The organism is Yersinia rohdei ATCC 43380, from assembly GCF_000173775.1.
GTDB lineage: Bacteria > Pseudomonadota > Gammaproteobacteria > Enterobacterales > Enterobacteriaceae > Yersinia > Yersinia rohdei.
This window is the reverse complement of sequence record NZ_ACCD01000004.1, coordinates 115,343-173,013: the sequence shown is the minus strand read 5'-3', so window position 1 is coordinate 173,013 and position 57,671 is coordinate 115,343. Positions and strand designations below refer to the sequence as shown.

Below are 57,671 nucleotides of genomic sequence, written 5' to 3'. Positions count from 1 at the left end.
ACGGTCGAGAGTAATGACGGGAATATTTGCCTGATTGGCCATTTTAACCGCGTTGCCCACTGCATCAGAGTCAGTTGGGTTAATCAGCAGCAATTTAGTACCACGTACCGTTAAATCCTGCACGTTAGCCAGTTCTTTGGCTGGGTTGTTTTGCGAATCTAAGATCACCAAGTTGTAGCCCAGTTTATCCGCTTCTTTTTGCGCGCCGTCTTTCATTGAAACAAAGAACGGGTTATTCAGAGTGGAAACTACCAGCGCAATAGTGTCTTTCGCCAATGCGTTAGCACTTACTGTCGCGCTCAATGCAACAACAGAGATCAATGTAGCCAGTTTCTTCATTTTCATGGTCGCAATTCCTGTAGGGAGATAGCATCGTTAATTTTGTAGGTGTTATTGTCGCTGACAAATAACCTACTGCTTTTTATTGTCTACCAGCACCGCTAGCAGGATAACCACTGCTTTGACGATCATTTGGTAGTAAGAGGAAACACCCAATAAATTCAAACCGTTATTTAGAAAACCGAGAATTAATGCACCAATCAAGGTGCCGACAATCCGCCCTTTACCTCCAGCAAGACTGGTTCCCCCCAGCACTACCGCAGCGATAGCATCCAGTTCATAGCCAGTACCGGCAGTAGGTTGTGCTGACGACAAACGGGCAACTTCAATAATCCCAGCCAGTGCCGCTAACAATCCACAAAGCGAATAAACAATAATTTTAACTCTATCGACGCTGATACCAGAGAGTCGAGTTGCGGACTCATTCCCACCCAGCGCATAGATATAACGGCCCAGACGTGTGTGGTGCAACATGTACCAGGCAGCAATAAAGACAATAGCCATCAACCAGATAGGGGTCGGGACACCCAATGGGCGGCCAATACCAAACCAGCCAAAGGTGTCTGCCACTTCAGTAAAACCGGTATTTACCGGGCTACCATTGGTGTACACCATGGTGACACCGCGCAATAACAGCATCATGACCAGTGTGGCAATAAAGGCCTGCACTTTACCTTTCGCGACAATGACCCCGGTAATGCCGCCGACAAACGCCCCCAATGCCAATGCCGCACCAACAGCCACCAGTGCGTTGACTTCCAGGCCGACAATCGAGGCCGCAACCGCGCCGGTCAGTGCCAATAATGACCCAACCGACAAATCAATACCCGAGGTCAGGATAACCAGAGTCATGCCGACAGCCATGATGGCGTTGACCGAGGTCTGTTGAAGAATGTTAAACAGGTTATTAAGGGTGAAAAAGTTTGGGCTTAGTGACGAAACCACAGCAATCAGCACCAGCAGCGCAATCAGTGATTTTTGTTCTAATAACCATTCTTTACTGAACCAGCGTTTTGTCTGGATAGCTTGGGAACTCATATCTGATTACTCCTGCTCTGCGCACCATTACTTACCGAGCTATTATTGATAAATAAGTCACTCTTACCGACGGCGGCTGCCATCAATACTTCTTGGGTAGCTTGTTCAATAGAGAACTCACCGCTTAGCTGGCCTTCATGCATCACGATAATCCGGTCACTCATGCCCAACACTTCCGGCATTTCTGAGGAAACCAAAATGATGCTCAGCCCTTCTTGCTTGAATTGGTTAATTAACTGGTAGATTTCTTTTTTGGCCCCGACGTCCACACCGCGAGTCGGCTCATCAAGAATTAACACTTTGGGCCGGGTCATTAAACCGCGAGCGATAGCCACTTTTTGTTGATTCCCGCCGGATAACAAACCTATAGGTTGTTCCATAGAAGGCGTTTTGATATTAAACAGACGAATGAAATCCGCCACGGCCAGTTTCTCATCAGCATGCTTGAGTGAACCGCCGCTCCGACTGAAATAACGCAATGCAGTCAAAGACATATTCTCTTTAACTGACATCCCGAGCACTAAGCCATCGCGTTTACGATCTTCGGAAATATAAACAATGCCATTTGCCAAACCATCTTGTGGGGTGTGAGTCACCACTTCGCGCCCATCCAGCATGACAAAACCGGATTTACGCGGCAGAGCGCCATAGATGATTTTCATCAGCTCAGTACGCCCCGCGCCCATCAAGCCCGCAACCCCCAGGATCTCGCCTTTATGGAGGGTGAAACTGACGTTTTTCACACCGGGGCCACACAGCTGTTTGACTTCTAAACGTTTTTCACCACGAGGTAAATTCAGTCGCGGATATTGTTCTTCCAGCTTACGGCCAACCATCATCTCAATCAGTGAGTTTTCAGTCAGGCTGCTTACCGGTTTTTCTGCAATAAACTGCCCATCACGGAATACCGTGACGTCATCGCAAATTTCAAAGATTTCTTTTAGCCGATGGGAGATATAAACAATACCGCGGCCTTGCGCTTTCAACTCTTTAATAACACTAAATAAAGAGGCTGTTTCAGTATCAGTCAGCGCATCTGTCGGCTCATCCATTATGATAACTTTGGATTCAAAGCTCAGCACTTTGGCGATTTCCACCATTTGCTGATCACCAATAGAAAGCTCGCCCACCAGCCGATGGCTGCTGTAGCTAATATTCAGACGAGCTAACAGTAAATCGGCTTCGGCATACATTTTTTTCCAGTCGATGCCGCCAAAACGATTAACAAACTCACGACCTAGAAAGATGTTTTCTGCGATGGTTAACTGCGGAATTAGGTTAAGTTCCTGATGAATAATGCCAATTCCCGCTTCTTGCGAGTCTTTAGGGCCATTAAACACTACTTCTTTACCCAAGAAATGCTGACTGCCGGCATCTTTAGCATAGATGCCCGTCAGCACTTTCATCATGGTCGATTTTCCGGCCCCATTTTCGCCTACCAGTGCCATCACCCTGCCAGGATAGACACTCAGCGCCGCACCGGAGAGTGCTTTGACGCCGGGAAAGGCTTTATCAATCCCTTTCAGTTGCAGCAAAGGTTGCATAAATGCCTCAGAAAGTTACGCCGGAACAGAGAATGATGTTAGCAAAGGGGGAACATTCCCCGCTACGAATCACTGCCCGGCTTTGTTTTGTTTGCTCTTTAAAAGCCTCATGGCTGATGTAGTGCAAAGCAATTTGGTTTCCCTGGTGTTGCTCAAGTTGTGTTAGTTGGGCGAGTAACGTTTCATGGAGTTGCGGATTATTTTTTATAATTTCCTGAGCAAGATAAGCACTCTCAACCTGCATTTCTTGCGTTACCACCTCGAGAACCTGGAGAAACCCAGGAACGCCTCGTGTCAGTGCCAAGTCGATACGCGTGGTGGTTGCCGGTATCGGCAGCCCCGCATCACCTATCACAATCTGATCGGTATGACCCAGGCGAGAGATAACAGTGGAAATATCAGAATTCAGTAATGCACCTTTTTTCATTTTCTACTCCAACAGCGAAACGTTTCGCTGATACTGAGTTTAGAAAAATGGCAGCAGAAGGCAAACCCAAAATAATAGAATTGTGATCGCCATCGAAACGTTTCGCTGAAGAGGTGAAAAATAAGAAGAGTTGTGCCAAACAGGTAAAAAAAAGGCCGTTATATTTAACGGCCTTGCAGATTAGATTTCGACTTGCGTCCCTAACTCAATCACCCGGTTAGGCGGGATCTCAAACTGGTCAGCTGCGCGCAGCGCATTACGACTAAGTGCAATAAACAGCTTGCCACGCAGGAACAGATACCACGGGCGCTTGGTTAGAATCAGCGACTCGTGGGACATAAAGAACGAAGTTTCCATCATCTGGCAGGGCAAACCTTCCAAACCGCAGCGATGGAAAATTTCTTCCACATTTGGCGTTTCTCGCCAACCATAACTGGCCACCACCCGCCAGAAGGTAGGAGAAAGCTGCTCGATAGTCACCCGCTTAACATTATGAACATAAGGCGCGTCTTCGGTACGCAATGTCAGTAAGACCACGCGATCATGCAAGACTTTGTTATGTTTAAGGTTATGCAGCAAGGCAAAAGGAATGACATTCATCGCCCGCGACATATACACCGCAGTCCCTGTTACCCGCACCGGTGGGGATTTTTCCAGTGAAGCAATCATAGCTTCCAGTGAATTACCGTGTTCATGCATACGCCGCAGCAAACTGAAGCGCTCGCTCTTCCAGGTGGTCATGATGATAAACATCACTAAGCCAAGAGACAACGGCAACCAACCGCCGGAGAACAATTTCAGGGCATTGGCAGAAAACATCGGGATATCAATAATTAACAACACCACCAGCAGGCAGCCAACAAAAGCGCGATTCCAATGCCAGTTTTTCAGTGCCACTACACAGAACAGGATACTGGTTATCACCATAGTACCGGTTACGGCAATCCCATACGCGGCGGCCAAATTACTGGAACGTTCAAAGCCGACAATCACCAAGACAACGGCCAGATATAAAGTCCAGTTAATTACCGGGATATATATCTGACCGGACTCCATTTCTGACGTATGAATAATCCGCATTGGCGGTAAATAACCAAGACGAACCGCCTGCCGGGTCAGTGAAAATACCCCCGAGATGACAGCTTGTGAGGCAATAACTGTCGCCAATGTCGCCAGTATTAATAGCGGAATTAATGCCCAATCAGGCGCTAACAGGAAGAAGGGGTTTTTGATGGCTTCTGGATTTTTCAGTAATAGCGCGCCCTGGCCAAAATAGTTCAGCACTAATGAGGGCAAAACCACTGTAAACCATGCCAATCGAATAGGAAATTTACCAAAATGCCCCATATCGGCATAGAGCGCCTCTACCCCAGTAATAGCCAGCACCACGGCACCAAGGGCAAAGAATGAAACAGATTTATATTCGGCGAAGAAGCTGATGGCCCATTTAGGATTCAGTGCAGCCAGAACTTCTGGATTGTCGATAATACTGCGCAGGCCCAACAGCGCTAATGTCAGGAACCACACCAACATCACCGGAGCAAATAATTTGCCGACGCTACCTGTGCCGTGTTTTTGAATAATAAACAGCAGGGTTAATACCGCAATAGAGCAGGGAACAATATAGGGATCCAATGCTGGGGCCGCAATTTCCAACCCTTCAATAGCCGACATTACCGATATAGCGGGGGTGATAACCACCTCACCATAAAAGAAACTGCCGCCAATTAGCCCCAAAATAACCAAAATTGAGGTGGCTTTGGAAGACGTATTGCGCCCCGCCAAAGACATTAAGGTTAAAATCCCCCCTTCACCGGCGTTATCCGCTCGCATGACATAGGTCAGATATTTCACCGAGACAATCAGGATTAACATCCAGAAAATCAGCGATAAAAAACCAAATACCACATCTGGGCGGACATCAAAACCATAGTGACCAGAAAAGCACTCTCGCAAGGTATAGAGTGGGCTGGTACCTATATCACCGTAAACCACCCCTATTGCTGCCAGGGTTACCGCCGATAAAGACTGTTTATGTTCTGTGCTCATAATTGATTTCTTTTTGCTAGAACATCCATAAGCTGATGTGTGCGTTTAAGAGCCGCTACGTGCCACCAAAAGGCGCACAGTATGCACGATATCAATAGATTGCTACTCTAAATCCAGTGGCGAAAAGTGCGGAAATGGGCCATCCCCCCATAATAAATGACATAAAAATTTTATGAATCAACACACTAGCTCATTAAGGAACACATACAAAACCACAATAAAAAAGAGGATTTATTCCCTGTAATCAGGTAAAAATCAATCAACTAACGAAACATATAGAGCAATTATGGCGCAATCATCACAATTAGCTGAAAGAATCTCCCGCTTGAGCAGTGCTCTTGAAAGTGGTCTGTATGAAAGACAGGAAGCTATTCGTTTGTGTTTACTGGCGGCCCTCAGTGGCGAGAGTGTGTTCCTGCTCGGCCCGCCGGGAATTGCCAAAAGCCTGATTGCCCGCCGCTTAAAATTTGCCTTTCGTAATGCCCGGGCGTTTGAGTATCTGATGACCCGTTTTTCTACTCCTGAAGAAGTGTTTGGCCCACTTTCTATTCAGGCGTTGAAAGAAGAAGGCCGCTATCAGCGCATGACTGCGGGTTACCTGCCCGAATCTGAAATCGTCTTTCTGGATGAAATTTGGAAAGCCGGCCCGGCAATCCTGAATACCTTACTGACCGCCATTAATGAACGACGTTTTCGTAATGGTGATAGGGAAGACAGTATCCCAATGCGTTTGCTCGTGACAGCCTCTAACGAGTTGCCGGATGCAGACAGCAGTCTTGAAGCACTTTACGACCGGATGCTCATCCGCCTATGGCTGGATCGCGTACAGGAAAAACAGAATTTCCGCTCATTACTGGTTAGCCGACAAGATGAAAATCATAATCCAGTGGCCGAAAATCTCAGTATCAATGATGAAGAATTTTATCAGTGGCAACCCTTGATTGATAAAATTGCCCTGCCGGAACACTGCTTTGAGCTTATTTTTCAGTTACGCCAAAGGCTTAGTTCCCAAGAACAAGCGCCCTATGTCTCTGACCGGCGTTGGAAAAAAGCCATGCGCCTGCTGCAAGCCAGTGCATTTTTCAGTGATCGCACTGAAATCACGCCAATTGATTTAATCTTACTGAAAGATTGCCTGTGGCATGACCTGAGCTCGCTAAAGTTGTTACAGCACCAATTAGAGCAGCTGTTAACCGAGCAGGGATATCAGCAGCAAAACCTATTAATGAAGCTGCAACATATCAATAGCCAATGGTTACAGCACCAGCAGCAACAAAGTGACCATCAGGCACTGACACTGACCAAACAAAGCAGTATGTTCAGCCGCAAACCACAATATGCTCTGTCAGAGACATTGACCGGCAACACACTGACATTATTGCTGCAAAAAACCCTTATTTTGCATGATATTCAGGTCAATCATTTGCAAATAGAGAAAGAGGCGCTAGCGCAATGGGTGAATAAGGGCGGGGGGCTGCGCGCGAAATTAAATGGAGTGGGTTATGCTCAATCCATAGATGCAGAAATTGATGAACAATTGCACATCACGGTGCTGGATGCGAGTCGCCAGCCGTCAATACTGTCGCAGCCCGGAGCTTCCACCACCAGCGTGCCCCCGGAGTTGCTGGTGGAACTGGCGGAATTGGAAAATAGCCTGGCCGAACAACGCCGATTATTCAGCCAACACCAGCCTTGCTTGTTCACGCCATCCTCTTGGTTGGCAAAAATAGAAGCCAGTTTGTTACACGTTGCGGAGCAATTGAAACAGCTTCAGCAAAAACTGCGCGGACACTAACAGATGCTCAGCCTGGCAACATTGGACTTACTGCTTTCAATCAGTGAAAGTGAGCTTATCGAAGAAATGGTGGTGGGATTACTGGCATCCCCACAGCTTGCGCTGTTGTTTGAAAAATTCCCGCGCATTAAACGGGCGCTGATGAAAGATATTCCCGGCTGGAAGCAAAATTTACAGCAACGTATTCAAGAGGCCAAAGTTCCTGCCGGTCTGGCTAATGAATTTTACTTATATCAACAGAGCCTATCGGAGAATAGCCCTGCCTTTTATGCGCACCTGCCCGAGATTGTGGCGCAGCTGCAACAATTACATTCCCCTTTTGCCGTGCAAGCAAAAACATTGTTACAAACTGCAGAGTTAGACAAAAACCCGCCCACTAGTGACAGTTTTCAAACCCTCTTTTTACAGCGCTGGCGTATCAGCCTGACTCTGCAAACCATTACTATTCATCATCAGCTACTGGAACAAGAACGAGAGCAACTTTTAGCCGAATTACAGCAGCGATTAGCGCTCAGTGGTGCATTGGAGCCCATTATGGCCACTAATGATGGGGCTGCGGGTCGGCTTTGGGATATGACTCAAGGGCATTTACAACGTGGGGATTATCAATTGCTGCTGCAATATGGCGATTTTCTGCAACAACAGCCGGAATTGCAGCAATTAGCCGAACAGCTGGGCCGCAGCCGTAGCGCCAAAGCACAACCCACCCCAGATGCCCGCTTTGAACCTTACACCCTAATGGTGCGCCAACCTGACACCGTGCCGGAGGAGGTCAGTGGCATTCATCAGAGCAATGATATTCTGCGATTACTGCCGACTGAGCTGGTTATGCTGGGGATGAGTGAACTGGAGTTTGAGTTTTATCGCCGTTTACTCGAGCGCCGCTTGCTTACTTACCGCTTACAAGGTGATGACTGGCAGGAAAAAACCTTACAACGCCCTATTAGTCTTAAAAGTCATGACGAACATCCCCGTGGCCCATTCATTGTTTGTGTTGATACCTCCGGCTCAATGGGCGGGTTCAACGAGCAATGCGCCAAAGCATTTTGTTTAGCATTGCTCCGCATTGCGCTGGCGGATAACCGCCGCTGTTACATCATGCTATTTGCAACAGAAATCATTCACTACGAGCTCTCCGCAGCCAGTGGTATTGAGCAGGCAGTCCGTTTTCTCAGCCAACATTTTCATGGTGGCACCGACCTGGCCGCCTGTTTAACCCGCACTTTAAGCAAAATGGAAGAGAGCGCATGGTATGACGCCGACGCCGTGATAATTTCAGATTTCATCGCCCAGCGCTTACCGGAAGAATTAATCAGGAAGATTAAAATCCAGCAGCAAGCCCATCAACATCGATTCCATGCCGTGGCGATGTCAGCTTATGGCAAGCCCGGTATCATGCGTATTTTTGATCATATCTGGCGCTTTGATACCGGTTTAAAAAGCCGCTTAATGCGCCGCTGGAAGCGCTAATACTTTTTAGTTCAGTAGCCCAGCCCCCACGTTAATTGACAGCCCCAATATTGTCATATTGAAAACAAAAGATAATACCGACTGCAACAGCACTACACGGCGAATATCTGACGTGCCGGTAGCCACATCTGCGGTTTGTGATGCCACTCCAATAGTGAATGAGAAATAAAGGAAATCCCAATAAGTAGGGGTGGTTATCTCTTTCGGGAAGAGGAGCGGTAACTCCGTATTTTTTTCCTCACGCGGCATATAAAACAGGTGGGCATAATGCATGGTAAAAGCCGTGGGTAATAATAGCCACGAAACCAACAGGGTCAGGCAGGTCAAGATTAAATGAAATGCTTTGGTTGAATCCTTTAGCTGATTGGCGGTACTCAATTCAAATAAAATAACCAGAATACTGGCCAGACACGCCGTGCTAACCAGTGTCAGCACCATAGTGGCACTTTCATCTTGTACCCGAGCTATTTTGCTGATTTGTTTCGGATCAGTGCGTAATAACTGTAGCCATAGAAACAGCAAATAGAGCCAGGCAGAAACATTCCAACTCAACATCAAGCGTAATAAGACTGTTTCATGTGACGGCAGCAGAAAATAAGCGGCAAACCCAGCACCAGCTGAGAAAAGTAATCTTGGGCGGGCGTGTAAATAGTGTTTAATTGGATGAAAAATAGCCATAACTTCAACAACCTTGCATATTGTTACATTAATATATTTATACTCCTCCTAAGCATAGATGAAAAACCCGCTAGGGCTAAAGAGCACTAGCGGGTGAGTAAATAGTCATTTATGAGCTTGATGACAAAGTGATATTTTCAGTTCTGAATCAGTCAGAGCTTATTTTAAATAAAGAGAATCCTATTCAGCACATTTCCCTTTCAATCAACGTTGTCAGCCGTCTAATTTTTAGGCTAAATTTTACAGTAAACCTGCGACTTGCTCGCTAACCTCTGGGCCCCAAACACCACATTGCACCTGACCAATATGTTGTTGTTGCAGCAATAGCATCACCAAACGGGATTGACCAATACCACCACCAATGGTTTGTGGCATTTCGCCCTTCAGCAGTGATTGGTGCCATTCCAGTTTCAGACGATCTTCATCAGCAGTCAGAGCCAGTTGGCGTTTTAGCGCCTCTGCATCCACGCGGATCCCCATAGATGAGATTTCAAAAGCATCTTCCAACACAGGGTTCCAAACAATAATGTCGCCGTTCAAGCCAGCAAAACCTTCAGCACACGGCGACGTCCAGTCATCATAATCCGGCGCACGAACATCATGAGATTGGCCATCAGCCAATTTGCCACCAATACCAATCAGGAATACTGCTCCCAGCTCTTTGGCGATAGCGCGTTCACGGCCTTTAGCATCCAAATCAGGGAAGCGGGCGCGCAGACTTTCACTGTGGATAAATTGAATATGGTCTGGCAGGAAAGGCTTCACACCAAATTCAGCGCTGATTGCAGCTTCTGTTTCTTTAATGGCGGTATAAATTTTGTTAACAGTGGATTTCAGGTAAGCCAGGTTACGTTCGCCGTCACCCATGACGCGTTCCCAATCCCACTGATCAACATACACAGAATGAATAGCACTCAGGCGATCTTCATCAGGGCGCAATGCTTTCATATGGGTGTAAATCCCTTGGTCTGCACCAAAATCAAAGCGGCCCAATGTCTTACGTTTCCATTTAGCTAGCGAGTGAACCACTTCAAAAGTTGCATCTGGCAATGATTTCACTTTCACCTGAACCGCTTTCTCAGAACCTGAAAGGTTATCTTGAGTACCATCACCAACACGGCTCAGGATAGGGGCTTGCACTTCAATTAGACCCAATTGCTGTTCTAATTGACGTGAAAAGAATGATTTTACGAAGCTGATTTGTTGTTGTTTTTGGATAAATTGTTTTTTCATTGCCGTTTTCTCAATTCGTTGATGCGGGTGAAAGCTCATCATTGTTAGTTTTAAATAGTCGTATGCCGTTTGGCTTGTCATCGATTAAGCAACAGAATGAGGGTTAAATTCAATATCCAACAAACAATATTGCCATTTCACTTTTAATCATTCATTTTTATAGCTCTATAATTAGATAATCATCAAAAAAAGGGGTTTAATATGAATGAAATTTATCAAATCGATAATCTCGATCGCGGCATCCTAAACGCGTTAATGGAAAATGCGCGTACGCCTTATGCAGAATTGGCCAAAAACTTTGGTGTCAGCCCTGGCACTATTCATGTCCGTGTAGAGAAAATGCGTCAGGCAGGAATCATCACCGCAGCTTGTGTTCATGTTAATCCCAAAAAGCTGGGCTATGACGTGTGCTGCTTTATCGGCATTATTTTGAAAAGTGCCAAAGACTACCCTTCAGCACTGAAAAAACTGGAGAGTTTAGAAGAAGTTGTCGAAGCCTATTACACCACCGGCCATTACAGCATCTTTATTAAAGTCATGTGTAAATCAATAGATGCACTCCAGCAGGTACTTATCAACAAGATCCAGACCATTGATGAGATCCAGTCAACAGAGACACTCATTTCCCTGCAAAACCCCATAATGCGTACCATCGTGCCTTAAGCATTAAAAAACTATACCCACATTATCCACAGGTAGATCCCAGCTGATTCACAGCGTACAATACCGCCTCATTACTTTGGTTGGGTTCTTTATGGCTGACATTACCTTGATCAGTGGTAGCACACTTGGCAGTGCTGAGTATGTTGCTGAACATTTGGCTGAGAAATTAGAAGAAGCGGGTTTCTCTACAGAAACATTGCATGGCCCGGAATTAAATGAGCTCCAGTTGGACGGTTTGTGGCTAATTGTCACTTCTACCCACGGTGCCGGTGATCTACCAGACAATCTTCAACCATTATTAGAACAAATAGAACAACAGCAACCGGATCTCTCTCAACTCAGTTTCGGTGCCGTCGGTTTGGGAAGTTCTGAATACGACACTTTTTGCGGTGCAGTAAGACAACTGGATCAAAAATTGGTCGCTCAGGGAGCCAAACGTTTGGGGGATATTTTAGAAATTGATGTCATCCAACATGAAATTCCTGAAGATCCGGCAGAGGTTTGGGTTAAAAATTGGATTAATTTGCTCTGATTTGTTCAAAGATCAAGCGAACGAATGTGTATAAGTATGCTTAAAAGCAGGGTACAAGCAGTACATATCCACATAACAACCTTAGTGACTCAAAGGGCCTGTGCATAACATGCCATTTAGATCCCAGCTTATACGCAATAGGATCACCGATCATACACAGCAAATGATCCTCCTTAATTGCATGATCTTAAATGTGAATAATCACTTATCCACAGAGGATCATGATCCTAATAAGAGATCTAATAAAGAGATCTTTAAATAAAAAGATCTTCTTTTAATTAAGGGCGATCCTAAGCCGCTTGGTCGATCGTCTAAACTTGAGTAGAATCCCCCACCCCAGGGCAAACACAGAAATTCGCATAACGGCGAGGTGCAGTACCATGTTTTATCCAGATCAATTTGACGTCATCATCATTGGTGGTGGCCATGCCGGCACGGAAGCTGCAATGGCAGCGGCACGCATGGGACGTCAGACCTTATTGCTGACGCACAATATCGACACACTGGGACAAATGTCTTGTAACCCAGCGATTGGCGGTATCGGTAAGGGGCATTTGGTAAAAGAGATCGATGCTCTGGGCGGCCTGATGGCAATGGCAACAGACAAAGCCGGTATCCAGTTTAGGATACTAAACGCCAGCAAAGGCCCTGCGGTCAGAGCAACTCGTGCCCAAGCCGACCGTGTTCTGTATCGTCTGGCAGTACGTACCGCATTAGAAAACCAACCTAATCTCATGATCTTCCAACAACCTGTTGAAGATCTCATCGTTGAGAATGACAAGGTGGTAGGTGCGGTTACTAAAATGGGCCTAAAATTCCGGGCTAAAGCCGTGGTATTAACCGTCGGTACTTTCCTTGATGGAAAAATTCATATTGGCCTTGAGAATTACAGTGGTGGGCGTGCCGGTGATCCGCCATCAATCTCATTGTCACAGCGTCTGCGTGAGCTGCCGCTACGTGTTAATCGCCTCAAAACCGGCACTCCGCCTCGTCTTGATGCGCGCACCATCGATTTCAGCCAATTGGCACCTCAGTTAGGTGATACTCCGATCCCGGTATTCTCTTTCCTTGGCAATGCCTCGCAGCATCCTGAGCAAATGGCATGTCATATCACCTACACCAATGAGAAAACTCATGAAGTGATCCGCAATAATTTGGATCGCAGCCCGATGTATGCGGGGATCATTGAAGGGATCGGGCCGCGTTACTGCCCATCGATCGAAGACAAAGTCATGCGCTTTGCTGATCGTAATTCACATCAGATCTTCCTTGAACCAGAAGGCTTGACCAGTAACGAGATCTATCCGAACGGTATTTCTACCAGTTTGCCTTTCGATGTACAGATGCAAATAGTCCGTTCAATGAAAGGACTTGAAAATGCACGAATTATTCGCCCAGGTTATGCCATCGAGTATGATTTCTTTGATCCACGTGATTTAAAACCGACGTTGGAAAGCAAATATATCCACGGCTTGTTCTTCGCTGGACAAATCAATGGCACCACCGGCTATGAAGAAGCTGCGGCCCAAGGGCTGCTTGCCGGCCTCAATGCGGGCCGTTTTGCCAATGATGAAGATGGATGGTCACCTCGCCGTGATGAAGCTTACCTTGGCGTGCTGGTGGACGATTTAAGCACCCTGGGAACCAAAGAACCGTACCGCATGTTTACCTCTCGAGCAGAATATCGTTTGATGCTGCGTGAAGATAATGCGGATCTGCGTTTGACTGAAATGGGCCGTAAATTAGGGCTGGTTGATGATGCTCGCTGGGCTCATTTTAGTCAGAAAATTGAACAAATCGAAAAAGAACGCCAGCGTCTACGTGATATCTGGGTGCATCCTCACTCTGAAAATGTTTCAGAAATCAATGGATTGCTAAAAGCGCCATTATCGAAAGAAGCCAATGGCGAAGAGTTATTGCGTCGCCCAGAAATTGATTATCGCTTGTTGACTGCCTTACCTTCGTTTGGCCCAGCACTCACTGATCCGCAAGCTGCTGATCAAGTTGAAATTCAGGTTAAATATGAAGGTTATATCGCCCGTCAGCAGGAAGAAATTGAAAAGCAGCTTCGCAATGAGAATACCGCACTGCCTGCTGATCTTGATTATCGTCAGGTATCAGGTTTATCAAATGAAGTTATTGCTAAATTGAATGACCACAAACCTAGCTCGATCGGGCAGGCCTCACGAATTTCAGGTATTACGCCTGCGGCAATTTCTATTTTGTTGGTTTGGCTGAAAAAACAAGGTTTGTTGCGCCGCAGTGCCTAACAAGTCACAATTTGCCTGTGCTGCCAAGAGATTAGCAGCCGGGCAAGTTCTGCTTTTCTCAAGCCATAACTCGCTATTAAGTTAGATTATCATTTCGGTTATCGGCCTTTTACATGCTGACAGAACATGTTTCGGTCAGAGGATATTGTGGTGCTAAAAAAATTAGATTCCCTGCTAAATGCGGCAGAAATTACCTTACCCGATCAACAAAAACATCAGTTGATAGGCTATGTGGAACTGCTTCATAAGTGGAACAAAGCTTATAATCTGACGTCTGTTCGTGACCCGCTTCAAATGCTGGTTCGACATATTCTGGACAGTATTGTGGTGAATCCTCACTTGCAAGGCAGCCGGTTTATTGATGTTGGCACGGGGCCTGGGCTTCCAGGGATACCATTGGCTATTGTTCGCCCTGATGCACATTTCACTTTGCTCGATAGCTTAGGTAAACGTATTCGTTTTCTGCGCCAGGTGCAGCATGAATTGGGGTTAAACAACATTGAGCCGGTACAAAGCCGTGTTGAGGACTTCGTCGCAGAACCCCCATTTGATGGCGTAATAAGCCGTGCATTTGCCTCTTTACAAGATATGCTGTCTTGGTGCCACCATTTGCCAGCCAAGCCAGAAGGGCGTTTTTATGCACTGAAAGGTGTAAGACCTGATGATGAATTAGCTATACTTCCTGAAGGTGTGATTCTTGAATCAGTTGTCCGGTTGCAAGTACCTGAGTTGGATGGTGAACGCCATTTGGTTATTCTTAAGTCAAACTAACTTTGCTATTTATCAAAAAAATGTAATAAATTATCCGTCGAAGCAAAGGTATTTATCTTAATTTAGTGTTTTTCAAACTGATGAGTATTTATTCGCTGTCTATCGAGTATGTTGATTATATTTCACGTATTGTTTACAAAATCAGCTGTGATTAATGAAATTACCGTATTGAAATTGGCCCAATAGTTACTTTTGACATTATTCTGCTCGGAACATTGCTCTTCTGATGTATCCGAACTGTTGCGGAATTATTATTTGAAATGTCAATGGGACGTTTTTACTAAGTAGCTAAGTTGTTTGATAATGGTTTTAATTTTAATGTTATGATTTATAAAACTTTTAATGGCTCTTTTCGTTAAAGACAAAGCAAAGCCTTATAGGATATAAATCAATTAGTTTTTAGTTATGTGATCAGTTCCACGCTTTATTGATAAAGTTTGGAATCGTCAGACAAATAAACTAGCGCTTTATTCCGAGCCTTTTCTTGCGAAAATAGCCCGAAATAAGAAAATTTAAATAATTGTTCACCTTTTCGCTACTTATCGATTGAATTCGTTTGAGTGGGCCGTATAATTTGCTCGTTTTTTGCTGCTTGACTCAATGGGGTAAAAGGCAGTTTTATACCTCACTCAGCATACCCTTAGTGTGGTTCGGAGAGAACAAACGTCATGTCTGTATCCCTTTACAGTGGGAAAATTGCACGAAAGTTGCTGTTGTTGCAGTTAATGACTTTTGTTGTTCTCAGTGCTGCTTTTGGTTTTAAAAGCCTGGAATGGAGTGTTTCTGCTCTGGCAGGGGGGTTGGCAGCGTGGTTGCCCAGCGCCATGTTTATGTTGTTTGCTTGCCGCCATCAGGCAAAAACAGCTGCTCCAGGTCGTGTTGCGTGGTCGTTTGCCATTGGCGAAGGGTTAAAAGTTATCGTGACGATAATTTTGCTGATTGTAGCATTAGGGCTGTTTAAAGCAGCGTTTGCGCCACTCGGTTTAACCTATTTATCGGTGCTGATTGTGCAGATATTGGCACCGGCCGTGATGAGCGGCTACCGTACTTAACAGTTATCGTATTTAACTAAAAAAGGGTAAGAGGCATCATGTCTGCATCAGGAGAAATCTCTACTCCAAGGGACTACATAGGCCACCATCTGAATAACCTTCAGCTGGACCTGCGTACCTTTGAGTTGGTCAATCCCCACTCACCTGGCCCTGCGACGTTCTGGACGTTGAACATTGACTCTTTGTTCTTCTCTGTCGTGCTGGGGTTAGCTTTTCTGCTTGTGTTCCGCAAAGTTGCAGCCAACGCCACCAGTGGCGTGCCCGGCAAATTGCAGACTGCCGTTGAGTTAATTATCGGTTTTGTCGATAGCAGCGTGAAGGATATGTACCACGGCAAAAGTAAAGTCATCGCACCATTAGGCCTGACCGTGTTTGTTTGGGTTCTATTGATGAACATGATGGACTTGCTGCCAATCGATTTACTGCCTTACATCGGTGAGCATGTCTTTGGGTTACCTGCACTGCGCGTGGTACCTACTGCTGATGTGAGCATTACCTTGTCCATGGCATTAGGTGTTTTCATCCTGATCCTGTTCTATAGCATTAAAATGAAAGGTGTAGGCGGCTTCGTAAAAGAATTAACGATGCAGCCGTTCAATCACCCGATATTTATTCCAGTTAACTTAATTCTGGAAGGTGTCAGCCTGCTGTCCAAACCGGTTTCACTCGGTCTGCGACTGTTCGGCAACATGTATGCGGGTGAGTTGATCTTCATCCTTATTGCGGGTCTGTTGCCGTGGTGGTCACAGTGGATGCTCAGTTTACCTTGGGCTATCTTCCACATACTGATTATTACGTTACAAGCCTTTATCTTCATGGTTCTGACGATTGTCTATCTGTCGATGGCATCCGAAGAGCACTGATTTTCTTATAACACTACTGCGTTTTAACTGAAATAAACTGGAGACTGTCATGGAAAACCTGAATATGGATCTGCTGTACATGGCTGCCGCTATAATGATGGGTTTAGCGGCAATCGGTGCTGCGATCGGTATCGGCATCCTGGGTGGTAAATTTTTGGAAGGCGCTGCACGTCAGCCTGACCTGATTCCTCTGCTGCGTACACAGTTCTTTATCGTCATGGGTCTGGTTGACGCCATCCCTATGATCGCTGTTGGTCTGGGTCTGTACGTGATGTTTGCTGTCGCGTAAGTAGAGTTTTCTCTACTGTGGACTACACCAAACTATTAACTTTTAAAGAGGCATTGTGCTGTGAATCTTAACGCAACAATCCTCGGCCAGGCCATCGCGTTTGTCCTGTTTGTCCTGTTTTGCATGAAGTATGTATGGCCGCCAATTATGGCAGCCATCGAGAAGCGTCAAAAAGAAATTGCTGACGGTCTTTCTTCTGCAGAACGTGCCAAAAAAGATTTGGACTTAGCGCAAGCCAATGCGACCGACCAACTGAAGAAGGCCAAAGCAGAAGCACAAGTGATTATTGAGCAAGCAAGTAAACGCAAAGCTCAAATCCTTGATGAAGCTAAAGCTGAAGCTGAACAGGAACGTAACAAAATCGTGGCGCAAGCGCAGGCAGAGATCGACGCCGAACGTAAGCGTGCTCGTGAAGAGTTGCGTAAGCAAGTCGCGATGTTGGCTATAGCTGGCGCCGAGAAGATCATCGAACGTTCCGTGGATGAAGCTGCTAACAGCGACATCGTTGATAAACTGGTCGCTGAACTGTAAGGAGGGAGGGGCTGATGTCTGAATTTGTAACTGTAGCTCGCCCCTACGCCAAAGCAGCTTTTGACTTTGCTGTTGAGCACCAGGCAGTTGATCGTTGGCAGGATATGCTGGCGTTTACTGCCCAAGTGACTCGCAATGAACAAATGGCTGAATTGCTTTCCGGTGCTGTAGCACCAGAAACAATGTCTACGACGTTTATTGCAGTCTGTGGTGATCAGCTCGATGAACCCGCACAGAACTTCATTCGAGTTATGGCGGAGAATGGCCGTTTACTGGTTCTTCCTGAGGTGTTACAGCAGTTTATTCAACTGCGTGCCTCACTGGAGTCTACCGTCGACGTTGAAGTGTCCTCTGCGAGTGCACTTAACGACGAACAGCTGGCTAAAATTGCCGCTGCGATGGAAAAACGTCTGTCACGCAAAGTTAAGCTGAATTGCAAAATCGATAAGTCTGTAATGGCCGGCGTAGTAATACGTGCAGGCGATATGGTGATAGATGGCAGCGTTCGCGGTCGTCTTGAACGCCTGGCAGACGTCTTGCAGTCTTAAGGGGACTGGAGCATATGCAACTGAATTCCACCGAAATCAGCGAACTGATCAAGCAGCGCATTGCTCAGTTTAATGTAGTGAGCGAAGCTCACAATGAAGGTACTATTGTTTCCGTCAGTGACGGGATCATCCGTGTACACGGTCTGGCTGATGTAATGCAAGGCGAGATGATCGCGTTGCCTGGCAACCGTTACGCAATCGCACTGAACCTGGAGCGCGACTCCGTAGGTGCAGTAGTTATGGGCCCGTACGCCGATCTTGCTGAAGGCATGAAGGTTAAATGTACTGGCCGTATCCTGGAAGTTCCTGTCGGTCGTGGCCTGTTGGGTCGCGTCGTCAATACTCTGGGTGAACCTATTGATGGTAAAGGTCCGGTAGAAAACGACGGCTTCTCAGCTGTTGAAGCTATCGCACCTGGCGTTATCGAACGCCAATCCGTTGATGAACCGGTTCAAACTGGTTACAAATCCGTTGATGCCATGATTCCAATCGGCCGCGGTCAGCGTGAGTTGATCATCGGTGACCGTCAGACAGGTAAAACTGCTCTGGCGATTGATGCGATCATCAACCAGCGTGATTCAGGCATCAAATGTGTGTATGTTGCTATCGGCCAGAAAGCCTCTACTGTTGCAAACGTAGTGCGTAAACTGGAAGAGCACGGCGCTTTGGCCAATACCATTGTGGTTGTGGCTACCGCGTCCGAATCAGCAGCATTGCAATACCTGGCACCTTACTCCGGTTGTGCCATGGGTGAATATTTCCGCGACCGCGGTGAAGATGCACTGATTATTTATGATGACCTGTCTAAACAGGCCGTTGCATATCGTCAAATCTCCTTGCTGCTCCGTCGTCCACCAGGTCGTGAAGCATATCCTGGCGACGTATTCTACCTCCACTCCCGTTTGCTGGAGCGTGCTGCGCGTGTTAACGCAGACTACGTTGAAGCCTTTACCAAGGGCGAAGTGAAAGGTAAAACCGGTTCTTTGACCGCATTACCAATCATTGAAACCCAAGCAGGGGACGTTTCCGCGTTCGTTCCGACCAACGTAATCTCGATTACTGATGGTCAGATCTTCCTGGAATCGAGCCTGTTTAACGCCGGTATTCGTCCTGCGGTTAACCCTGGTATCTCCGTATCCCGTGTGGGTGGTGCAGCGCAGACCAAGATCATGAAAAAACTGTCCGGTGGTATCCGTACCGCTTTGGCACAGTATCGTGAACTTGCCGCGTTCTCCCAGTTCGCATCCGATTTGGATGATGCAACCCGTAAACAGCTGAGCCATGGTCAGAAAGTGACCGAGCTTCTGAAACAGAAACAGTATGCGCCGATGTCTGTCGCACAACAGTCTCTGGTTCTGTTCGCTGCTGAACGTGGTTATCTGGGTGATATCGAGTTGGCGAAGGTAGGTAGCTTTGAAGCTGCATTGTTAGCGTTTGCTGACCGTGAGCATGCCGAGCTTCTGCAACAAATCAACCAAACTGGCGCGTATAACGATGAGATCGAGGCCAAGCTGAAAGGCATCCTTGATACATTTAAGGCAACCCAGTCCTGGTAACGCTATGCGGCCCTGCTTTTCATTAGGAAAGCGGGCCGTCTGGCAATGAGGAGAAGCAGAAATGGCCGGCGCAAAAGAGATACGTTCCAAGATCGCCAGCGTGCAAAACACGCAAAAGATCACCAAAGCCATGGAGATGGTCGCCGCCTCCAAAATGCGTAAATCGCAGGAACGCATGGCGGCTAGCCGTCCTTATGCAGAAACAATGCGTAGTGTGATTGGTCACCTTGCGCTAGGTAATCTGGAATATAAACATCCGTACCTGGAAGAACGCGACGTTAAGCGTGTTGGGTATCTGGTGGTTTCTACAGACCGTGGCTTGTGCGGTGGTTTGAACATTAACCTGTTCAAAAGACTGTTAAATGAGATGAAAGGTTGGTCTGAAAAAGGCGTTGAATGCGATTTAGCGCTGATTGGATCAAAAGCAGCTTCTTTCTTTGGTTCCGTGGGCGGCAATATTGTTGCTCAGGTTACTGGCATGGGGGATAACCCTTCTCTGTCAGAACTTATCGGCCCAGTGAAAGTTATGCTGCAAGCCTATGATGAAGGTCGTCTGGATAAACTGTATATCGTTAATAACAAGTTTATCAATACGATGTCTCAGGAACCACGGATCATGCAGCTATTACCACTTCCGCCTGCGGAAGACGGTACGCTGAAGAAGAAATCCTGGGATTACCTGTATGAACCTGATCCAAAAGCGCTGCTGGATACCCTTCTGCGCCGCTATTTGGAATCACAAGTTTATCAGGGCGTCGTTGAAAACCTGGCCAGCGAACAGGCCGCGCGAATGGTAGCGATGAAAGCCGCCACCGATAACGGCGGTAGTCTGATCAAAGAGCTGCAGTTGGTTTACAACAAAGCTCGTCAGGCCAGCATCACTCAGGAACTCACCGAGATCGTCGGGGGAGCCTCCGCGGTTTAACCAGGTTATTACCCTAAATAGTTCAAGTTGTGGGAAGGCACGAGTTGCTCCAGCAATTTGGAATATGGCGGGTAAATGAATTACGTAGAGGATTCAAGATGGCTACTGGAAAGATTATCCAGGTAATCGGCGCCGTAGTGGACGTCGAATTCCCCCAAGACGCTGTACCAAAAGTGTACAACGCCCTTGAGGTTGAAGGTGCAGCTGAGAAGCTTGTGCTGGAAGTTCAGCAGCAGCTGGGCGGTGGTGTTGTTCGTTGTATCGCAATGGGCTCTTCCGATGGTTTGAGCCGTGGGTTGAAAGTTATCAACCTGGAACACCCAATTGAAGTGCCAGTTGGTAAATCAACTCTGGGCCGTATCATGAACGTATTGGGTGACCCAATCGACATGAAAGGCCCTATCGGTGAAGAAGAGCGTTGGGCAATCCACCGTGAAGCGCCTTCTTACGAAGAGCTTGCCAGCTCGCAAGATCTGTTAGAAACCGGTATCAAGGTAATGGATCTGATTTGTCCGTTCGCTAAGGGCGGTAAAGTCGGTCTGTTCGGTGGTGCGGGTGTTGGTAAAACAGTAAACATGATGGAGCTTATTCGTAACATCGCGATTGAGCACTCAGGTTATTCTGTATTTGCCGGGGTAGGTGAACGTACTCGTGAGGGTAACGACTTCTACCACGAGATGACTGACTCCAACGTTCTGGACAAAGTATCCTTGGTTTATGGCCAGATGAATGAGCCACCAGGTAACCGTCTGCGCGTTGCACTGACCGGCTTGACCATGGCGGAAAAATTCCGTGATGAAGGCCGTGACGTATTGCTGTTCATCGATAACATTTATCGTTATACCCTAGCCGGTACGGAAGTATCCGCACTGCTGGGTCGTATGCCATCTGCGGTAGGCTATCAGCCAACACTGGCAGAAGAGATGGGTGTGTTGCAGGAACGTATTACTTCCACTAAGACGGGTTCAATCACCTCCGTTCAGGCCGTTTACGTGCCAGCGGATGACTTGACTGACCCATCTCCAGCAACCACTTTTGCTCACTTGGATGCAACAGTCGTTCTGAGCCGTCAAATCGCCTCTCTGGGTATTTACCCGGCGGTTGACCCGCTTGACTCCACCAGCCGTCAGCTCGATCCGCTGGTTGTTGGTCAGGAGCACTACGATGTAGCGCGTGGCGTGCAGTCTATTCTGCAACGCTATCAGGAACTGAAAGATATTATCGCAATCTTGGGTATGGACGAGTTGTCAGAAGATGACAAACTGGTGGTATCCCGTGCGCGTAAAATCCAGCGCTTCCTGTCTCAACCGTTCTTCGTGGCAGAAGTCTTCACCGGTTCACCGGGCAAGTTCGTGTCGCTGAAAGATACCATTCGTGGTTTCAAAGGCATCATGAACGGCGACTATGACCACCTGCCAGAGCAGGCGTTCTACATGGTTGGCACCATTGAAGAAGCAGTGGAAAAAGCCAAGAAACTGTAACGCTGTTGACTGGAGGGTGACATGGCTGCAATGACATACCATCTGGATGTTGTGAGCGCAGAGAAGAAAATGTTCTCAGGCGTGGTACAAAAAATTCAGGTGACGGGGAGTGAAGGTGAACTGGGTATTTATCCTGGTCATGCCCCACTGCTCACTACCATTAAGCCTGGCATGATACGTATTGTTAAGCAGTTCGGTGAGGAAGAATTTATTTATCTTTCTGGCGGCATCCTTGAGGTGCAACCGAGCGTGGTTATCGTATTAGCTGACACTGCTATTCGCGGAACTGATTTGGACGAAGCTAAGGCGCTTGAATCTAAGCGCAAAGCAGAAGCCCACATCAGCAACTCCCACGGCGATGTCGACTATGCTCAGGCATCCGCTGAATTGGCGAAGGCGATTGCGAAATTACGCGTAATCGAGCTGACCAGGAAGGCGATGTAATTTTATATCTGGTGTTTTTTATATCAACTTCACTGAAGTCTAATAAATAACACGTTGATTTATAAAGTTATAATACAGAAAAAGCCAGTCAGTAAAATGATTGGCTTTTTTTTTTAACCTTATTTTCATCATAGCAGTAACTCCCCAACCCTCTTTATCAACACCGCTGTATTTAATTAGCCCTAAGCTAAACTAATGAAGTTTCTTTCTGAAAACTCTTGTTTCTTGTCGTAAAATAAGTGGTTAATAACCTTAACGAGCTTATGTTTTTTGATAAAAACGGGCCAGAAACGTCGCTGATCGCAGACACTTTTATCACCATTTTTTTGTTACATGGCATATAGCTACAACCCTTTAACCACGCGGGTTGAGTACGTTTTTCGCTGAGAAATATGTAGTAATTATTTTGCTAAACAGGTTTACTTCCGTCTATTAATTTGGAGTTATCAGGTTGCTTATGTCTAACAGCTCAATGAGTGTGGTCATCCTTGCCGCAGGTAAGGGGACACGTATGTATTCCGACCTTCCTAAGGTGTTACACCCATTGGCAGGTAAGCCGATGGTTCAGCATGTGATTGATGCTGCCATGAAGTTGGGTGCACAAAATGTTCATCTGGTTTATGGGCACGGCGGTGAGTTATTGAAAAAAACACTGACTGACCCGGCGCTGAACTGGGTATTACAAGCAGAACAATTGGGCACCGGGCATGCGATGCAACAAGCCGCACCGCATTTTGCTGATGATGAAGATGTGCTGATGCTCTACGGTGATGTGCCGTTGATCTCTGTTGATACCTTGCAGCGGCTGTTAGCTGCGAAGCCGCAAGGCGGTATTGGCCTGCTGACGGTGAAGCTGGATAACCCGAGCGGTTATGGTCGTATTGTGCGCGAAAACGGCGATGTGGTTGGGATTGTTGAGCATAAAGATGCCAGCGACGCGCAACGCGAGATTAATGAAATCAACACCGGGATTTTGGTTGCGAATGGTCGTGATTTAAAGCGCTGGCTGTCATTGTTGAATAATAACAATGCTCAGGGTGAGTTTTATATCACTGATATTATTGCACTGGCCCATGCTGACGGTAAAAAAATTGCAGCGGTTCATCCTGCTCGCCTGAGTGAGGTTGAAGGGGTGAATAATCGTCTGCAATTAGCCACTCTTGAGCGCGTATACCAATCCGAGCAAGCTGAAAGGCTGTTGTTAGCTGGGGTAATGTTACTGGATCCCGCGCGTTTTGATTTGCGTGGAGAATTAACACATGGCCGCGATATCACTATCGATACCAATGTCATCATTGAAGGCCAGGTGACTTTAGGTGATCGGGTGCGTATTGGTACCGGATGTGTGCTTAAAAATTGCGTGATTGGCGATGATTCAGAAATCAGCCCATACAGTGTATTGGAAGATGCTCGTCTGGATACTGGCTGTACGGTCGGGCCATTTGCTCGCCTGCGTCCGGGGGCTGAGCTAGCCGAAGGCGCTCATGTCGGCAACTTTGTTGAAATCAAGAAAGCTCGCTTGGGTAAAGGCTCGAAAGCAGGCCATTTATCCTACTTAGGTGATGCTGAAATTGGCTCTGGCGTAAATATTGGCGCAGGAACCATAACTTGCAACTATGATGGAGCTAACAAGTTTAAAACTATTATTGGTGATGATGTCTTTGTTGGCTCAGATACCCAATTGGTTGCTCCTGTCACAGTGGCAAACGGTGTGACTATCGCCGCTGGCACCACAGTTACCCGTGATATCGCTGAAAATGAATTAGTCCTTAGCCGCGTCAAGCAAGTCCATGTTCAGGGCTGGCAACGTCCGGTGAAGAAAAAATAGTTTATATTCGCCACTTTTAAAATGTTAGGTTTCTGACTGTTATTGTTTACCAAAGATATTGATTAACATCATTATCTTTGGATTTTAAACGCTATAGTTTGATTGAAAAACAGCCCTTCAATATTATCTATTCTTTTTTGGAGGGATGTTTTGCCCTGTATTTTTGGCTTATCCATCCGAGCTAAGAGTACAGAACAAAACATAATAATCCCCAACTCTACAGGCTCGGGGAACCCGGAAAATCCGGAAAATCAGGTCACTGACATCGACAAGGTTCTTAAAGAACCTTACATAGGAATAAAACAGATGTGTGGAATTGTTGGCGCAGTAGCACAGCGTGATATCGCTGAGATTCTGATCGAAGGTTTACGTCGTCTTGAATACCGTGGTTACGACTCGGCCGGTTTAGCCGTGGTTGATGCTGAAGGCCATCTGACGCGCTTGCGCCGGTTAGGTAAGGTGCAGGAACTCTCAGATGCAGCTGAAAAGCAAGACTTGCATGGCGGAACCGGTATTGCACATACTCGCTGGGCTACCCATGGCGCACCATCAGAAGCCAATGCGCACCCGCATGTTTCTGAGCATATCTCCGTGGTGCATAACGGCATTATCGAAAACCACGAACCTTTACGTGAGTTATTAGTGAGCCGTGGCTACCGCTTCAGCTCTGAAACTGATACCGAAGTTATTGCTCATTTGGTGCATTGGGAGCAACAGAATGGCGGTTCTCTGCTTGATGTCGTGCGCCGTGTTATACCGCAACTGCGTGGTGCTTATGGCACAGTAGTGATGGATAGCCGTGACCCAAGTCGTCTGATTGCCGCTCGTTCAGGTAGCCCATTGGTGATTGGTTGTGGTATTGGTGAAAACTTTATTGCCTCTGACCAGTTGGCTCTGTTGCCCGTCACTCGCCGTTTCATTTTCCTTGAAGAGGGCGATGTGGTTGAAGTTACTCGCCACAGTGTCAGTATTTTTGACAAACAAGGCAATGCAATTGAGCGTCCGGAAACTGAATCTCAGTTGCAATATGATGCTGGTGACAAAGGTATTTATCGTCATTACATGCAAAAAGAGATTTATGAACAGCCAACAGCGATTAAAAATACGTTGGAAGGCCGTTTAAATCACGGGAAAATTGATTTGTCTGAGCTTGGCCCGAAAGCCGATGCTCTGCTGGCAAATGTTCAACATATTCAAATCATAGCCTGCGGTACGTCTTACAACTCAGGTATGGTTTCTCGTTATTGGTTTGAATCTCTGGCTGGCGTTCCTTGTGATGTGGAAATTGCTTCAGAATTTCGTTATCGCAAACCTGCGGTGCGGCCAAACAGTTTGTTAATCACCTTGTCACAATCGGGTGAAACTGCCGATACCTTGGCGGCATTGCGCTTGTCGAAAGAATTGGGTTATTTAGGCTCGCTGGCAATTTGTAATGTTGCTGGCTCATCTCTGGTACGAGAATCAGATTTGGCCTTGATGACGAAAGCAGGCACCGAAATTGGCGTCGCATCAACGAAAGCCTTTACCACTCAATTAACGGTATTATTGATGCTGGTGGGCCGCATTGGCTTACTGAAAGGCATTAAAAACGGTGAACAGCTCGAACATGAAATTGTTGAGGCGTTACAGTCCTTACCGGTTCATATTGAGCAGATGCTGTCATTGGATAAAACCATTGAAGCCTTAGCTGAAGGTTTCTCTGATAAGCACAATGCCCTGTTCCTTGGCCGTGGCGATCAATACCCTATCGCAATGGAAGGCGCACTGAAGCTGAAAGAAATTTCTTATATTCATGCTGAAGCTTATGCCGCCGGTGAATTAAAACACGGCCCATTAGCGCTCATTGATGCCAATATGCCAGTTATCGTGGTAGCACCTAACAATGAATTGTTGGAAAAATTAAAATCCAACATTGAAGAGGTGCGAGCTCGCGGTGGTTTGCTGTATGTATTTGCTGATATAGATGCCGGTTTTACCAACAGTGAAGGGGTTAAAATTGTGCCATTACCTCATGTTGAAGAGATTATTGCGCCAATTTTCTACACCGTTCCACTACAGTTGCTGGCTTATCATGTCGCGCTGATTAAAGGTACAGATGTAGATAAACCACGTAACCTGGCCAAATCTGTCACTGTTGAATAAGTAAAAACAGCTATCTGAACAGTATAAGCCGGCTTTATCGCCGGCTTATGCCGTTTCGACCCATTCGGTGCATTTTCCTCCAATCAACTTCTCTTTGGTTCGATTACCCGCAATCGCATCGAGTCAGTTCACCCTGACCTCACATTTAATGAAATGCGCATCCTGATCCACGTGGATCGCAACCCAGGTCTAACGCAAAAGGCATTAGCTGATCGCAGTCATACCGACAAAGCCCACAGGCTCTGCAAAGGCAGCTGTTGGAACTATTGCAGCAAGTTCATCGCAATATCACTCACTCGTGTTAAGCCGCGATAATAGGCGAGAGGCTTATCCTGATACTTTGTTGAACCTTGCCCACTGCCAGATATAAAAAAGCACCTAGGATTATTATCCTTTGGGTGCTTTTCCCTGCCGTAAGTAAATGCCATTTTTAATTGCAGATCATTAGCGAATTTTGTCCTGCAGATTTTTTACATTTTGCTCAAGGGTGGAAACCGTCTTTTCTAATGATGATTGGTTGCGCTCTAATTCGATTATTTTATCTTTATAGCGGGCGTTTTGCTGGCTAAGGGTTTCAACGTCTTTTTCTAGCTCTAGCAGTAATTGGTTATTTTTCTTGAGCTGGCCCAAAGTCATATCACCATAAAACTGATTTCCGGAGAGATTATCATGGGCAACTACGGGGCCATCTTTGTATGAGTAACTCAATTGCTCTGCTTGTAAGGCGTAAGAAGTGAACAAAAGAAAATACACTGTTGCGGATGAAATAAGCGTTTTTTTCATTTATAACACCTATAATTAAAGTTGAAATTGCTAAACGTATTTAGATAAAAATATAGACGATTCATGCACTTATTTCACTCATATTTATCTGTCATATAACTGTAACATTGCGTACATTTTTCTGTCATTAAACTGTCCTATTTTCCCTCCTGCACCATACTTAATCTGATGAAAACAATTTAGAGTGAATTCTAATATCCCATTAGGAGGGATTATGAAACTGATGCGTACCACCGTAGCCAGCATTGTGGCAGCGACTTTATCTATGACCACTGTGTCCGCGTTCGCTGCTGCTAGCCTGACAGGTGCAGGTGCGACATTCCCCGCGCCGGTGTATGCCAAGTGGGCAGATTCTTATCAGAAAGAAACAGGTAACAAAGTTAACTATCAAGGGATTGGCTCTTCAGGTGGCGTAAAACAAATCATCGCCAACACTGTTGATTTCGGTGCTTCTGATGCGCCATTAACCGACGAAAAATTAGCGGCTGAAGGTTTGTTCCAATTCCCGACAGTGATTGGCGGTGTGGTGTTGGCCGTGAATATCCCTGGTATTAAATCCGGTGAATTGACATTAGACGGTAAAACACTGGGTGATATTTATCTGGGCAATGTGAAAAAGTGGAATGACCCGGCGATCGTGAAGCTAAACCCGGGTGTTAATCTGCCAGATCAAAATATTGCCGTCGTGCGTCGTGCAGATGGCTCCGGTACTTCATTCGTGTTCACCAGCTACCTGGCTAAAGTGAATGCCGATTGGAAAGAAAAAGTGGGCGCGGGTTCTACAGTTAACTGGCCAACCGGTTTGGGCGGTAAAGGTAACGACGGTATTGCTGCATTCGTTCAGCGCTTACCGGGTGCCATTGGTTATGTGGAATACGCCTATGCTAAACAGAATAATTTGGCTTACACCAAACTGATTTCTGCTGATGGGAAACCCGTTAGCCCGACTGAGCACAGCTTTAGTGCCGCAGCCAAAGGAATTGATTGGAGTAAAACATTTGCTCAAGATTTAACTAATCAGAAGGGTGCGGATGTATGGCCAATTACATCAACAACTTTCATTTTGCTGCATAAAGAGCAGAAAAATCCGGAAAAAGGCACTGAAGTACTGAAGTTCTTTGATTGGGCGTATAAAAACGGCGCGCAACAAGCCAGCGCACTGGATTATGCACCATTGCCAAATGAAGTGGTTGAACAGATTCGTGCAGCTTGGAAAACCAATATAAAAGACAGTTCAGGCAAAGCATTATTCTAAGCTGGCCAGAATCGCATAAAGCAGTAAACGGATTATTATTAGTTTAATTATTGTCCCTCTTCACTTAGTGAGGAGGGACATAACACCCGGATGAGAAGAGAGTCTATGGCTGCGTATAAGCCGACTATCAAAGCACCGAGTAAATACGGTGACATCATTTTCAGTGCGCTGGTTAAACTGGCTGCGCTGATTACCCTATTTCTGTTGGGCGGCATAATCATTTCATTGATTGTGGCCTCCTGGCCAAGCATTGAAAAATTTGGTTTTGCTTTCTTGTGGACGAAAGAATGGGATCCTCCGGCTGAGCAGTTTGGCGCATTGGTACCCATTTACGGCACTATTGTGACCTCTATTATCGCCTTGCTCATTGCGGTTCCGGTCAGTTTTGGTATTGCCCTCTTCTTGACAGAATTAGCACCAAACTGGTTAAAACGCCCGCTGGGTGTGGCTATTGAGTTACTGGCAGCTATCCCAAGTATTGTTTATGGCATGTGGGGCTTGTTTGTTTTTGCGCCACTCTTTGCCCGCTATTTCCAAGAACCTGTCGGCAACGTGATGTCCGGCATCCCCATTATTGGGGTGCTTTTCTCTGGGCCCGCATTCGGTATCGGTATTCTGGCCGCAGGCGTCATCTTAGCTATCATGATTATTCCTTACATTGCGGCGGTGATGCGCGATGTGTTTGAACAAACCCCGGTGATGATGAAAGAGTCGGCTTACGGCATTGGCTGCACCACTTGGGAAGTTATCTGGCGCATTGTGCTGCCTTATACCAAAAATGGGGTTATTGGTGGCGTGATGTTGGGGCTGGGCCGCGCATTGGGCGAAACCATGGCGGTGACCTTTATTATTGGTAATACCTACCAGCTCGACAGCTTCTCCCTATTTATGCCGGGCAACAGTATCACTTCCGCGTTGGCGAATGAATTTGCTGAAGCCGAATCCGGCTTACATACCGCCGCGTTGATGGAATTAGGTCTGATTTTGTTTGTTATCACCTTTATCGTATTGGCTTTATCTAAGCTGATGATTTTGCGTCTGGCTAAGAAAGAGGGGCGCTAAGATGGCGACGATGGATATGCAAAGTGATGCGACGCTGATGGCAACCCGCCGTAAAAAGCAGGCCTGGCGTCGTCAAAAAAACCGGATTGCCTTAATCCTTTCAATGGCAACAATGGCTTTCGGCCTGTTCTGGTTAGTGTGGATTTTATTGTCCACAGTGACTAAAGGCATCGACGGCATGTCTTTGGCGCTGTTTACCGAGATGACGCCACCACCGAATACTGCGGGCGGCGGCTTGGCTAATGCCATTGCAGGCAGTGGCTTATTGATTCTGTGGGCGACAGTGATTGGTACTCCACTTGGGATTATGGCGGGGATTTATCTGGCCGAATATGGCCGCAAGTCCTGGCTGGCAGAAATTACCCGTTTTATAAATGACATTTTATTATCAGCCCCTTCCATAGTGGTGGGCCTGTTTGTGTACACCATTGTGGTCGCCAAAATGGAGCACTTCTCCGGCTGGGCTGGGGTCATTGCACTGGCGCTGTTGCAAGTGCCGATTGTTATCCGCACCACCGAAAATATGCTGAAACTGGTTCCTGATAGCCTGCGAGAAGCGGCTTATGCTTTAGGAACGCCAAAGTGGCGCATGATATCGGCCATTACATTGAAGGCTTCTATTTCCGGTATTTTGACAGGTATTTTGCTGGCGGTGGCGCGTATTGCGGGTGAAACGGCTCCGCTGTTATTCACCTCGCTCTCCAACCAATTCTGGAGTACCGACCTAAGTCAGCCTATTGCTAACTTACCGGTCACCATATTTAAGTTTGCCATGAGTCCATTTGCCGAATGGCAACAACTGGCATGGGCAGGGGTGCTGCTAATTACCCTGTGCGTATTGTTACTGAATATTCTGGCTCGGGTTGTTTTCGCAAAGAAAAAGTATTAATCGGCTGAAAAACTTCAGCCATGAGCAATGAAAATACCGATTCGCCAATAAATTTCAAAATGCGGCTACGGCGGCATTGGCTAATAGAGAGAAGTCTTGATGAGTATGGCAACTGACATCAACAACAGCAAAATTCAGGTTCGCGATTTGAATTTCTACTACGGCAAATTCCATGCGCTGAAGAATATTTCGTTGGATATTGCTAAAAACCAGGTCACGGCTTTCATTGGGCCATCAGGTTGCGGTAAATCTACCCTGCTGCGTACATTCAATAAAATGTATCAGTTGTATCCGGATCAGCGCGCTGAAGGTGATATTTTACTAGATGGGCAGAATATCCTGACCGATAAACAAGATATCGCGTTGTTGCGGGCAAAAGTTGGCATGGTTTTCCAAAAGCCAACGCCGTTCCCGATGTCCATTTACGATAACATCGCCTTTGGGGTGAAACTGTTCGAAAATTTATCTCGTGCAGATATGGATGAGCGCGTGCAATGGGCGCTGACCAAAGCCGCTTTGTGGAATGAAACCAAAGATAAGCTGCACCAGAGTGGTTATAGCTTGTCGGGTGGGCAACAGCAGCGGTTATGTATCGCCCGAGGTATTGCCATTCGTCCAGACGTGTTATTGCTTGATGAGCCGTGCTCGGCGCTCGACCCTATCTCTACCGGGCGTATTGAAGAACTTATCAGCGAATTGAAGTCTGATTATACCGTGGTGATTGTTACACATAACATGCAACAGGCAGCCCGCTGTTCGGATCACACGGCGTTTATGTATCTGGGCGAACTAATTGAATTCAGTGATACAGATACCCTGTTTACTGCTCCGCAGCAGAAACAGACGGAAGATTATATTACTGGTCGCTATGGTTGATGGCCCTGGATTCGCTCACATTAATTTCGCCTACTTATACGTACAGGAAGTGTCATGGATAACCTGAATCTAAATAAACATATTTCCGGCCAGTTCAATGCAGAACTTGAACATATCCGCACCCAAGTATTGACTATGGGCGGGCTGGTGGAGCAGCAATTATCTGATGCTATCACCGCAATGCATAATCAAGACGGTGAGTTGGCAAAGCAGGTTATTGCTGGCGATAAAAAGGTCAATATGATGGAAGTGGCCATTGATGAAGCCTGTGTGCGCATCATTGCCAAACGTCAGCCAACGGCCAGCGATTTGCGATTGGTTATGGCGATTATCAAGACCATTTCTGAGTTAGAACGTATTGGTGATGTGGCTGATAAAATCTGCCGCACGGCGCTGGAGAAATTCTCTCATCAACATCAACCTTTATTGGTCAGCCTGGAGTCACTTGGCCGCCATACCGTGCAAATGCTGCACGATGTATTAGATGCTTTCGCCCGGATGGATTTAGATGAAGCCATTCGTATTTATCGCGAAGATAAGAAAGTTGACCAGGAATATGAAGGCATAGTTCGTCAGTTAATGACGTATATGATGGAAGATCCGCGCACCATTCCGAGTGTGTTGACGGCCCTGTTTTGCGCCCGCTCGATTGAACGTATTGGTGATCGCTGCCAGAATATTTGTGAATTCATTTTCTACTTCGTCAAAGGGCATGATTTCCGCCACCTTGGCGGTGATGATTTAGAAAAGCTGCTTTCAAATAATACTGAAAAATAGTAATTTATCCCCAATCAGGTTAAATATTCACACTTGATGGTCAGGAACCTCAATCGCTTTTTCCGCATTTCCTGGCCATTATTTTTAGTGCTAATCGCCCCGATAATCAGAGCAAGACCGGATGGCGGCCTAAAATATCAACCCATATCCTATCTTATGGTCTGAAACCCACGTTTAGGCGCTGATCCTGTTTCCACCCATTGTTTTTCCATCATTGATTAACCTGAGTTTAGGCAATGAAGGTAATATACTTTAATTATCCCATTGCCTATTTCCTTCATATACTGTCATGGTGAGTAAGAATATTCCTACAATATCAGGTGTTGATTGGATATTAAAATGTTACATTTAGAAAAATTTAATAATAATTATTCCTGGTATTGAAAAGTTATTCCTTACCTCATCGCCTTTTACATCAGGCTTTAGCAAATAAATGTAAAAAAAAAGAATAATAATATTCCTTTTTATAAAAAATAACGAATCAATCAACTGTGATAATTATCACTTTATTATGTGAGCTAAAAAGTAAAATCCCCCGGCAAACATAAATAACGGAGGAATTAATGAAAATAATAATACCCGCGATTCTCTTGTTTAGTAGCTGTGCTTACGCAGATGTTATTCCAGATTCACAACTTAAAGAGATGTGGTTATCTCCTCAAGCATCAGCTGAGAAAATCGTCTCTGCAATGAGTTTTGAAGAAAAACTGGGGCAAATATTGATGGTTGATATTCGTTCATGGAGTAATGATAGCAATGGTGATAAAAAGCCCTTCATTGAAATCAATGACTCCGTCAGTAAAATGATTCACGATTATCATCTGGGCTCCATTATTCTTTTTAGAGAAAACTTGATTGATACCCCACAGACAGTTGAATTAATTAATAACCTACAACGTGCACGGAGTAATTTCCCGCTATTTATTAGTACTGATCAGGAAGGGGGGTATGTTACCCGCTTGCGCGTCGGTACTGAAATGCCAGGAAATATGGCGCTAGGCGCGACAGGATCAGCAAAATTAGCTCAACAAACTGGAAGTATCCATGGTTACGAATTATCCAGTCTTGGCTTTAATTTTAACTTTGGCCCTGTAGTCGATGTGAATAATAACCAGAATAACCCTGTTATTGGTGTGCGTTCTTACTCCAATGACCCTGTGCTGGTGGGGGAATTAGCCCGCAGTTATATCAGTGGCATTCATAAATCCAATGTTCTGACGTCGCTAAAACATTTTCCTGGTCATGGTAATGTCACCTCCGATACCCATTTTGCACTGCCGACCGTCAATATTGATAAAGCGGCATGGCAACAAGTAGAACTGAAGCCATTTGTTGAAGTTATGCCTGTCACTGATGCGATTATGACGGCTCATATTGTGGTACCTGCTCTTGATAACGCCATGCTGACGAATATTAAGGGCGAGAAAATTGGCACCCCAGCCACATTATCAGAGCCCATTTTGACCGGTATTTTACGTAACCAGCTTAAATTTGATGGTTTGATTCTAACTGATGCGATGGATATGGGGGCTATTACCAGTAATTTTGATAGAAATTGGTCTATTAAACAGGCGATTATGGCGGGAAATGATATTGTATTAATGCCAATGGAAATAAAAAGTAGCGCCAGTATTAAGCAACTCAATGCACTTTACCGTTATTTAACAGCAGAGGCTGTAAATGATCCTGTGCTGAAACAGCGGATTAACGATGCAGCACAGCGAGTTATTTATACCAAACTCAATAAACGTATTTCTCCTGATCCTCATGACGTTACCATCGCGGAAAGGGTTGTTGCATCTAAAAACCACAAAAATATTGAGAATTTCATTTCTGAGCAAGCTATTACGCTGATTAAAAATGACAGTGTCTTGCCTTACCACATTAAGCCACATAACAATATAATAGTTTTCTCTGATGAAAAACCACGTAACGAACTAATTGCAAAGCATCTCTTTGAAATTGCAGATAAATTTAATGTTACTTTTGATGTAAAAAATGAAGTCGTCAAACTGGATAAAGATAACGTTTCTCTTGAAGATATAGCTAAGCAGATTAAAGGCCAGAATCTTATTATTATGGCTACTTATAATCTTAAGCTTAATCCTGTCAATGCACAGCGGATTATAAATGTAGCAAATAAAGAGAAAATTCCACTGGTTGTTATCTCCAGCAGAAATCCTTACGACATTGCCTATTTATCTAATGTTAAAGCTAATATTGCGATTTATGGCATTACTGGGTTTGATGTCACCAATAATGTACGTAATAGCTTGGAAACCAATATCCGTAGCGGGCTACGCACCCTATTCCAAGGGCCTAAAGGAAAATTAGATGTACTGGCTGAGCCTCATGGAAAGTTACCAGTGGATATTAGAACGCCAGATAATAGTGAAATACTCTACCCACGTGGTTATGGATTAACAATGTTCTAAACATCATGGAAGGTAAAATGAAGATAGCAAAAGGACTTATGGTGTTTAGCGCCATAGCAATGTGCATGCCCGTATTTGCTGATGAGTTTGAAACTAATTATGACCAAGAAATTATTAAATTAAATAAACGAATCCAGCAGATAGAACAAGAAAAAAAAGAAGCACAAGATAAATTAAAACAAAAAGCGTGGAACTTTGACACCTATATAGGTGCAGAACAAGAAATAGATAGTGATGAAAGTTGGAAATTTGTTAAAGGAAGTATGGCAACATCGCCTTATATCGGTGCCTATATTTACCAGAATGATTCATTATGGTTATATGATGTTCAGTTCTTAAAAACATATTTGGATAATAATCCAGAGTATGACCGGACACGTTGGCAGGCAGGGGTAACCAGAACCTTTCCTTTCATCTATGATGGTAAGAGCGGTAATACAAAATTACGCCTTGGTTATCGTAATGATAACTGGCATTCGCCATCAATCAATAACCCAGCCCTGGCAGAACCAGGATATAAGGGCGATATTCGCAAAGGTGAAGAGCGACATGAGTTCTGGATTAGACCTCAGGCATACTATAAATACTCAGAAAGCCTAAGTTTTAATGCAAGCTTATCATTTCGTTTGATAGACCGTAAGTTAGATTATGCCCGTGCAAAAGGAAACTATGGCGTATATAAACGGGACTGGAGCCAAATCAACGAGCATTTTGCGGGTGCGAATATTACGTTTAACAAGAAAAATTCACTCTGGCTAAACTATTTATATATTGATGAGCAATTGGTTAATACTCTGTATAACAAAGAGCATTTCTTATGGGGTGTTTATCGTTATAAGTTCGACAGTGGTTGGCTACTTATGCCCTATACACGTTTGGCCCTGGTTAAGGGAACTCAGAGTTTCCGTGACTCGAATAATCATGAAACACTGTATAAAGAAAAGAATCGTAGCCGCTATGGTTTACAGGTACTCTATCCGCTGACGAAGCAAACTTCAATATTTGCAGATACCTATTACCGTCCAGAACAAACATGGACAAATAACAATAAGACCAGCAACAATTTTTGGTTCTGGGCTGTGGAATTAAGACATAATTTCTGATGCCAAGTCAGTAGCATCAGAGTATTTATTCATTAATAGCGAGAGATAAGGAATGAGATGTTTCCTGCAATTATTATTATGTCTGTGTTCATTGTTTATGGTTAATATCAGCTATGCTGAGGTACCGCAAAAAATTATTCTAGGTGTCGATCAGGAAAATGTTTATGGGCCGCAGCTTAAAAATAAGCGCGTGGGCTTAATGGTAAACCAAAGTTCTATTAACAGAGATGGGCGTCATACCATCGACAAACTGTTAGCTGAGCAGGATAAATTCCACTTCACTGTAACAACATTATTTTCCGTTGAGCATGGTATACGCGGTGATGCAGATGCTGGGCTAGGTGATGATAATCATATTGATAAGCAGAGTGGCCTCCCTATTATTTCTTTGTATGGGCGGGATAAAGATGGTCGGGTGCGGGCGCATCCGACCGAGGCTCAATTATCTGATGTCGATATCGTTATTTATGATTTACAGGATGTTGGCGTTCGCTATTTTACCTATACCATCTCCATGCATCATATGCTGGAAAGTCTGCAAAAGTACCATAAACAATTTATGGTGTTCGACAGGCCTAACCCACTCGGCAATTATGTCTACGGCCCTATTCTTGCAGAAGAGAATATATCAGGTATAGGGATGCATCCTGTGCCTATGGTGCATGGGCTGACGTCGGGGGAATTTGCCCAGATGATAGTCAATGAGGGCTGGTTGACACATTTTGATGATACCAGTTGGGAAGCCGTTGGCGTCAAAGCTTATCAATTTCCCTCAAAGGATTTGACGGTAATTGCTATGGGGAATTATACCCATGAGACGCCTTATTCATTGCCGGTAAGACCTTCTCCAAATTTACGCAGTGATCTGGCTATTCATCTTTATCCTTCTTTAGGCATATTTGAAGCAACCAGTGTCAATATGGGCAGAGGGTCAGATAATCCTTTTGAACAACTGGGGTTTCCATCCAAGAAGTTTTATATCAATACCTGCTATGACGTTGATATTAAGCAGCAGAAAACAGGATGGCCGCAAGCAGGTAAAGAGGTCTGTGGCGAGAGATTTACGGCAACTGAGATGACTGATACTCAGCCGACGATACGTTATTTTGTCGAATGGTGGTTCAAGTTTAAAGACGCAGGTTATTCAATGGTAATTCCGCCACAGATGGAGGCAAATTATCTGGATTATCAAAATGAGTACTTTTTAATCCGCCCCCTATGGCTTGCAAAATTAACGGGAACGCGCAATCTGGTTAAATTAATGGAAGAAGCAACAGAAAGGACATTGACCATTGATGAGACGGTGAACTACCTGGAGTCTAACTGGCAGCCCGGTATTGATAACTATTTAAAGCTACGCGAGAAATATAAGCTCTATCCTTAAGGATTTGTCCATAATTCGCTGTAACAATTAATGCATTAAAGGTGGGCATTTAAATGCTCACCGAACTTGATTAGGGGGGCTTAATTTCTTTTAGGCCTTACCCCCTATTTTATTTCCGCACTAAATTAACATCATATCGTTTCATCTCTGTTTATATTTCACTGCTTATTAATTGACATAATACCAATGTCTTATATTTTCTTATGGGTATATGTGTTTGGTGTGTTTTGGGAAATAAAACTTCCTATGTAAAGGAAATATATTTCCTTATTAAACGTTAGAAATACACTTTACTGTTTGATGGTATAACCCCATAGGGTTCTCAATTAATTTTTTATACTGGGCAGAATAAGTGAATATATCTCTACCTATGCCTAAAAATGTTGCCCTTAACCTGTTATGGGTGTTGTGGGGTGCATGTTTAGTCGGTTATGTGGTTTACGATCTGTTTTTTTATCTTCTTCTTGCTCCTACTTTTTTCCTCATTTTTATTCTGATAAATATTATGTTTAAAAAGAAAATAAGCAATCATATCGAGGTGTCTCCGGTGACCAACTCAGCGCTACAATCTACCGCATCTACCCCACCCACAGATACCGCGAAAACGAATACAATCATAGCTGTAGGAACAAAAATAAAAGGCAATATTAATCTTGATGGTGACATTCAAATTTACGGTGCTGTCATTGGGGACATTGCTGTTAACGAAGGCACCATAAGATTAATGCGCAGTGGTCAAATTGAAGGGAATTTAACCGCGCCGCATATTACCGTGGATGGGCGAGTCGAGGGGATTTGTGTTTCCGAACATCTGGAAATTTTGGAGAATGGCCGTTTACACGGCATTGTGAAAGGCAGTAATTTCTCCATCAAAAAAGGCGGTATTTTCATTGGTCAGTCGGAGATTACGGATGAATCTGCGGGTGTGCTACAAAATAAATCAAAACCTGCGGTGATAGTGAATCAGGAAAAATTCACAGCAGAAGAGGCAGTAGCAGACACCACCGGCGGCAGTAAATAATCCTGTCTTTAGGGATTTTACTAATACATGCTAATAACGCGATTAGGCTGAAATCTATAGTCGTAGCCGCGTTATTAGCCTGTTATTTCTTCTTTTTATTTGTTGGTTTGTTTTTTTTCCTTATGAATACATTTAGTTTTTCAGCTTATTTATTCAGAAGTGGCTTTTTTTCTCCGGTCTGAACCCTCTGTTTCCCTTAGTTATCCCCAGCCAACGATTTCACTTTATTTATTAATACTAGCAGACACATTCGCTGAGATTAATTGGTTATAAATATATCGTTTTATATTATTTCCTGACCTAACGCCGAATTGATAACTTAGCCATATCGCAACATCTCAATCCTTTTAGGGGCTTTCAATGAAACCATCTTTATCGACGAAAAAAAGTGCTGTGGCATTAACACTGCTAGCGGGTCTGGCGGCAATTTCTGGCACCGCGCATGCAGATAAACTGGATGATATTAAGCAAGCAGGGGTCGTGCGGATTGCTGTTTTCGATAGTAACCCGCCATTTGGTTATATTGATCCACAGACTAAAAAACTGGTGGGATATGATGTGGACGTGGCGAATGCCATTGCGAAAGATTTAGGTGTAAAAGTAGAACTGCGGGCAACCAACCCGGCTAACCGTATTCCGCTACTCACCGCTAAGAAAGTGGATTTGATTGCCGCAAACTTCACCATTACCGATGAACGCGCCAAGGAAGTGAACTTTAGTTTGCCTTATTTTGCCACCGGTCAAAAATTCATTGCCCATAAAGGCGTGCTGAAAACCCCAGAAGACATTGGTAAGTTGCGTATTGGGGCAGATAAAGGCACGGTGCAAGAAATAACCCTGCGTGAGCATTATCCAACTGCGAAAGTTATTTCCTACGATGATACTCCGCTGGCATTTACAGCTCTGCGTAATGGTAATGTTCAAGCCATCACTCAAGATGATGCGAAATTGGTGGGTTTGCTGGGTAATCTTCCAGAGGCACAAAAAGCAGATTTTGAAATCTCGCCATTCAGTATTACTAAAGAATATCAAGGTGTTGGTATTGCTAAAGGTGAAGATCGTTTAACCGCCAGTGTGAATGAAACCCTGGTTAAGCTGGAAAAAGACGGCGAAGCCGCCAAAATTTATGACCGCTGGTTCGGCCCGGCAACCAATGCTGCACAACCTCGAGGTGATTTTAAATTTGCGCCATTAGATCAACAGCCTAAGGCATGATATATGCCCATCGTCCTTGATGTTGTTGGGGGATTATCTGCCACGTCAAGGACGAAAAAATAGCGCGAGCCAACTTGCTGACCACGTTGATGAGTGGGATAGCTGCCAAATGGGGAGTAGCCGTGTCGCCCATCGGTGCCGTCGGCTCGATTTGTTCGGCGCTGAAAATACCGCTTTACCTTCAACCTCAGCGCAATAAAACGTCGGAATGTTACGTCGCGCAGAAAAAATAAGATGGATTTTATTATGGACATAAAAATGCGCGCTTTTAGATCATTAGAAAACGGTTGGTCTAACCGCTGATGAATTTATCTCATCTCACTGATTGGTTATTGGCACCGCAATACCTCGGCTGGTTGTGGGACGGTTTTCTTCTCACCTTGTGGATTGCTGCCTGCACGGTGGCGGCGCCACTTTCTTAGGCTTTTTGCTGGCCGCGGCCAGAGACAGTGAACTCAAGATGTTGCGGGGGTTTGCTATTGGGTACAGCACATTATTTCGTAATACACCGCTGCTGATTCAATTATTTTTTTGGTACTTCGCCGCCAGCCAATTACTGCCCGCCAGCTGGATACCTTGGCTGAATACGCCACATGAAATCAATTGGTTCGGGGTAAATCTGAGCTGGCCTTCTTTCGAGTTCTTAGCCGGTTTTATCGGGCTGACCCTCTATTCCACGGCATTTATTGCAGAAGAACTGCGCGCCGGAATAAGTGGCGTCGCCAAGGGGCAAAAATATGCCGCCCATGCACTAGGGCTGACGGGGTGGCAATCCATGCGCTATGTGGTGCTGCCGCAAGCGCTGAAAATAGCGCTACCGCCGCTACTGGGCCAATATATGAATATCATTAAAAACTCGTCATTGACGATGGCTATTGGTGTAGCTGAACTTTCTTATGCATCCCGTCAGGTTGAGACCGAAACATTGCGGACATTCCAGGCTTTTGGTGTGGCAACTTTGTTGTATATCGCCATTATTGCGCTCATTGAGGCCTGGGGAATGTGGCGTCAACAGCGAACTGCAATCAGGGGGCATTGAGATGGATTTCACAATTATTGCTGATAACTGGACTTATCTATTGTGGGGTACTTTCCCTGATGGCCCATTGGGTGGCGCGGCATTAACCGTGCTGATAAGCCTTATGGCTGGGGTGGCCTCGGCTATTTTGGGCATTTTTCTGGGGATATTACTGGCAATGTCCCGTGGTGTCTGGGCGGGGATATTAGCCGCAGTATTGGGTTTTTTCCGTGCCATTCCGGTAATTATGTTGATTTTCTGGACATATTTTCTCCTGCCAATAGTCTTTGGTGTGGATATCCCCGAAATCACGACTGTGGTGTGTGCGCTGGCATTGATTGCCGCGGCCTATTTAGCCCATGCGGTGAAAGCGGGTATTGTCGCCATTGGGGCCGGACAGTGGCAAGCCGGGTTGTCGTTAGGTTTCAATCGCTGGCAGGTGTTGTGGTTTGTTGTCTTGCCACAAGCTTTGCGCATGATGGTGCCGTCCTTTATTAATCAATGGATTTCCTTGATTAAGGATACTTCGCTGGCTTATATCGTTGGGGTAAATGAACTGACATTCTTGGCCACTCAGGTGAATAACCGCAGCATGGTTTACCCGATGGAGGTCTTCCTGTTTGTGGCACTGATTTACTTTGTGTTATGTCTGGCGTTGGATGTGTTGGCCAATGGCCTTAACCGCCGCTTTAGCCCACAACATGCCATAAAACGACAAAGCGCCATTAAAGCATCATGGCGCTGGTGGCGAACAAGTCCGTCAGACTGCTGACTCAATGCTGCCTATTATCAACTTCGCTATTATCTATAAGTTATTACCTATAAGTTAATGGCGAGTTATATGCCAACCTCTGGCGCGCCAGAGCGCGGGTAGCTGTTGCATATCATCAAACATGGTGACCAATGGGTGATGAATTGGCAGATTATGGGGATCGGCACAGTAGTAATACACCGGTATGCCCGCCGCTATTCCCGCGTGGGTGCCCGCGGCTGAGTCCTCGACCAAAATACAGCGCTCTGCCGCAACCTGCATTTCTTTGGCGGCATGATAAATCAGTGCCGGATCGGGCTTCCAGCGCTGAATGTCGTAGCCGCTATACAGCTTTTCTTCAAAGAAAGGCAGTAAGCCGGTCAGGCCAAGGGAGTGCTGCATTTTGCTCACTGGCCCATTGGATACCACACAAACCGGCAGGGTAATTTGTTCTAACAGCGCCTTTGCTCCGGGGATCGGCTGTAACTGGGCATCAAATAAGCGCGCAACTTCAGCGCGATAGAGTTTCTCCAGTGCTTCTATTGGCTCGTCCAGGCCATTTTCTTTGCTGACTTGCGCGACGATTTCATTCAGTTTTACCCCTTTAAAGCGCTTAATCACCTCTTCCAATGACAAGTGAATATCATAATGGGCAAACATCACGACGTATGCCTGACAACACAGAACTTCGCTGTCGACCAAAGTTCCGTCGCAATCGAACATGACGCAGTCTATCTGTTGCATACCGCTAATCCCTCTTTAATTACAATGGCTAATAATGTGGTTCATATTGATATTGTTATCAACACACAAAATGATTATTTAATTAAATTCAATCACTTGAATAAAACATCAGGTTGAGAAAAGCATTGTTGCGCAACAGAGGTGATAAAAAGTAGGCAAAAAGACTGTGATCTCGCTCTAAACAAGTGTTTTTTTGTTATAGGATATCCCCAACTATCACTCCCTTCTGTGGAACTCTCCGAATGAGTAAATCAAACCTTGATACTGAGCAGGGGCTGCTCGAACGTGTGTTTAAACTGAAAGAACACGGCACTACAGCGCGTACTGAATTAATCGCGGGCATCACCACCTTCCTGACCATGGTCTATATCGTGTTTGTTAACCCACAAATTTTAGGGGTTGCGGGCATGGATGTGCCGGCGGTGTTCGTCACTACCTGCCTGATTGCCGCATTTGGCAGCATTTTTATGGGTTTATTGGCGAACTTACCTGTAGCACTGGCACCGGCGATGGGGCTTAACGCTTTCTTCGCTTTTGTCGTGGTGGGGGCGATGGGGATTTCATGGCAAGTTGGCATGGGGGCGATTTTCTGGGGCGCAGTCGGCCTTCTTTTGCTGACCATTTTCCGCATTCGCTATTGGATGATTGCTAATATTCCGCTGAGTCTGCGAGTGGGTATTACCAGTGGTATTGGGTTGTTTATCGCCATGATGGGGCTGAAAAATGCCGGTATCGTGGTCGCAAACCCAGATACGCTGGTGATGGTGGGTGATTTGACCTCTCACAGTGTGCTGCTGGGGGCCTTGGGCTTCTTTATCATTGCTGTTCTGGCATCACGCAATATTCATGCTGCGGTGCTGGTTTCTATTGTGGTCACGACCTTAATTGGCTGGGCGCTGGGTGATGTGCATTATTCCGGCATCTTCTCCATGCCACCGAGTGTGACTGCGGTGGTCGGGCAGGTGGATTTAGCCGGTGCACTTAATGTGGGTATGGCAGGGATTATATTCTCCTTCATGCTGGTTAACTTATTCGATTCATCCGGCACATTGATTGGGGTGACGGATAAAGCGGGCTTGACCGACGATAAAGGCAAGTTCCCGCGCATGAAACAAGCGCTCTATGTGGACAGCATCAGTTCTGTTACCGGTGCCTTTATTGGGACATCATCCGTGACGGCTTATATTGAAAGCTCCTCTGGTGTCTCTGTGGGCGGTCGCACCGGTTTAACTGCGGTGGTGGTCGGGATCCTCTTCTTGCTGGTGATGTTTATCTCTCCGCTGGCCAGCATGGTTCCTGCTTATGCTGCTGCTGGGGCATTGATTTATGTCGGTGTGCTGATGACATCTAGCCTGTCTCGGGTGAAATGGGATGACCTGACTGAAGCGGTTCCGGCGTTTGTTACAGCCGTTATGATGCCATTCAGCTTCTCTATTACTGAAGGGATTGCGCTGGGCTTTATTTCTTATTGCCTGATGAAATTAGGTACCGGGCGCTGGCGTGAAATCAGCCCATGTGTGGTGGTGGTGGCGCTACTCTTTGTGCTGAAAATTGCTTTTGTTGATCATTGATAATGTGGGTAACTGATAACACGTAGTTGGCAATTTATTGTAAAAACGCCCCCACCTTCGACATAAAGGTGGGGGCGGTATCTTGAGGGTAAATCGAGTTTATAATCTTATGCTTTTAACTGAGCGCTGATTTTTTCCAGTGCCTGAGTGGCACATTGTGCATCCAAATGCCCGCCCGGCGCGCCGGCAACACCAATCGCACCAACGACTTCGTCACCCGCTTTCACCGGTACTCCGCCACCTAGCAACAAGAAGCCAGGAATGTCTTTCAGGTTATTGGCTGCTGGCGTTTTTTGGCTGTTTTCCATCACCTGGCCACTCGGAGTTTTAGTCGACAATGCAGTAAAGGCTTTTTGCTCACTGGCTTTTACCGTGTGAGGGCCTGCATTATCAGCGCGCATGACAGTTTTGATGATACCTGCGCGATCCACTACTGTTACCGCGACGTTATAACCATCAGCCTGGCAAATGGCGAGGGTACGGCTGGCTAAGTCAGTCGCCATATCTAAAGAAAGGTTACGTTCAGTGTTTAAACCCGCAGCAGAGGCCTGAGTCATCAAACCAATGAATAAGGCGGAGGTCAGGGCAATTTGCTTGATCATATAAAATCCTTATTGTTAGCGAAGTGAATTCGTCACTGTGTCACCATCCTACGGTGAAAAACGGTTAAAAAATATTCGGCTAACTACCCATTTTACTACGTACTTTTACTTATTACGGCTGAAGATTACCGGCCATCAATGGCGCATAATTATGAATCAACCCAGCCAATGAATTGATCTCCAGCTTGGCAAAGATATTGGCGCGGTGAGCTTCTACTGTTCGGGGGGAAAGTGACAAAATATGGGCGATATGTTTGCTAGTTTCTCCCTGAATAATCAGGGCGGCCACTTCCCGTTCACGGGCAGAAAGCTGGCGAAGTAACTGCTGATAACAAGCTTGCTGCTGACTCACCATTAGCGCCTGTTCATGCTTTTCTAGTGCCATACTGACAGTTTCTATCAATACATCGGCATCAATAGGTTTGGTTAAAAACTCCAGCGCTCCCCCTTTAAATGCCCGGCGACATAATTCAACATTGCCGTGCCCTGTCATAATGATGACCGGGAGCGTGCTATCACGAGACTGAATGGTTTCTAATATTGTCATCCCGCTTTTCCCCGGCATGCGAATATCCAGCAGCACACAGCTTGGCTGGGTGACCGCCAGGCTATCCAGAAAGGTCTGGCCGTCACTGAAGGGGGCAACTTCCCAGCCCATCGTCGTAAGTAACATTGCTAATGCGGCACGTACGCCCTCATCGTCATCAATCAGATAAATGTGCTTGGTCATGCTTGCTCCTGCCTGTCAGAGGAAAAATCAAAGTGAAGCAGGCACCACCCAGCTCACTGTTCCCAGCTTTTATGTCACCACCCATTCGTTGCACCAATGTTTCGCACAGTGTCAGGCCCAATCCCAGCCCCGTCTCGCGGGTAGTAAAGAAGGGGGTGAACAGGTTGTCTAATTGTTGATGACTCAGCCCTGGCCCATTATCTTCAATTTTAATAACTAACTGTTTTGATTGCTTATTAACTGTGAAATAAACCTTGGGTGTAGGGGTGTGTTGTAGTGAATGAATCGCATTACTGAGCAAGTTATGTAACACCTGCTCCAGCCATAAAGGGTCACTTTGGAGAGTGGGCAACTGTGGCGGAATAGTGTTTAGGATAGTGACATTTGCCGCAGTTATTTCATTACTCAGTAACACATTCACCCGCCGCCAAATATCTGCCACAACCACCGGCTGTAAATTTATCTCTCCACTGTTGAGCAAGGTGCGCAGCCTTTCCAGCAGCGCAGCAATACGTTTTATTTGCTCAACAGAGGCCACCAACAAGGGGGCGACTTTCTCATCTTGCGGCGGTAATAACCTTAACGCGGTCTGGTTGTAGGTCAGGGTTGCGGTCAGCGGCTGGTTTAATTCGTGGGCGATGCCGGTTGCTATCTCACCCATAGTATTCAGCCTGGCTTGCTCGGCAAATTTGGCCCGCTGCTCGGCATGTAACCGGGATTGTGATAATCGTTGCCAGTGATGCCAGCTATACAGCGCCGCTGCGGTTATCAATGAAAATAGCAGGGCGGTCACCCAGGGTAAATCGCGCCAATCAGGGGTGGCATGGCCGATTAAAGTGAAGGATTGCGCCCCTTCTCCCAAAGGTTTTTGCCACTGCCAGAAACTTTCAGCAGATGAATTGCCCAAAACCGCCAGTTGATGCTGCTGATGGAGTAACACCAAACTGTCAAAATCATTGGGTAATCCCACGACTTGCAGCAGTTTCTGGGCATTAACTTGCAAACCGCTGCCACTGTATGAGTTTGATAAGCGGTAATCTCCCGCCTGAACTTGCAATGTGAGCTGGCCCGCTTTTGAAGTATCTGCCGGAGTTTGGTTGATGGCCACCAATTGCGGAAAGTGGCGCTGTAATTGCACCAGTTGCCCCGGCTCCAGTGCCAAAAACAAAATAGCTTGTTGCTGGGCCAGTTGTTGGCTCAGTTCACGATGAGTGGTACGAAAATCGGCTTCACACTCGGCTTGCTGTGTATTCAGCCCATACCAACCCAACCAGGAAGTGGCTATGAGGGTCAGGATAAACCAGAGTGCTATCTTAATGGCCATCAGTCGGTAGCATCCATCAAAGAGAAGGTGGCGATAGGAAAAAAACCCCGCTATCCCGCAGGGCAGTGAGGTTTTTTGTTATTCGCTTATTTCACCCGGACACGTTCAATGTAGGTGGCAAAAGCGGCAAGTTGCTTGGTCAGGAAATCCAGAGTGGCTTGCTCGGTCAGTTCTTGGCGTTGCTCGTCTACTTTGGTTTGGATAACGCCGCCCATAAACTCAGGTTTATTCATCACCATCGCATCGAGGAAAACCAAAATTTGGCGCAGGTGATACTGGCAGCGCGCACCGCCCACTGGCCCCATAGAGCTGGTCTGAATCGCGACCGGCTTGCCTGCTAAAGGTTGGTTAGGTAAGCGGGAGATCCAGTCGATGGTATTTTTCAGCCCGCCGGGGACGGAATAGTTATATTCCGGTGTTACGATAATCACCCCATCGGCCTGGCGAATTTGGTCAGCAATGGCCTGAATTGTGGCTGGAAATCCCTCTTCTTGTTGCGCATCTGCATCATAAAGTGGAATGTCGCGAATGGAAGGCAGTGCTTCAATGGTAACGCCAGCTGGCGCTAATTTAGGCAGTGCTCGCGCCACCATGGCGTTATAGGAACCGCTACGCAGGCTACCCAGCAGGGTAACAATTTTAAGGGATTGCTGTGACATGACATACTCCCGTTCAGTAAATGAATAACACTTTTCCATCACCAGAGTAGGTCAAAGTTGCGCGATAAAACAATGACTATCTGTGAGACGGCCCGTTAAATTCCACTTAAGTCAGCCATATTTGTTTGTTTATTACACTGAATTTGTGATCGACAAAGGAAGATCGCACAATTAGTTTCTGGTCGTTATCAAGTCTGTGCGCGAGATGCCGTTAATAGATCCAGAGCTATCCAGCTTTCTTACATTGAGCGACACGATAATGCTAAAAACCACTCAAGCCAGATTTACCTTACTCGTTAGTGTGTTTTTCATTTTCTTACTGATAATCACACTGGTGGTTATTCAGTTTTTTGTGACACCACAACTCAAACAATCTGAAAGCACCATTATTGGCAATAACGTCGACCAAATCGCGACGGCAATAACGGCGCAAATGAATAAAGTGGAAGCACAAGCCCGCAGTATCACGCAGGCCGTTGCCATCATGGACAGTAATACCATTGACACATTATTACCGGGGTTAGTGGATCAATATGGCGACAGTAATGTTTTTGGCGGTGGGATTTGGCCATTACCCAATAAACGTGAGCAAGGGGTGATTAAATTCAGTACGTTTTTTGCCCGCAATGGGGAAAATAAGTTAACGGTTAACACCCATTGGAACTCGCCAGAATCGCAAAATTATTTTGAACAACCTTGGTACAAAGACGGTTTACAGGCCCCAAAAGGCTTCTGTGCTTGGGCTAAAGCTTATCAGGATGATGCCAGCCCGCAGCCAAGAACCAACTGTGCAATGGCGATTTATAAAGGTGACGATATATATGGCGTATCAACCATTGACGTTACTTTGGGTTTCTTTAACCGCCTGGTTAAAGAGATGGAACAGAAAGTGAATGGCACTATTCTGATTGTTGAAGCCGATGGCAAGATTGTGGGCAGCAGCGCCTTGGCGGACGGCAAAGCCGAGTTAAAAAATCTGTCGGATATTGCCAGCAACTCGCCGATGGCGGCAGAAACACAGCGGTTACTGGCACAGATGAAAGGCCAACAATCACTGGAAAGTGAATTTGATAGCGACGGGATATCTCACACCCTATTTATCCGCCCGATAGCCAACAGCCCGTGGTATTTGGTGACTGACCTGCCAACCAGCTTATTGGTCAAACAGAGCCACAGTATTCTATTGCATCTGGGGTTGGTGCAGATTCCTATCATGTTGTTATTGCTGCTTTTCCTGGTGTTTTCTATCCGCGTCTTTATGAAAAGGTTAGCAATTTTAAAAGAGAATATCACCGCATTATCTGCTGGTGGGGCGGATTTGACCCAGCGCTTGCCACAAAGCAATAGCCCGGAGTTCAATGCTGTTAACCAGAGTTTCAATGATTTTATCGACTATTTACAGCAAATGATGCGCCAAGTGGGTGAAAGCAGTTTGGCCATTGCTTCGGCATCACGCCAAATAGCCAGCGGAAATATGGACTTATCTGCCCGTACTGAAGATCAAGCCAGCTCCATCGAACAAACCGCCGCTTCAATGGATGAATTGACCAGTACAGTTAAACAAAATGCGGATAACGCCAGCCATGCCAATCAGCTGGCAATAGATGCTTCCACTGTGGCGGTGAAAGGCAGCACGGTGGTGAAACAGGTCGTGAATACGATGGGCTCAATCAATAGTTCGTCGAAGAAAATCGTCGATATCATTAGTGTGATTGACAGCATAGCTTTCCAAACCAATATTCTGGCGCTGAATGCGGCAGTTGAAGCGGCAAGAGCCGGTGAGCAGGGGCGCGGTTTTGCGGTCGTGGCTTCTGAGGTGCGCAACCTGGCTCAGCGCTCCGCGACGTCTGCCCGCGAAATTAAAAAGCTGATTGAAGACTCGGTGGCTGATATCGCTATTGGCACCGGCTTGGTCGCTGAAGCTGGCACGACAATGGATGATTTGATGAGCGGCGTATCCAACGTGGCGGAATTAATGAATGAGATTATGTCATCCAGTCAGGAACAAAGTTTGGGAATTGAACAGGTTAATCTGGCGATTAATCAGTTAGATAACTCAACACAACAAAATGCGGCGCTGGTGGAACAAGTGGCTGCGGCGGCGCAAGCTATGCAGGATCAAACCCTGCAACTGGAGCAGGTGATCAGTGGCTTTAAGGTTTAATCGCATACTGCTTTGAGGTAAAAAAAAATCGAAACCCCTTTTGTTTAGCAAAAGGGGTTTTTTAATTATTCACGGCGGATTTTACTGGCAAATAAATTCCCCAGTGATTGGATAAGCTGCACAGTAATTATCAAAACAATGGCGGTAGTCACCGTCACGAAGGTATCAAAACGTTGATAACCATAAGTAATCGCCAAGTCACCAATCCCGCCGCCACCCACAGTTCCTGCCATTGCAGTCGCACCAATCAGGCCAATAGTTGCGGTGGTCAGTGCCAATATTAATGATGACAGAGCTTCAGGCAGCAAAAAATACCAAATAGCTTGTAAGGGGGTTGCTCCCATAGATTTTGCCGCTTCCAGAATACCTGGGTTAACATCCAGCAGCGAATTTTCGACTAGCCGGCCAATATAAGGCGCAATAAAAATAATCAGCGGTACAATCGCCCCCGGAGTGCCTATTGTGGTGTGCACAATCAGCCGTGTTAGCGGGATGATTGCCACCATCAAAATAATAAAAGGCAGCGATCGGATGATATTGATAATTGGGTTGAGAATATTATAGAAAAGACGATTTTTAATCAGTCCGCCAGGTCGGGTCACCACCAGTAAAATACCCAAAGGAATACCAATAAGAGAACCGATCACCAATGAAATGCTGACCATAACTAAGGTGTCGTGCAGGGCTTGGATAAACTGATCCAGAGTAATTGCAGTCTCAATCATCAAGTTATTTCCTGTATATCAATTCCGGTCTGCGTCAAATAAGTGACGGCGCGATCAATAGTGCTATTTTCGCCGGATAACAACAGCACCATATGGCCCAGTGTGGTGTCTTGTATCTCTGACATGTTGGCAAACAGGATATTGACGCCAATAGCATATTGCTTAATTAACTGGTTAATGACTGGCTGGGTCGCTATTGCTCCCATAAAGGCTAATTTGAATTGGCGACCTGCATGGCTGTTATCCAATAGTTTTTTTACACTGTCGGGTAAACTGTCTTTTATTACGGTACGCACAAAGTTAATGGTTGTGGGATGGGTTGGATGACCAAAAACCGCGAGTACGGAACCCTGTTCAATAATTTGGCCATTTTCCATTACTGCCACTTTATTACATATTTTTTGGATGACTGACATTTCATGGGTAATCAGCAAAACCGTAATATTGTATTGCTGGTTAATTTTCTTCAGTAATAACAAAATTTGGGCCGTGGTTTGCGGATCAAGTGAGGAAGTGGCTTCGTCACACAGCAGAATAGAGGGATTGGTTGCCAGTGCCCTGGCAATTCCGACCCTTTGCTTCTGCCCACCAGATAACTCATTAGGAAAACTATGACTTTTATCGCCCAAGCCGACAAAATCCAGCAGTTCCGCTACACGCTCCTGAATGAATTTTTTGTTTTTTCCCAATAAAATAAGTGGCATAGCAACATTTTTAAAAACAGTTTTTGATTCTAGCAAATTAAAGTTTTGGAATATCATGCCAATGTTTTTTTTCAGCAGTCGCAATTGCTCATGGCTGAAATTATGTAAATCCTTACCATCAATTACCACACTTCCTGACGTCGGATTTTCCAGCGAGTTTACCATCCGTAATAAGGTACTTTTGCCTGCGCCGCTATAACCGATGATGCCAAATATATCACCATCTTCGACAGTTAAACTGACATCATTGAGAGCCTGTAATTTAGTCCCTTTACGTTCGAATGTTTTATAAATATGCTGAAGCTCAATCATCTGGTTATTCCATTAATTTAGATAAGCAGGCAGCATATAACCGGTGTATTTTTCATTTTCTAAAATGTATTTTTTGAACTCCGGTGAGTGATATCCGGCAATAATATCTTTAGCAAACTCGGCATCTTTATTTTTACCGGCAACAGTGACCACATTAACAAACTGAGCCGAGGGTTTTTCAAGTTCCAGAGCAGAAGTGAGTTTGATACCATTAGATACCGCAAAGTTACCCTGAATAGCACCAAAATCGACATCAGGTAGCGCCCGGACTTGCTGAGCATTATCCATTTCTTTGATTACCAAATGATACGGATTTTCTGCAATATCTTTTTGTGAGAAGGTTGCGGGATCAATTTTTTCTTTTAATTTTAGCCAACCAATAGATTGCAGTAAGAGTGCCGCGCGGTATTCATTTGATGGCTGATTAGGGACAGAAATCCATGCACCTTCTTTGGGTTTGTCGTCCTTTTGGTGTTTATCTGAATATAGCCCCATTGGTGGAGTAGGAACCTGCACAATACCTGTATTATCAATACGTAATCGGTCATTTATGGCATGCAGATAAATGGGGTGCTGCATGATATTGCCGTCAATTTCGCCGGTGCTGACGGCATTGTTTACCTGAATCCCATCATTGAAATCTTTGTATTCAATGCTGTAGCCTTTCTTTATTAGATAGGGTGCCACACCTTGCTCGAACTGTTCTTTATAAGGGCCAGGATTAAACCCTAACTTAATGGTTTTCTTTTCTTCGCCGTGGGCAGTTATAGAGGTAAAAATAATTAAACTGAATAAAGGTATTGCCAGTGAGCGTACTTTCATCATCATTGCCCTGTAAGTTAATATTAATTAAGTTTCTTAATAAAACTTTATTTTTAGGCCCAGTTATTCTGTTAGCGATAAACCGAATAACTAAGGATAAAATTATTCAAACATTGCAGGGATGATCCGTAAACGAAGAAAATGACCTTAGCTTATCTACTATAGAGATAAGAGATTCACGGCGGTGTATCTGAGGAATTAATGCAAGGATATGATGGGCAGATGATAAACCCACTGCACTGTATACAGTGGGTTTTCTAAGGATAAACCGGAGGTTAGCCTTGGATCAGATTAGGGATTTTTACCACAGGATTAACATCGGCTTCATAGTCGACACCTTCCACGGCGAAACCGAACAGGTTTAAAAACTCGGTTTTATAGCCGGTGAAATCGGTCAGCTGGTAGATATTGTCGTTAGTGACCTGGTCCCACAACTGCTGAACTTGGTTTTGCACTTCAGGATCAAGTTCTTTGTAATCAGCACGCAGACGGCCTTCTTCATCCATTTGTGGTGCGTTGCCGCACAGGCTGTCTTTATACAGCGAATAAACCTGCTCGATACAACCTTCATGAGTGCCTTTTTCTTTCATCACTTTGAATAACAGTGACAAATACAATGGCATCATTGGGATAGCAGAACTGGCTTGAGTCACCACCGCTTTCAGTACAGAAACCCGTGCATCACCGCCGCCGTGGGCTGATAAGCTGTCACGGATCGCCAGAACTTTTTGGTCCAAATCTTTCTTGGCCGCGCCAATAGAGCCGTTCCAATAGATGTCATGGGTGATTTTCTCGCCCAGGTAGGTGAAGGCTGTGGTTTGTGCGCCTTCAGCCAACACGCCAGCTTCCAGCAGTGCATCAATCCACATCTGCCAGTCTTCGCCACCCATTACCGCTACAGTGTTATCAATCTCAGCTTGGGTTGCGGGTTGCAACACCGCTTCTTTGATAACTTCTTTATCAGTATCAAGGCCACGGAATTTAACTTCATGGCCAATAGGTTTCAGTGTGGAGGTAAACACTTCGCCAGTTTTTGGATGGGTACGGCGTGGTGAGGCCAAGCTGTAGATAACCTGATCAACCTGACCTAAGTCTTGCTTGATAGCCTCAATAGTCTGGCGCTTAATCTCATCAGAGAACGCGTCGCCATTGATGCTTTTGGCATACAGGCCTTTTTGTTCTGCGAATTTATGGAATGCGGCACTGTTGTACCAACCAGAGGTACCAGGTTTGCCTTCTTCACCAGGACGTTCAAAGAACACGCCCAGTGTATCGGCACCACAACCAAATGCTGCTGTAATGCGGGCTGCCAGCCCGTATCCAGTTGACGCACCAATCACTAATACTCGTTTTGGGCCATTAGCGATTGCGCCTTCTGCTGTGACGTAGTCGATTTGCTTTTTGACATTGGCTTCGCAGCCCGCCGGATGAGCAGTCACACAGATAAAGCCGCGTACACGTGGTTTTATAATCATGGATACCTCAATTTATCAATAGAGTTAAGTGTTTGAGTCACTGCTATACCTTCATCCTCGACATTGCAGATCTTAAGTAAATTCATCGTGCAATACCAACGGCTGTGGGGATAACTGTTTAGACCCATAGAGCAAGATTATCAAAATTAGCGACAATCTGTGTTGGCTCTATGGCATCACACTCATTTTCCGATACAAAAACTGGAGAAAATCCGCCCCAGTAAGTCATCTGAGCTGAATTCACCCGTAATTTCACTCAATGACTGTTGTGCCAAACGTAATTCTTCTGCCAATAGTTCACCAGCGCGAGCACTTACTAACTGTTCGTGACCTTGCACCAGATGCTGCGCGGCGGTTTCCAGCGCTTGCAAGTGGCGTCGACGAGCCAGGAAGCCCCCTTCGGTATTACTGGTAAAGCCCATGCACTGCTTTAGGTGGTTACGCAGCAGGTCAATACCTTCGCCGGTTCGCGCGGACAAGCGAATCAGTGAGTGACCATTCACTTCGGTCAGACCCAAGGTTTCACCTGTAACGTCAGCTTTGTTTCGTACCACTGTAATCGGCAATGTCGCGGGTAAGCGCGCCATAAATTCTGGCCAGATAGCCGCCGGTTCTGTGGCATCGGTAGTGGTGCCATCAACCATAAATAGCACCCGGTCCGCTTGTTCAATCTCATGCCAGGCCCGTTCGATACCAATGCGCTCAACTTCGTCATTGGCCTCACGTAAACCTGCGGTATCAATGATATGCAGTGGCATCCCATCAATATGAATATGTTCTCGCAATACATCACGGGTTGTCCCTGCGATGTCGGTGACAATAGCCGCTTCACGACCTGCTAAGGCATTGAGTAAACTGGATTTACCGGCGTTAGGGCGGCCAGCAATAACCACTTTCATGCCTTCACGTAGTAGGCTGCCTTGCCGGGCTTCGGTGCGGACTTGCTCTAAATCAGCCATCACGCCGTTTAATTGGCCTTCGATTTTTCCATCAGAAAGGAAATCAATTTCCTCATCGGGGAAGTCAATCGCAGCTTCGACGTAGATTCGCAGGTGAGTGAGTGCTTCCACCAATTGATGGATGCGGACAGAAAATGCACCTTGCAATGAGTTTACAGCCGAACGAGCTGCTTGCTCTGAGCTGGCATCAATCAGGTCAGCAATGGCCTCGGCTTGCGCTAAATCCAGTTTGTCATTGAGAAATGCGCGCTCGGAGAACTCACCGGGGCGAGCAATCCGCAGCCCTGGTAGGGCCAGAATGCGTTTTAAAAGCAAATCCAGTATGACCGGGCCGCCATGACCTTGCAGTTCCAGCACGTCTTCGCCAGTAAAGGAGTTGGGGCCTGGAAAGTAGAGAGCAATACCCTGGTCTAATGTACTGCCGTCAATATCCTTAAATGGCAGATAGTCGGCATAGCGCGGCTTGGGTAATTTCCCCAAGACTGCTTGCGCGACGCTAGCGGCAGCACGACCTGAAACACGTAAAATGCCTACGCCACCACGGCCTGGGGGCGTTGCTTGTGCCACGATAGTATCAGTGGTGCTCATGGTTATTTCTCTCTTCAACCTATTATTTTTGCACAAGCCTGAACTTACTCTTTTTACCAACAGAAAAGTACAAAATTCAGGCTTCTGTAAAAGTAATAAGGCGGTCATATTGACCGCCTTATCCCCCATCGTATTTGAAGCCGCAGGGTGTTAGCTACTTATTACTCAGCCCATTTCAGGGCCTCGTTTTTACTTGCCGCCTACCTGCTACGCCAACTACTTGGGTATCTATCTGTTAAGACTGTTTTTTCTTATCGCGGCTGTGTAAGCCACGTTTTTCCAGCCCACGATAAATCAACTGCTGTTGCAGGATGGTCACCAGGTTACTGACGATATAGTACAGAACCAGACCCGCCGGGAACCACAGGAAGAATACTGTGAAAATAACTGGCATAAAGGTCATTATCTTCTGCTGCATTGGGTCAGTCACGGTCGTCGGTGACATCTTCTGGATGAAGTACATGGTGATACCCATCAGAATCGGCAGAATGTAGTACGGGTCTTGTGCTGACAGGTCATGAATCCACCAGATGAATGGCGCATGGCGCAATTCAACGGAACTCATCAACATGTAGTACAACGCCAGGAAGATAGGCATCTGAATGACCAGCGGTAAGCAGCCACCCAGTGGGTTAACCTTCTCAGCTTTGTACAGCGCCATCATTTCCTGACTCATACGTTGCTTATCGTCACCGATACGCTCACGCATGGCGGCCAGTTTAGGCTGCAGCAAACGCATTTTCGCCATCGAGGTGTATTGCGCCTTAGTCAGCGGGTACATGATACCGCGCACGATAAAGGTGATTACAATGATGGAGAAGCCCCAGTTACCGACAAAGCTGTGAATGAATTTCAACAGTTTGAACAGTGGCTGAGAAATAAACCATAACCAACCATAGTCCACAGTCAGGTCAAGGTGTGGCGCAATGGCCGCCATTTTGTCCTGAATTTCTGGGCCAACCCATAAGGTTGCACTAAGTTGTTTCTGCTCACCGGGCTGAATAACAACTGGCGCACCTTTAAAGCCGATGGCAGCCAGACCATTACCCAAGTCAGCAGAGTAGAAGGTGTTGGTTTCGTTAGCAGTTGGGATCCATGCGGTTGCAAAATATTGCTGCAACATGGCTACCCAGCCACCTTTGGTGGTGATGTCCAGATTTTTGTCTTCGATATCACTAAAGCTATATTTTTTATATTTAGTTTCATCAGAAGAGAAAGCCGCACCCCGGTATGTATGCAGCGCAAAATTATTGCTGCCTGTATCGCGGTGTTTAGGCAAGTTAATGCTTTGTTTTAATTGGCCAAACAGCGTCAGTTCCAGTGGGGCTTCTGAAGCATTTTTAACGTGATAATCGACGCCAATGGCGTAATCATTACGTTTCAGTACAAAAGTCTTGATGAAAACGGAGCCGTCTTTGCCAGTGAAAGTCATTGGAATACGTAGTTCATCCTGACCATCAGCTAATACAAAGCTGGTTTGAGGCACCTCGAACAGCGGACGCTCCCCATTAGCTGGGTTGTCCGGGCCGTTCTTTCCTGTCAAACCACTTTGCGCCTGATAAATAAACCCAGGTGTGGTTTCCAGTAATTCGAAAGTTTTATCTGAACCCAGAGCATCCGGGTAAGCCAGCAGATTAGCCTGGTCAATGTCACCGCCACGGGTATTAATGGTCAGAGACAGCACATCGGTTTTTACAGTAATCAGTTGACCCTGACCACTGCCTGGCACAGCCTGGCTTGCTTTATCACCGGTAGCAGTATTCGCAGTCTGTTGCGTGGTCTGAGCGGCTGGTTGTGGATTGTTATCCACTTGCCAGGCTTGCCAGATCATGAAAGACACGAACAGCAGAGCGATGAGTAGAAGATTGCGTTGCGAATCCATCGTTAGTGTTCTCTGTTATCGTCGGGTTTCGGCGGCACGGGATCATCGCCACCTGGGTTCAAAGGGTGGCATTTTAATACGCGTTTCAGTGTTAACCAACTGCCTTTTATCATGCCAAACCGTCTTAATGCCTCAATTCCGTAATGAGAGCATGTCGGATGGAAACGACAACGCGGCCCCAGCAGCGGACTTATCACGAGCTGATAGCCCCTGATTAGCCCGATCAGGATGCGGGAGCCTGGCGACAGTGGCGACGCCATAATTTTTCCAAAGCTTCCGTCAACGCACGGTTGTCGAGGTCAGCCACACCCTTTTTCACCAAAACGACAAAATCCATTGATGGCAAAGTATGCTGATGTAAACGGAAACTTTCGCGTGTTAGGCGCTTTATCCGATTACGTTCATGAGCACGTTTGACATGTTTTTTGGCGATGGTAAGACCGATGCGGGGATGCCCCAGCTCGTTCAGGCGGCCGAGGATGGTGATTTGCGGCGTGCCAGCCCGTTGTGGCTGCTGGAAGACGAAAGTGAAATGACTGGGAGTTAACAAACGTAACTCCCTAGGAAATGCTAGCTTAACCACTTAGATGGTTAGCTTTTATTACTTAGAAACAGTCAGACGAGAACGGCTTTTCGCACGACGGCGAGCCAGAACTTGACGACCATTTTTGGTGGCCATACGAGCACGGAAACCGTGGCTACGGTTGCGCTTCAATACGGACGGTTGGAAAGTGCGTTTCATAGCGATTTCTACCTAAACTTAAAATAATTACTGATTCAGTAAACGCGTTTGGCTGCTCGGAGTGAAGACACCGACGCCTCAATCGCAACATATAAAGAAGCGGGATTGTAATAATTGTACAGTCCTGAGTCAATTGACATTGCGTCCGCCCGCACAGAAGTTTTCTGTACCGGGAGTTTACCAAGAGCCTGTCCGTGTTCACCGCTGCTTTCTTTTTGGCCAAAAGCCATCAAGAGAACAGGCATCACACGTAGGGCTGAAGATTATACGGACTCCCGAATAAATCGCAAGGATCGCCGTGTGATCCTTGATAGATTAATGAGGATCAATTGCCAGCGGCGGGGTGCCATACCAGTATAATCTGAAATGTGTGGTGAAAACTGACGATGAGGGCCACGAAAAGCTGTGCGCTAGGTTACACTCCTAACAGAAGTTATGCCCTGTGGATAAAAAGGATCTAATCTGTGAGGAAGGGGAGGATCTATTGCTCCTTTTGCGCTATGATCCGCCATTCCGATCACATCCAGAACTCTGGGATCACTACTCCGAGATAGCAGGGGGATGTGAGTCGTAAAACAACCGAAAAACGGTTCGCATGTCACTTTGGCTTGCTACAGGCCACATTGGCGTG

The 57,671-nt window shown here is 45.9% G+C and carries 52 protein-coding genes and 1 pseudogene (1 of these 53 cut by a window edge); 31 read left to right on the top strand and 22 right to left on the bottom strand.

Features of this window, described 5'->3' with window-relative positions:
• The 5 genes from rbsB to kup form a co-directional block, all read right to left on the bottom strand.
• Positions 1–345: the 5' end (the start) of a ribose ABC transporter substrate-binding protein RbsB gene (gene rbsB, locus YROHD0001_RS12410; RefSeq protein WP_004713931.1), read on the bottom strand. The gene continues 543 nt to the left of window position 1, outside the view; only the first 345 of its 888 coding nucleotides appear in the window; it begins with the start codon at positions 343–345; the stop codon falls past the left edge of the window.
• Between the two features lie 66 nt (positions 346–411).
• The gene (gene rbsC, locus YROHD0001_RS12415; RefSeq protein WP_032816374.1) at positions 412–1,377 is read right to left on the bottom strand and encodes a ribose ABC transporter permease; all 966 of its coding nucleotides are present in this window, start codon (positions 1,375–1,377) and stop codon (positions 412–414) included.
• The gene (gene rbsA / locus YROHD0001_RS12420; protein WP_004713929.1) at positions 1,374–2,921 is read right to left on the bottom strand and encodes a ribose ABC transporter ATP-binding protein RbsA; all 1,548 of its coding nucleotides are present in this window, start codon (positions 2,919–2,921) and stop codon (positions 1,374–1,376) included. The genes rbsC and rbsA overlap by 4 nt, the downstream gene beginning before the upstream one ends.
• 7 nt (positions 2,922–2,928) lie before the next feature.
• Positions 2,929–3,348, bottom strand: a complete 420-nt coding sequence (gene rbsD / locus YROHD0001_RS12425) for a D-ribose pyranase (RefSeq protein ID WP_004713928.1) — start codon at positions 3,346–3,348, stop codon at positions 2,929–2,931.
• A 180-nt stretch (positions 3,349–3,528) separates the two neighbouring features.
• The gene (gene kup / locus YROHD0001_RS12430; protein WP_004713927.1) at positions 3,529–5,397 is read right to left on the bottom strand and encodes a low affinity potassium transporter Kup; all 1,869 of its coding nucleotides are present in this window, start codon (positions 5,395–5,397) and stop codon (positions 3,529–3,531) included.
• A 286-nt stretch (positions 5,398–5,683) separates the two neighbouring features.
• Between kup and ravA the strand changes: the two genes are divergently transcribed.
• Positions 5,684–7,192 carry an ATPase RavA gene (ravA, locus tag YROHD0001_RS12435; protein WP_004713926.1) on the top strand — a complete coding sequence of 503 codons (1,509 nt, stop codon included), beginning with the start codon at positions 5,684–5,686 and terminating at the stop codon, positions 7,190–7,192.
• A gap of 3 nt (positions 7,193–7,195) precedes the next feature.
• On the top strand, positions 7,196–8,662 hold the full coding sequence (gene viaA, locus YROHD0001_RS12440; protein ID WP_004713925.1) for an ATPase RavA stimulator ViaA: 1,467 nt from the start codon (positions 7,196–7,198) through the stop codon (positions 8,660–8,662).
• 6 nt (positions 8,663–8,668) lie between these two features.
• On the opposite strand, the gene YROHD0001_RS12445 is transcribed toward viaA, so the two are convergent.
• Both YROHD0001_RS12445 and asnA read right to left on the bottom strand, forming a co-directional pair.
• Complete coding sequence (locus tag YROHD0001_RS12445) at positions 8,669–9,340, bottom strand: DUF1345 domain-containing protein (RefSeq protein WP_004713924.1); 672 nt, start codon at positions 9,338–9,340, stop codon at positions 8,669–8,671.
• Between the two features lie 240 nt (positions 9,341–9,580).
• Positions 9,581–10,573, bottom strand: a complete 993-nt coding sequence (gene asnA / locus YROHD0001_RS12450) for an aspartate--ammonia ligase (protein WP_032816372.1) — start codon at positions 10,571–10,573, stop codon at positions 9,581–9,583.
• 201 nt (positions 10,574–10,774) lie between these two features.
• Here asnA and asnC point away from each other — a divergent pair, with 201 nt between their 5' ends.
• The 15 genes from asnC to glmS all read left to right on the top strand — a co-directional run bounded on the left by asnC (position 10,775) and on the right by glmS (position 26,468).
• Positions 10,775–11,236: a transcriptional regulator AsnC gene (gene asnC, locus YROHD0001_RS12455; RefSeq protein ID WP_004713922.1), complete on the top strand. Its 462-nt coding sequence runs from the start codon at positions 10,775–10,777 to the stop codon at positions 11,234–11,236.
• A gap of 91 nt (positions 11,237–11,327) precedes the next feature.
• Positions 11,328–11,768, top strand: coding sequence for an FMN-binding protein MioC (gene mioC / locus YROHD0001_RS12460; protein WP_004713921.1), 441 nt, complete (start codon positions 11,328–11,330; stop codon positions 11,766–11,768).
• Positions 11,769–12,148: 380 nt separating this feature from the next.
• Positions 12,149–14,038 carry a tRNA uridine-5-carboxymethylaminomethyl(34) synthesis enzyme MnmG gene (mnmG, locus tag YROHD0001_RS12465; protein WP_004713920.1) on the top strand — a complete coding sequence of 630 codons (1,890 nt, stop codon included), beginning with the start codon at positions 12,149–12,151 and terminating at the stop codon, positions 14,036–14,038.
• A gap of 150 nt (positions 14,039–14,188) precedes the next feature.
• Positions 14,189–14,809, top strand: a complete 621-nt coding sequence (rsmG, locus tag YROHD0001_RS12470; RefSeq protein ID WP_032816381.1) for a 16S rRNA (guanine(527)-N(7))-methyltransferase RsmG — start codon at positions 14,189–14,191, stop codon at positions 14,807–14,809.
• 668 nt (positions 14,810–15,477) lie between these two features.
• A complete protein-coding gene (gene atpI / locus YROHD0001_RS12475; RefSeq protein ID WP_032816370.1) occupies positions 15,478–15,861 on the top strand; it encodes a F0F1 ATP synthase subunit I in 384 nt (127 codons plus the stop codon).
• A 38-nt stretch (positions 15,862–15,899) separates the two neighbouring features.
• Positions 15,900–16,724: a F0F1 ATP synthase subunit A gene (gene atpB, locus YROHD0001_RS12480; RefSeq protein WP_032816368.1), complete on the top strand. Its 825-nt coding sequence runs from the start codon at positions 15,900–15,902 to the stop codon at positions 16,722–16,724.
• 49 nt (positions 16,725–16,773) lie between these two features.
• The gene (atpE, locus tag YROHD0001_RS12485; RefSeq protein WP_004393045.1) at positions 16,774–17,013 is read left to right on the top strand and encodes a F0F1 ATP synthase subunit C; all 240 of its coding nucleotides are present in this window, start codon (positions 16,774–16,776) and stop codon (positions 17,011–17,013) included.
• Between the two features lie 60 nt (positions 17,014–17,073).
• Positions 17,074–17,544, top strand: a complete 471-nt coding sequence (atpF, locus tag YROHD0001_RS12490) for a F0F1 ATP synthase subunit B (protein WP_025380079.1) — start codon at positions 17,074–17,076, stop codon at positions 17,542–17,544.
• 14 nt (positions 17,545–17,558) lie between these two features.
• Complete coding sequence (atpH, locus tag YROHD0001_RS12495) at positions 17,559–18,092, top strand: F0F1 ATP synthase subunit delta (RefSeq protein ID WP_004713915.1); 534 nt, start codon at positions 17,559–17,561, stop codon at positions 18,090–18,092.
• 14 nt (positions 18,093–18,106) lie between these two features.
• Positions 18,107–19,648, top strand: a complete 1,542-nt coding sequence (gene atpA / locus YROHD0001_RS12500) for a F0F1 ATP synthase subunit alpha (protein ID WP_004713914.1) — start codon at positions 18,107–18,109, stop codon at positions 19,646–19,648.
• Between the two features lie 61 nt (positions 19,649–19,709).
• Positions 19,710–20,573, top strand: coding sequence for a F0F1 ATP synthase subunit gamma (atpG, locus tag YROHD0001_RS12505; RefSeq protein ID WP_004713913.1), 864 nt, complete (start codon positions 19,710–19,712; stop codon positions 20,571–20,573).
• Between the two features lie 98 nt (positions 20,574–20,671).
• Positions 20,672–22,054 carry a F0F1 ATP synthase subunit beta gene (gene atpD / locus YROHD0001_RS12510; protein WP_032816366.1) on the top strand — a complete coding sequence of 461 codons (1,383 nt, stop codon included), beginning with the start codon at positions 20,672–20,674 and terminating at the stop codon, positions 22,052–22,054.
• Between the two features lie 21 nt (positions 22,055–22,075).
• Positions 22,076–22,498: a F0F1 ATP synthase subunit epsilon gene (locus tag YROHD0001_RS12515; protein ID WP_004713912.1), complete on the top strand. Its 423-nt coding sequence runs from the start codon at positions 22,076–22,078 to the stop codon at positions 22,496–22,498.
• Positions 22,499–22,955: 457 nt separating this feature from the next.
• Positions 22,956–24,326 carry a bifunctional UDP-N-acetylglucosamine diphosphorylase/glucosamine-1-phosphate N-acetyltransferase GlmU gene (gene glmU / locus YROHD0001_RS12520; protein ID WP_004713911.1) on the top strand — a complete coding sequence of 457 codons (1,371 nt, stop codon included), beginning with the start codon at positions 22,956–22,958 and terminating at the stop codon, positions 24,324–24,326.
• 306 nt (positions 24,327–24,632) lie between these two features.
• Positions 24,633–26,468 (top strand): glutamine--fructose-6-phosphate transaminase (isomerizing), encoded by a 1,836-nt coding sequence (gene glmS / locus YROHD0001_RS12525; RefSeq protein WP_004713910.1) that lies wholly within the window; start codon positions 24,633–24,635, stop codon positions 26,466–26,468.
• A 444-nt stretch (positions 26,469–26,912) separates the two neighbouring features.
• Here glmS and YROHD0001_RS12530 read toward each other — a convergent pair whose 3' ends face one another.
• Positions 26,913–27,251 (bottom strand): hypothetical protein, encoded by a 339-nt coding sequence (locus tag YROHD0001_RS12530; protein ID WP_004713908.1) that lies wholly within the window; start codon positions 27,249–27,251, stop codon positions 26,913–26,915.
• A gap of 214 nt (positions 27,252–27,465) precedes the next feature.
• Between YROHD0001_RS12530 and pstS the strand changes: the two genes are divergently transcribed.
• The 12 genes and pseudogenes from pstS (at position 27,466) to YROHD0001_RS12590 (ending at position 41,058) form a co-directional block, all read left to right on the top strand.
• A complete protein-coding gene (gene pstS, locus YROHD0001_RS12535; protein ID WP_004713907.1) occupies positions 27,466–28,506 on the top strand; it encodes a phosphate ABC transporter substrate-binding protein PstS in 1,041 nt (346 codons plus the stop codon).
• A 105-nt stretch (positions 28,507–28,611) separates the two neighbouring features.
• Positions 28,612–29,568 (top strand): phosphate ABC transporter permease PstC, encoded by a 957-nt coding sequence (gene pstC / locus YROHD0001_RS12540; RefSeq protein WP_004713906.1) that lies wholly within the window; start codon positions 28,612–28,614, stop codon positions 29,566–29,568.
• Between the two features lies 1 nt (position 29,569).
• Complete coding sequence (gene pstA, locus YROHD0001_RS12545) at positions 29,570–30,457, top strand: phosphate ABC transporter permease PstA (RefSeq protein WP_004713905.1); 888 nt, start codon at positions 29,570–29,572, stop codon at positions 30,455–30,457.
• Positions 30,458–30,556: 99 nt separating this feature from the next.
• A complete protein-coding gene (gene pstB, locus YROHD0001_RS12550) occupies positions 30,557–31,333 on the top strand; it encodes a phosphate ABC transporter ATP-binding protein PstB (protein ID WP_004713904.1) in 777 nt (258 codons plus the stop codon).
• Between the two features lie 54 nt (positions 31,334–31,387).
• Positions 31,388–32,110, top strand: coding sequence for a phosphate signaling complex protein PhoU (gene phoU / locus YROHD0001_RS12555; RefSeq protein ID WP_004713903.1), 723 nt, complete (start codon positions 31,388–31,390; stop codon positions 32,108–32,110).
• A gap of 563 nt (positions 32,111–32,673) precedes the next feature.
• Positions 32,674–34,545 (top strand): glycoside hydrolase family 3 protein, encoded by a 1,872-nt coding sequence (locus YROHD0001_RS12560; RefSeq protein ID WP_004713902.1) that lies wholly within the window; start codon positions 32,674–32,676, stop codon positions 34,543–34,545.
• 17 nt (positions 34,546–34,562) lie between these two features.
• Complete coding sequence (locus tag YROHD0001_RS12565; protein WP_032816365.1) at positions 34,563–35,648, top strand: hypothetical protein; 1,086 nt, start codon at positions 34,563–34,565, stop codon at positions 35,646–35,648.
• Between the two features lie 52 nt (positions 35,649–35,700).
• The gene (locus YROHD0001_RS12570; protein WP_032816364.1) at positions 35,701–37,032 is read left to right on the top strand and encodes an exo-beta-N-acetylmuramidase NamZ family protein; all 1,332 of its coding nucleotides are present in this window, start codon (positions 35,701–35,703) and stop codon (positions 37,030–37,032) included.
• Between the two features lie 370 nt (positions 37,033–37,402).
• A complete protein-coding gene (locus YROHD0001_RS12575) occupies positions 37,403–38,053 on the top strand; it encodes a bactofilin family protein (RefSeq protein ID WP_004713899.1) in 651 nt (216 codons plus the stop codon).
• 360 nt (positions 38,054–38,413) lie between these two features.
• Complete coding sequence (locus YROHD0001_RS12580; RefSeq protein ID WP_004713898.1) at positions 38,414–39,268, top strand: ABC transporter substrate-binding protein; 855 nt, start codon at positions 38,414–38,416, stop codon at positions 39,266–39,268.
• Between the two features lie 302 nt (positions 39,269–39,570).
• Positions 39,571–40,307 (top strand): annotated as a pseudogene (locus tag YROHD0001_RS19270) (amino acid ABC transporter permease).
• 1 nt (position 40,308) lies between these two features.
• On the top strand, positions 40,309–41,058 hold the full coding sequence (locus tag YROHD0001_RS12590) for an amino acid ABC transporter permease (RefSeq protein ID WP_004713894.1): 750 nt from the start codon (positions 40,309–40,311) through the stop codon (positions 41,056–41,058).
• 54 nt (positions 41,059–41,112) lie between these two features.
• On the opposite strand, the gene yieH is transcribed toward YROHD0001_RS12590, so the two are convergent.
• The gene (gene yieH, locus YROHD0001_RS12595) at positions 41,113–41,781 is read right to left on the bottom strand and encodes a 6-phosphogluconate phosphatase (protein WP_032816363.1); all 669 of its coding nucleotides are present in this window, start codon (positions 41,779–41,781) and stop codon (positions 41,113–41,115) included.
• A 242-nt stretch (positions 41,782–42,023) separates the two neighbouring features.
• On the opposite strand from yieH, the gene YROHD0001_RS12600 reads away from it, so the two are divergent.
• Positions 42,024–43,352 (top strand): NCS2 family permease, encoded by a 1,329-nt coding sequence (locus tag YROHD0001_RS12600; RefSeq protein WP_004713891.1) that lies wholly within the window; start codon positions 42,024–42,026, stop codon positions 43,350–43,352.
• 107 nt (positions 43,353–43,459) lie between these two features.
• Here YROHD0001_RS12600 and YROHD0001_RS12605 read toward each other — a convergent pair whose 3' ends face one another.
• The 4 genes from YROHD0001_RS12605 to YROHD0001_RS12620 form a co-directional block, all read right to left on the bottom strand.
• Entirely contained in the window at positions 43,460–43,954 is a 495-nt protein-coding gene (locus YROHD0001_RS12605; protein WP_004713890.1) for a GlcG/HbpS family heme-binding protein, read from the bottom strand.
• A 112-nt stretch (positions 43,955–44,066) separates the two neighbouring features.
• On the bottom strand, positions 44,067–44,684 hold the full coding sequence (locus YROHD0001_RS12610; RefSeq protein WP_032816361.1) for a response regulator transcription factor: 618 nt from the start codon (positions 44,682–44,684) through the stop codon (positions 44,067–44,069).
• Entirely contained in the window at positions 44,659–46,008 is a 1,350-nt protein-coding gene (locus YROHD0001_RS12615) for a sensor histidine kinase (RefSeq protein ID WP_004713888.1), read from the bottom strand. Before YROHD0001_RS12615 ends, YROHD0001_RS12610 begins: the two co-directional genes overlap by 26 nt.
• An 86-nt stretch (positions 46,009–46,094) precedes the next feature.
• Positions 46,095–46,667, bottom strand: a complete 573-nt coding sequence (locus tag YROHD0001_RS12620; RefSeq protein WP_004713887.1) for an NADPH-dependent FMN reductase — start codon at positions 46,665–46,667, stop codon at positions 46,095–46,097.
• A gap of 259 nt (positions 46,668–46,926) precedes the next feature.
• Between YROHD0001_RS12620 and YROHD0001_RS12625 the strand changes: the two genes are divergently transcribed.
• Positions 46,927–48,831: a methyl-accepting chemotaxis protein gene (locus YROHD0001_RS12625; RefSeq protein ID WP_004713886.1), complete on the top strand. Its 1,905-nt coding sequence runs from the start codon at positions 46,927–46,929 to the stop codon at positions 48,829–48,831.
• A 65-nt stretch (positions 48,832–48,896) separates the two neighbouring features.
• On the opposite strand, the gene YROHD0001_RS0117480 is transcribed toward YROHD0001_RS12625, so the two are convergent.
• From YROHD0001_RS0117480 to rpmH, 9 genes are all read right to left on the bottom strand, one after another.
• Positions 48,897–49,556: a methionine ABC transporter permease gene (locus tag YROHD0001_RS0117480; protein WP_032816360.1), complete on the bottom strand. Its 660-nt coding sequence runs from the start codon at positions 49,554–49,556 to the stop codon at positions 48,897–48,899.
• Positions 49,556–50,572, bottom strand: coding sequence for a methionine ABC transporter ATP-binding protein (locus tag YROHD0001_RS12630; RefSeq protein WP_004713885.1), 1,017 nt, complete (start codon positions 50,570–50,572; stop codon positions 49,556–49,558). The genes YROHD0001_RS0117480 and YROHD0001_RS12630 overlap by 1 nt, the downstream gene beginning before the upstream one ends.
• Positions 50,573–50,584: 12 nt before the next feature.
• Positions 50,585–51,394, bottom strand: a complete 810-nt coding sequence (locus YROHD0001_RS12635) for a MetQ/NlpA family ABC transporter substrate-binding protein (protein WP_032816359.1) — start codon at positions 51,392–51,394, stop codon at positions 50,585–50,587.
• A gap of 275 nt (positions 51,395–51,669) precedes the next feature.
• Entirely contained in the window at positions 51,670–52,869 is a 1,200-nt protein-coding gene (fabV, locus tag YROHD0001_RS12640) for an enoyl-ACP reductase FabV (protein WP_004713883.1), read from the bottom strand.
• A gap of 182 nt (positions 52,870–53,051) precedes the next feature.
• Positions 53,052–54,416: a tRNA uridine-5-carboxymethylaminomethyl(34) synthesis GTPase MnmE gene (gene mnmE, locus YROHD0001_RS12645; RefSeq protein ID WP_032816357.1), complete on the bottom strand. Its 1,365-nt coding sequence runs from the start codon at positions 54,414–54,416 to the stop codon at positions 53,052–53,054.
• Positions 54,417–54,651: 235 nt separating this feature from the next.
• A complete protein-coding gene (gene yidC, locus YROHD0001_RS12650; protein WP_032816355.1) occupies positions 54,652–56,298 on the bottom strand; it encodes a membrane protein insertase YidC in 1,647 nt (548 codons plus the stop codon).
• Positions 56,299–56,300: 2 nt separating this feature from the next.
• Positions 56,301–56,558, bottom strand: a complete 258-nt coding sequence (gene yidD, locus YROHD0001_RS19595; RefSeq protein WP_032906726.1) for a membrane protein insertion efficiency factor YidD — start codon at positions 56,556–56,558, stop codon at positions 56,301–56,303.
• Positions 56,522–56,881, bottom strand: coding sequence for a ribonuclease P protein component (rnpA, locus tag YROHD0001_RS12655; RefSeq protein WP_032816353.1), 360 nt, complete (start codon positions 56,879–56,881; stop codon positions 56,522–56,524). Before rnpA ends, yidD begins: the two co-directional genes overlap by 37 nt.
• A gap of 18 nt (positions 56,882–56,899) precedes the next feature.
• Complete coding sequence (gene rpmH / locus YROHD0001_RS12660) at positions 56,900–57,040, bottom strand: 50S ribosomal protein L34 (protein WP_002220736.1); 141 nt, start codon at positions 57,038–57,040, stop codon at positions 56,900–56,902.
• Positions 57,041–57,671: the final 631 nt, after the last annotated feature.

What these genes read in the sequence shown, in the direction of transcription:
- rbsC (WP_032816374.1), bottom strand. Translation starts at nt 1,377, where the DNA reads ATGAGTTCCCAAGCTATCCAGACAAAACGCTGGTTCAGTAAAGAATGG.
- rbsA (WP_004713929.1), bottom strand. Translation starts at nt 2,921, where the DNA reads ATGCAACCTTTGCTGCAACTGAAAGGGATTGATAAAGCCTTTCCCGGC.
- rbsD (WP_004713928.1), bottom strand. Translation starts at nt 3,348, where the DNA reads ATGAAAAAAGGTGCATTACTGAATTCTGATATTTCCACTGTTATCTCT.
- kup (WP_004713927.1), bottom strand. Translation starts at nt 5,397, where the DNA reads ATGAGCACAGAACATAAACAGTCTTTATCGGCGGTAACCCTGGCAGCA.
- ravA (WP_004713926.1), top strand. Translation starts at nt 5,684, where the DNA reads ATGGCGCAATCATCACAATTAGCTGAAAGAATCTCCCGCTTGAGCAGT.
- viaA (WP_004713925.1), top strand. Translation starts at nt 7,196, where the DNA reads ATGCTCAGCCTGGCAACATTGGACTTACTGCTTTCAATCAGTGAAAGT.
- YROHD0001_RS12445 (WP_004713924.1), bottom strand. Translation starts at nt 9,340, where the DNA reads ATGGCTATTTTTCATCCAATTAAACACTATTTACACGCCCGCCCAAGA.
- asnA (WP_032816372.1), bottom strand. Translation starts at nt 10,573, where the DNA reads ATGAAAAAACAATTTATCCAAAAACAACAACAAATCAGCTTCGTAAAA.
- asnC (WP_004713922.1), top strand. Translation starts at nt 10,775, where the DNA reads ATGAATGAAATTTATCAAATCGATAATCTCGATCGCGGCATCCTAAAC.
- mioC (WP_004713921.1), top strand. Translation starts at nt 11,328, where the DNA reads ATGGCTGACATTACCTTGATCAGTGGTAGCACACTTGGCAGTGCTGAG.
- mnmG (WP_004713920.1), top strand. Translation starts at nt 12,149, where the DNA reads ATGTTTTATCCAGATCAATTTGACGTCATCATCATTGGTGGTGGCCAT.
- atpI (WP_032816370.1), top strand. Translation starts at nt 15,478, where the DNA reads ATGTCTGTATCCCTTTACAGTGGGAAAATTGCACGAAAGTTGCTGTTG.
- atpB (WP_032816368.1), top strand. Translation starts at nt 15,900, where the DNA reads ATGTCTGCATCAGGAGAAATCTCTACTCCAAGGGACTACATAGGCCAC.
- atpE (WP_004393045.1), top strand. Translation starts at nt 16,774, where the DNA reads ATGGAAAACCTGAATATGGATCTGCTGTACATGGCTGCCGCTATAATG.
- atpH (WP_004713915.1), top strand. Translation starts at nt 17,559, where the DNA reads ATGTCTGAATTTGTAACTGTAGCTCGCCCCTACGCCAAAGCAGCTTTT.
- atpA (WP_004713914.1), top strand. Translation starts at nt 18,107, where the DNA reads ATGCAACTGAATTCCACCGAAATCAGCGAACTGATCAAGCAGCGCATT.
- atpG (WP_004713913.1), top strand. Translation starts at nt 19,710, where the DNA reads ATGGCCGGCGCAAAAGAGATACGTTCCAAGATCGCCAGCGTGCAAAAC.
- atpD (WP_032816366.1), top strand. Translation starts at nt 20,672, where the DNA reads ATGGCTACTGGAAAGATTATCCAGGTAATCGGCGCCGTAGTGGACGTC.
- YROHD0001_RS12515 (WP_004713912.1), top strand. Translation starts at nt 22,076, where the DNA reads ATGGCTGCAATGACATACCATCTGGATGTTGTGAGCGCAGAGAAGAAA.
- glmU (WP_004713911.1), top strand. Translation starts at nt 22,956, where the DNA reads ATGTCTAACAGCTCAATGAGTGTGGTCATCCTTGCCGCAGGTAAGGGG.
- glmS (WP_004713910.1), top strand. Translation starts at nt 24,633, where the DNA reads ATGTGTGGAATTGTTGGCGCAGTAGCACAGCGTGATATCGCTGAGATT.
- YROHD0001_RS12530 (WP_004713908.1), bottom strand. Translation starts at nt 27,251, where the DNA reads ATGAAAAAAACGCTTATTTCATCCGCAACAGTGTATTTTCTTTTGTTC.
- pstS (WP_004713907.1), top strand. Translation starts at nt 27,466, where the DNA reads ATGAAACTGATGCGTACCACCGTAGCCAGCATTGTGGCAGCGACTTTA.
- pstC (WP_004713906.1), top strand. Translation starts at nt 28,612, where the DNA reads ATGGCTGCGTATAAGCCGACTATCAAAGCACCGAGTAAATACGGTGAC.
- pstA (WP_004713905.1), top strand. Translation starts at nt 29,570, where the DNA reads ATGGCGACGATGGATATGCAAAGTGATGCGACGCTGATGGCAACCCGC.
- pstB (WP_004713904.1), top strand. Translation starts at nt 30,557, where the DNA reads ATGAGTATGGCAACTGACATCAACAACAGCAAAATTCAGGTTCGCGAT.
- phoU (WP_004713903.1), top strand. Translation starts at nt 31,388, where the DNA reads ATGGATAACCTGAATCTAAATAAACATATTTCCGGCCAGTTCAATGCA.
- YROHD0001_RS12560 (WP_004713902.1), top strand. Translation starts at nt 32,674, where the DNA reads ATGAAAATAATAATACCCGCGATTCTCTTGTTTAGTAGCTGTGCTTAC.
- YROHD0001_RS12565 (WP_032816365.1), top strand. Translation starts at nt 34,563, where the DNA reads ATGAAGATAGCAAAAGGACTTATGGTGTTTAGCGCCATAGCAATGTGC.
- YROHD0001_RS12570 (WP_032816364.1), top strand. Translation starts at nt 35,701, where the DNA reads ATGAGATGTTTCCTGCAATTATTATTATGTCTGTGTTCATTGTTTATG.
- YROHD0001_RS12575 (WP_004713899.1), top strand. Translation starts at nt 37,403, where the DNA reads ATGCCTAAAAATGTTGCCCTTAACCTGTTATGGGTGTTGTGGGGTGCA.
- YROHD0001_RS12580 (WP_004713898.1), top strand. Translation starts at nt 38,414, where the DNA reads ATGAAACCATCTTTATCGACGAAAAAAAGTGCTGTGGCATTAACACTG.
- YROHD0001_RS12590 (WP_004713894.1), top strand. Translation starts at nt 40,309, where the DNA reads ATGGATTTCACAATTATTGCTGATAACTGGACTTATCTATTGTGGGGT.
- yieH (WP_032816363.1), bottom strand. Translation starts at nt 41,781, where the DNA reads ATGCAACAGATAGACTGCGTCATGTTCGATTGCGACGGAACTTTGGTC.
- YROHD0001_RS12600 (WP_004713891.1), top strand. Translation starts at nt 42,024, where the DNA reads ATGAGTAAATCAAACCTTGATACTGAGCAGGGGCTGCTCGAACGTGTG.
- YROHD0001_RS12605 (WP_004713890.1), bottom strand. Translation starts at nt 43,954, where the DNA reads ATGATCAAGCAAATTGCCCTGACCTCCGCCTTATTCATTGGTTTGATG.
- YROHD0001_RS12610 (WP_032816361.1), bottom strand. Translation starts at nt 44,684, where the DNA reads ATGACCAAGCACATTTATCTGATTGATGACGATGAGGGCGTACGTGCC.
- YROHD0001_RS12615 (WP_004713888.1), bottom strand. Translation starts at nt 46,008, where the DNA reads ATGGCCATTAAGATAGCACTCTGGTTTATCCTGACCCTCATAGCCACT.
- YROHD0001_RS12620 (WP_004713887.1), bottom strand. Translation starts at nt 46,667, where the DNA reads ATGTCACAGCAATCCCTTAAAATTGTTACCCTGCTGGGTAGCCTGCGT.
- YROHD0001_RS12625 (WP_004713886.1), top strand. Translation starts at nt 46,927, where the DNA reads ATGCTAAAAACCACTCAAGCCAGATTTACCTTACTCGTTAGTGTGTTT.
- YROHD0001_RS0117480 (WP_032816360.1), bottom strand. Translation starts at nt 49,556, where the DNA reads ATGATTGAGACTGCAATTACTCTGGATCAGTTTATCCAAGCCCTGCAC.
- YROHD0001_RS12630 (WP_004713885.1), bottom strand. Translation starts at nt 50,572, where the DNA reads ATGATTGAGCTTCAGCATATTTATAAAACATTCGAACGTAAAGGGACT.
- YROHD0001_RS12635 (WP_032816359.1), bottom strand. Translation starts at nt 51,394, where the DNA reads ATGAAAGTACGCTCACTGGCAATACCTTTATTCAGTTTAATTATTTTT.
- fabV (WP_004713883.1), bottom strand. Translation starts at nt 52,869, where the DNA reads ATGATTATAAAACCACGTGTACGCGGCTTTATCTGTGTGACTGCTCAT.
- mnmE (WP_032816357.1), bottom strand. Translation starts at nt 54,416, where the DNA reads ATGAGCACCACTGATACTATCGTGGCACAAGCAACGCCCCCAGGCCGT.
- yidC (WP_032816355.1), bottom strand. Translation starts at nt 56,298, where the DNA reads ATGGATTCGCAACGCAATCTTCTACTCATCGCTCTGCTGTTCGTGTCT.
- yidD (WP_032906726.1), bottom strand. Translation starts at nt 56,558, where the DNA reads ATGGCGTCGCCACTGTCGCCAGGCTCCCGCATCCTGATCGGGCTAATC.
- rpmH (WP_002220736.1), bottom strand. Translation starts at nt 57,040, where the DNA reads ATGAAACGCACTTTCCAACCGTCCGTATTGAAGCGCAACCGTAGCCAC.